Origin of the sequence: Enterobacter sp. BIDMC92, assembly GCF_001030225.1 — a bacterium.
Classification (GTDB): domain Bacteria; phylum Pseudomonadota; class Gammaproteobacteria; order Enterobacterales; family Enterobacteriaceae; genus Enterobacter; species Enterobacter sichuanensis.
Genome location: NZ_KQ087598.1, coordinates 3,142,461 through 3,189,867, shown reverse-complemented (window position 1 = coordinate 3,189,867; position 47,407 = coordinate 3,142,461). Strand labels below are relative to the sequence as shown.

The following is a 47,407-nucleotide window of genomic DNA, read 5'->3' as shown; positions in this document are numbered from 1 at the left end:
GGCTCAATGTGCTGCCCGTCGAGGTGCGTGGCTAACAATGCAGGCTGCGGCGCAACAGGGATTTTCTGCGGCGGCAGAGCCGGTTTCGGGGCCTGGCCTGGCTCAATGTGCTGGCCGTCGAGATGCGTGGCTAACAATGCAGGCTGCGGCGCAACAGGGGTTTTCTGCGGCGGCAGAGCCGATTTCGGAGCCTGGCCGGGCTCAATGTGCTGGCCGTCGAGGTGCGTGGCTAATATTGCTTTTGATGGTTCAATAATCAAAGGCTGCTTAGTTGTTGTCGTTACAATGCTTGCAGCTTTTATAGTATTAGTTGGTGTTGAAATTACTCCTGGCTCGTTTAATGTTGTTTTAGTATTAGTTACAGCAGTAATACCAGTCGTTACCAAAGGTATATTAGTAGTTAATTTTACTTGTGCAGTTGTAGAAGGAGTTAAGGTGCTCATTGATACAGGTGGAGCGATACCGCCGATCTGATTTACATAGATAACTTTATCTTGTGCCTGATCATAATAGCTATTGCTTAATAAAGTGTAGTTAGCATCTTTCAGGCTATTAGCAGTTAACACGCCGTTACGAATCCACGGAGCATATTTTACAATATCTGGATGCGATTTAAAGTAAGAGTTGGCGGCAGCAAGGTCAGCACCAGTTAAAGAAGCTTCAGCTACACCAGTAGACACAGCACTAAACACAAAAATAGCAACAGCAGATTTAGATAAACTCATTTAAAAGCTCTCATTACTTAAACAATAAATAAAAAGTAAGGGCGCTATCCTGGCGGGAAGATACAACTTCTTGTTATATCTGCATTAATTCACGATTAACGAAAAAGTTTTAGTTTGGTGACTTATTTCGTAACGTGCAGTAACTATCTTTGAATGTGTAATTTTGGTTATTGATCTAAATCATAAATCGCATTAATAGCTAATTTAGTTCATTGTAATAGAAAAGATATTACCTGTTTAATATCAATAATATAAGTTTTAAGATGGTTTGATTTTATGATATGTATGAAATGAAAACTCATAAATATTTTTTAAGTTTTTTGGCGAGGAAAGATGAAAAATAGGCGAAATAGTTAATGTAAATTAATGGATCTCTCTCTCTGTTTTATTATTGAATCCTTCTTATGTTTTGAATGAAAGCAATGCTGAGCCTAACAGTAATCCTGCAGTTTTTTGCTAAAAATATTGTTGTTGAAAACTCAAGCGAAAATGTATCTAGATATAAATTTATATGACTTAGTAACAGAATTGTTATACAAAATGGAGAGTCTGAAGGAGGGGCATGCTAGCCCCATGTTTAAAGGTTTTTTTTGCTATGCTTGTTTCTTTTCATTCCAGGCATCGGAATGCAAGATATTGCCATCCTTATAAAGGTGAGTGATTTTCTCGTAGGCTAAAGAAATATCTTCCATATGGCCTGTACCCGTAGCCGTTCGGGTATCGTGCATTAAAGGGCTAAAGCTAACTACTTTCACACGTTCTAATGTAATGGTGTAGTAAATTTCCTCTTGCCCGCTGTAGTTGATACGATAGAAATTAAACTCAGCGCTTTTAAGAGTCTGCCCCGTTGCAACAGCTTTAAACAGATAGGGTGATGAACTGTCAATCTCTTTAGTGAAATTGAATGAGCAATGTTGTCGGTTTCCTGTTACTTTACCTGTTAAATTGTCTGTAGGAATGATCACGCTATGCTGTAAGCTACGTAGTTCTATGCTTCCATCACGTCCATGAACGTCACAAGACCCCATGATCTGAGATCCACCATCATCTTTTAAAATCAAATGTACTGGTACAGCCATTTTTAACGCTCCTTGCTGTTAGTCGTATAACCATCTTCCTGCTTTAGCCGATTCTGCAAACATCCTTACAGTAAGAGGTTTTGAGATTTGCTTTACTGGTTTATCAGTAAACCATCTTCTAAAGAACCACGTTCTAAACCACGGATAATATTTCTGATAATTCATTGCTGACATGTCAACATTAAAAAAACTGTCGTATTTATTAATGCAATAAATTAAATCATCATCGTCTGCATAATCTTGAAGAATATCATCAAGCTCTAACGGTATCAGCTTTCCTGTGAATGTACCTAACACAGGTAACTCTTTACGGAATAGCTCTAAAACTTCCTGATCTGTTACCATATCCGATCTTTCTCGTGTGCGATTATGTTGTAGTCACGAACGGTTTTATAAACGATTTGACTAATATCGCTCGCTACTATAGCCCAACCAACAACAGGTAATCCACGCCCTACAAAAGCGCCCAGGTTAGTAACATATTTAGGCTTAAGTGTTGTTATGCTCGCTTCTGTAAGAGTTGGAAGTCTTATAGGTAATTCAGTGTTAAGAAGTTGGCGAAGGTATTTTGATGCTATTGACGTTCCCGCTGTGGTTCCGTAAGGTTTACCTCTTGTTTTTAATAATGGCAGACCCAGAATAATACAGCTCATTGAAATAACATCTTTAATTCCGCCAAATTGATTATTAACTCTATCCAGTAAAATCCAAAAAAATAACTCTCCTGCAGTGATATTGCATACGCCACGATAGAAATATGTTCCATTTAATTCTTCAACTGTATCCATCAGTAACCCTTTAATTTCAGGTAACATGTTGATTAATCGTACTGCGCGCAAGTACAAAGGGGAAGCTGTTTTTATGAAAAAGCACTTAAAATCAAAGTGCTGTTGGCTAAATGATAAAGGTTATGTGTGCAGGCTATACATTGACACATTCGCATACCAGTGAATTATATAAGGGAAAGAGAAGGGAATTGATTAGTTACTGCTCAATATCATCTCTTAAAATGTTAATTATTTTCTTTTCTGTGAAGGACCTTTTAGTTATTTAACTAAAAAGACAGTGAGTAATAGAATGTCGTTGTTCTTTCTGAGCACTCGAAGTCTTTCGCTCCTGCCTTGCGTGAAGAATCATTATCCGAAAGGGCGCGCTTGCTTGAGCAAGCAACTTCCCCTAATCTGGCAAAATGTAAGCTAATGCTTACCAAATGACTCGGGGTGCCCTTCTTTGTGAAGGCTGAGAAATACCCGTATTACCTGATCTGGATAATGCCAGCGTAGGGAAGTCAGATGCCTTCCCGGTCATCGCTTCTTCACGCAAGGCAGGAGCGAAACCATGCAGCCTGACCTGCTCGATTTACACGTTTTACACCACTTCCGAACCCGTTCTCCGCTTACGCATTGTATGACCAACGATGTCGTGCAGACCTTTACGGCCAACGTTTTGCTGGCGCTTGGCGCATCCCCCGCGATGGTGATCGAGGCCGAAGAGGCTGAACAGTTTGCCGGGATGTCCGATGCGCTGCTGATTAACGTTGGCACGCTCACATCGCCGCGCGCCCAGTCAATGCGTCGTGCCATTGAAAGTGCAGTGGAGGCAGGCAAACCCTGGACGCTGGACCCGGTGGCGGTGGGCGCCCTGGCGTTCCGCACCCGTTTTTGCCATCAAATTCTTGCCCTGAAACCGGCGGCCATTCGCGGCAATGCCTCCGAAATCCTGGCCCTTGCCGGCATGAGCACGGGTGGACGTGGCGTTGATACGACCGATACCGCTGCCAGCGCGGTGCCAGCTGCCGAGGCGCTGGCCCGCCAGACCAACGCCATTGTGGTCGTCACCGGTGAAGTGGATTACATCACCGACGGACAGCGAACCCGCACGGTCACGGGTGGTGACCCGCTGATGACGCGCGTGGTGGGCACCGGGTGTGCGCTCTCTGCCGTTGTGGCGGCAAGCTGCTCGCTGCCGGGCGACAGGCTGGATAACGTCGCTGCCGCCTGCGGCTGGATGAAACGGGCCGGATCGGTTGCCGTTGCGCACTCTCGTGGCCCGGGCAGTTTTGCCAGCGCGTTCCTGGATGCGCTTTACACGCTGGAGGTACCGGCATGAAACGGATTAACGCCCTGACCATTGCCGGCACCGATCCCAGCGGCGGCGCCGGTATCCAGGCTGACCTGAAAACGTTCTCGGCTCTTGGCGCGTACGGTTGCTCGGTGATAACCGCGCTGGTGGCGCAAAATACGCGCGGGGTGCAGTCGGTCTACCGTATCGAGCCCGATTTTGTCGCCGCACAGCTGGATTCGGTGTTCAGCGACGTGCGCATCGATACCACCAAAATCGGCATGCTGGCCGAGACGGACATTGTTGAAGCGGTGGCGGAACGGCTTAAGCGTTATCAGGTGCAAAACGTGGTGCTGGATACCGTCATGCTGGCAAAAAGTGGTGACCCGCTGCTCTCCGCTTCCGCCGTGGAGACGCTGCGCAAAAAGCTGCTGCCGCAGGTGGCGCTCATTACCCCTAATCTGCCTGAAGCTGCCGCGCTGTTAGGTGCGCCGCACGCGCAAACTGAGCGTGAAATGAAAGAGCAGGGGAATGCCCTGCTGGCGATGGGCTGCGGGGCGGTGCTGATGAAGGGCGGCCATCTGGATGACGAGGAAAGTCCGGACTGGCTCTTCACACGCGAAGGCGAAGTGCGTTTCACCGCCCCGCGCGTGCAAACCAAAAATACCCATGGCACGGGCTGTACGCTCTCGGCCGCGCTGGCGGCGCTGCGTCCACGGCATGAAAACTGGGCCGATACGGTGCAGGAAGCGAAAGCCTGGCTCTCCGCGGCGCTGGCAAAAGCCGATACTCTGGAAGTGGGTCACGGTATTGGGCCGGTTCACCATTTTCATGCATGGTGGTAGGCCTTATACTGGCAGAACACATCACGCCTGAGAAAAACAGAGATGGAACAAGCGCATACCCGGTTAATCGCTCAATTGAATGAACGGATCGCCGCGCCCGATAACACGCCGCTGTACCTGAAGTTTGCCGAAACGGTAAAAAACGCGGTGCGCAGCGGGGTGCTGGAGCATGGCAATATTTTGCCCGGCGAGCGCGATCTGAGTCAGTTAACCGGCGTGTCGCGTATTACCGTGCGTAAAGCGATGCAGGCGCTGGAGGAAGAGGGCGTGGTGACGCGCGCCCGCGGCTATGGCACGCAAATCAACAATATCTTCGAATATTCCCTGAAAGAGGCGCGCGGTTTTTCCCAGCAGGTGGTGTTGCGCGGTCAAAAGCCGAATACGCTGTGGGTCAACAAGCGGGTGGTGAAGTGTCCGGAAGAGGTGGCGAATCACCTTTCCATCCCCCCCGAGAGCGAGGTATTCCTGCTCAAACGTATTCGCTACGTTGATGAGGACGCCGTCTCGATTGAGGAGTCCTGGGTGCCGGTTGGGTTAATTCCCGACCCGGATGCGATCGGTATTTCGCTCTACGATTACTTCCGCAGCCAGAATATTTTCCCGCAGCGTACCCGCTCGCGCGTTAGCGCCCGCATGCCGGACAGCGAGTTTCAGGCGCACATCAAGATGGATGAAAAAATACCGGTGCTGGTGATCAAGCAGGTTGCGCTCGATCAGCAGCACCGGCCGATTGAGTACAGCATCAGCTACTGTCGCAGCGATCTATACGTCTTTGTGTGCGAGGAGTAGCGCCTCGCGCGTCGGGGCGCAATCACCGCCACGGTGGCTTACCACCCAGGCGGCGACCGCGTTGCCGAGTTGCACCGCGTCTGCCAGCGACCATCCCGCCGCCAGCCCGGCAAGCGTACCGCCCGCATGGCTGTCGCCAGCGCCAATGGTGTCCACCACCGTGGCGGGAAACGCCGGAACAACGCCTGAGGCGTTACCGTCATACCACGTAGCACCGTCTTTATCATGGCGCACAATCAGCGCGGCGCCGAAGCGCTCCTGCCATGCCTCACCCAGGTTTTCAGCCTCCATACCCAGTCTTTCAGCAGCGATCTCCGCTTCCTGACGATTAAGCGAGACGATCGGCCTGCAGGCCATAATCCGTGCCATCAGCGCGTCAGGGATATCCGCAATGCGTGGGCCGAAATCGATAAACGCCGTCACGTCCCGCAACCCTTCCAGCCAGCCCGTCAGCAGCTCGCCGCACGGCGAGGCCAACTGGTAGCCGGACAAATAGACCAGGCTGTTTTGCGGAACGTGAAGCGCATCCAGCCAGCGCTGTTGCCACTGGTTCTCCACGCCGCTAAAGGACATAAAGGTGCGCTCGCCGTCAGGCTCCACCAGCGCCAGACACCAGCCGTTGTCGCCGGTTTCGGCCTCCACGGCGCTGTGCAGATCCTGCTTCGCCATCGCGTTACGAATAATATCCGCCCACACGCCGTGGCCGACAGGCAGGGCGTTTTGCGCCGAAATGCCGAGCCGCTTCAGGGCGATGGCCGTGTTCAGCGCGCAGCCGCCAATATTTACCCCCTGCTGTTTTAACTCGATATCGCACCCGCGCCAGGGCAGGGCCCAGGCGTCGGCGATGACGTCAATCACCGCCGCGCCCAGCACTGTCACCGGGCGCGTGGCGTGCAGGGTTTCCAGGCGTTGGGCAAATGAACTCATACCCCCTCCCTTTGCTCCCGGTAGTGCAGCAGTTTTTCGCAGTAATGGCCGAAATCAAGCTGATTGACGGCGTCAAGCTCGGCTTTAAGCGCCGGGTCAATGGCCTGCACGCCGTGGAGCGCACCGCAGATGGCCGTCGCCATTGCGCCAATGGTGTCGGTGTCCCCGCCCAGGTTGGCGCATAGCACCGCGCAGCGGTTTGGATCGGTTCCTGCCAGTTCGACCATCGCGATGGCCGCCGGAACGGACTCAATGGTGCTGGTTCCCGCACCAGTCAACTGGTAAATCCGCTCGCTGGCGGAGTCGATACCGTTGGCTTCCCGTACGGTCTTCAGCGCCAGCTCAATACGTGCCGCCAGCGAGGCGCTGAAGGTAGTGGTTTTCGCCTCCTGGGCATAGCGGGAGATACCCGGCAGGGCATCGACGATGTTCTGCCAGCGTTCCCCGTCGATGGCGCGTGAAACCGCCCAGGCAATCACCACCGCGCCGGCAATCGCGAGGTCAGATTTATGGGTCGGGCTGGAGGCCAGCGCCACCTGCGCGACAAAGTGTTCCAGCCGCGTCGCCGGAAGCAGGCAGCCCAGCGGGGAGGCACGCATCGCCGCTCCGTTGGTGACACCGTTGTTTTCCAGCTCGCTGACCGGTTTCCCGTCACGAATAGCGTTAAGCGCGATTTTCGATGTCGGGCCAAGCACGTTCTTGTTAAAGGCGTCGAAATCGAGCGCCCAGCGCAGAATATGTTTGCCGATAACATCCGCGTTAATTTCCCCTTCGCACTCAATGATCGCATCCGCCAGGCACAGCGCCATTGAGGTATCGTCGGTGAACTCCGCGCGCTTAAAATAACAGGCCGCGTTATTCTCCGCCGGGCCGGGTAAGAAGCGGTCTATCCAGCCGAAGTGCGCTTTGACGCGCTTTCGCGGCCACAGCTCCGACGGCATGCCCATCGCATCCCCTAACGCCTGCCCATAGAGGGCACCGAGAACACGTTCTTGTTTCATTTAACTTCCCCTTGTGTCAGCGCAGAATCGCCATCCACCACCTCAATTGCGGTGATCTCAGTATCCGATTCGCGGAAAAACAGCATAAACAGCACGGCAATCACAGCAATCATGATCCCGCCGAATGTCCACATTCCGGCCCAGTTGAAGGTCAGCCCATTCACCGGCTCTTTGTATGCGAACATTTTTTCCATCATTACGCCGCCGAGGCGGTAGCCCAGCAGGCTACCAAACCCCTGACAGCAGAGCGTAATCAGGCCTTGCGCGGCAGTGCGCATATGCACCGGCGATTTTTTATCCACGTAGATATACGCGGTGACGTAGTAGAAGTCGTAGCTCACCCCATGCAGCAGAATGCCGAGGAACAGCAGGGCATAGGTGAAGTACTGCTCTGCGCCGCCGTAAACAAAGAAACCGTAGCGGATAGCGGCGGTGATCAAGCCCAGCAGCAAGACCTTCTTAATACCAAAGCGTTTGGTGAAGAACGGCAGCGCCAGCATGAAGAAGATTTCAGAGAACTGACCGAGCGTCATCCAGCCGGTGGCGTTTTTCATTCCCACTTCCGTGAGATAGCCGTTGGCGAAGATGTAGTAGAAGGCCAGCGGCATGGCGAACAGAAACGAGCAGAAGAAGAACACCAGGAAGTTTTTGTCGCGCAGCAGGATCAATGCATCCAGCCCCAGCATCACTTTGAAATCCAGCTTGCCGGTACTTTTCGGCGGCGTGTTCGGCAGGAACAGGGCAAACACGCCGAGCAGGGCGGAGCTGGCCGCGGTCATCAGCAATGGAATATTGGTATCGGAAATATCGTTGTAGCCCAGCATCTGCGGCAGGAAGCCGCACGCCAGCCCGGAGGCGATCCAGCCGATAGTTCCCATCACGCGGATGCGCGGGAAATCGGCCTCGACGTCGTCCACGTTGGCGAAGGCAATACTGTTGGTCAGCGCGATGGTGGGCATGTAGGTCAGGGAGTAAACCAGCAGCAGCGGGAAGAAGGTGCTGAACTGGGTTTGCTGTGCGGCGAAGTACATCAGAATCGCGCCGGTAAACATCAGTACCGCCAATACTTTCTGCGCGGCAAAGAAGCGGTCGGTCAGCGAGCCGACAAGAATAGGTGAGAGGATAGCGGCAATAGCGGTACAGGCGTAAGACCAGCCGATCTCCCCGGCGGTAAACCCGCTTTTGCTCAGCCACAGCCACAGCGGTACGAACCAGGCTCCCCAGATAAACCATTCAACAAACATCATGAATGACAGTTGGACTTTCGTTTTCATTGTTTAATCCTGCATGTCAGAGGGTACGCCTTTAACATACCATTCAATAATACCTTTTAAATACCTTTGTGGTGATTGTTTGATCAATGTAACAGTTTTGTTGTACACGAATCGAGCCAGCAGATTGTGCTGAAAAAAAATGCAAAAGGTGGAAAATCTGTTAAGTCGGTACCAGGCTTAGTCTGCCCAGAAATAATGGGACTGGATAAACACACACCGACACGACGTCGGACTTACGGGAGTATCACATGACTGATATTGCGCAGTTGCTTGGCAAAGACGCCGACAGCCTTTTACAGCATCGTTGTATGACCATTCCAGCCGACCAGCTTTATCTGCCTGGTCATGACTACGTCGACCGCGTGATGGTCGATAACAACCGTCCGCCTGCCGTGCTGCGAAACATGCAGACGCTCTACAACACCGGGCGGCTCGGTGGCACCGGGTATCTCTCTATTCTGCCGGTAGACCAGGGCGTTGAGCACTCGGCGGGTGCCTCTTTCGCGGCGAATCCGCTCTATTTTGATCCGAAGAATATTGTTGAGCTGGCGATTGAAGCGGGCTGTAACTGCGTGGCGTCCACCTATGGTGTGCTGGCCTCGGTCGCGCGTCGCTATGCGCACCGCATTCCGTTCCTCGTGAAGCTCAACCACAATGAAACCCTCAGCTACCCCACCGAATATGATCAAACCCTCTACGCCAGCGTCGAGCAGGCGTTCAATATGGGGGCGGTCGCCGTAGGGGCGACGATCTATTTCGGCTCTGAACAGTCCCGTCGTCAGATTGAAGAGATCTCTGCGGCGTTTGAGCGCGCGCACGAGCTGGGCATGGTGACCGTGCTGTGGGCTTACCTGCGTAACCCGGCGTTCAAAAAAGACGACGTGGATTACCATGTGTCCGCGGACCTGACCGGGCAGGCGAACCACCTGGCGGCCACCATCGGCGCGGATATTGTGAAGCAGAAAATGGCCGAGAATAACGGCGGGTACAAAGCGGTGAACTTCGGTTACACCGATGACCGCGTGTACAGCAAGCTGACCAGCGATAACCCGATAGACCTTGTGCGCTACCAGCTGGCGAACTGCTACATGGGCCGTGCGGGGCTGATTAACTCCGGCGGCGCGGCGGGCGGGGATACTGACCTGTCAGACGCGGTGCGTACGGCGGTTATCAACAAGCGCGCGGGCGGCATGGGGCTGATCCTGGGCCGTAAGGCGTTTAAGAAATCGATGGCCGACGGCGTGAAGCTGATCAATGCGGTGCAGGACGTCTATCTGGACAGTAAAGTGACGATTGCCTGACGTCTCCCTTTCCCTGTGGGGAGAGGGTTCCCCAGTAGTTTTTTTACCGAAAGCGACGAATGTTTCTACAGGAAAATTTAATGATTTACAGCGACGTCCTGGTCCGGCTGTAAATCGCTGAGGCGTTTCCTGCAGGCCGGGGCGAGGCGCAGGGATGCGCCGAGAGGGCGGGCTTTACAGGGATGTTACCTCCGCCCGTCCCCGAAAAGCCGGAAGGAATAAGCCGAGGGCACCGCGAAGCGGCGATTTACCGCCGGGAGCCCGGGTCGCCAGGGTGGTGGCGATTGAGCCACCCTGGCACGTTCACCGGTCATGTCGTTACAGAGTAGCAAGGAACATAAAGTGAACGGAATTACCTCCACAGTCGTATGTTCCCCCCTCACCCCAGCCCTCTCCCTCAAGGGAGAGGGAGTTGTCTGTGCAGGCATTATTATGAGAGGGCATCATCGCGTACTATGCTAAACGTCAGCGCAGAAGCACACAGTCCGGCGGCAACCGGCACTGCAGCGCGCCGGGCAACACCTCAATGCGGAACTGCGTCCCGCTCAGCGGTTCCCCGTCAAGGTTAAACGTCATCCCGTGCGGGGCATTGACCTCAAACCATGCGGATTTCCCGTCAATGATATTCGGACTCTCTTCCGGCTGCGTCAGCGTGGTAAACAGCGCGGGCAGCAGGCCGTCGCCCGTGAAAATCCGCAACTGTAGCTGACCGTCATTAATCAGCGCCTCCGGGCACAACTGCTGCCCACCGCCCGCCTGGCGGCCATTGCCAATGCCAATCACCAGCGCGTCACCCTGCCACTGAAAATCCTCGCCGCGAATTTCGCAGCGGTCAGGCTTGAGGGTATCCATGCGCATCAGACCGTGGATCAGGTAAGAGACGCCGCCCAGCGCCGCCTTCAGTTTTTCCGGTGTTTCGCTGGTGATACGCGTACCGAACCCGCCCGTCGCCATATTGATAAAGCAGGTTTTGTCATTCACCTGAGCAATGTCCACGGCGGTGGCTTTACCGAGGATGGCCAGCTGGAGCGCCTTCGCTAACTCCTCAGGGATCCCGGCGCTGGTGGCAAAATCATTGGCGGTGCCGAGCGGTAAAATGCCCATCACCGGGCGGTTTGCTGTCGGCAGGTCGATAAGTGCAGAGGCGATCTCATTGATGGTGCCATCGCCGCCGCCGGAAATGATGGTCTTAACGCCCAGTCGAATGCCTTCATCGATGTACCGTGCTGCGTCACCTTTTTCGAATGTCACCCGGACGTGAATTCGCGCACCGTCTTCACGTAGTTCGGTTATTGCCTGGCGCAACAGATCGTTGCCTGCACTTTTGCCATTGAGAATCAATAAACTGTCTGGATAGGTTGCCATCCTCGCTGCTCCCTTTTTTAGCGTTAGTAAGAGTGTATAGCAGAGAGAAAAAAAGCAGGTAAGAACAGGATGAAAGGCAAAAATAAGGCTGCGAAAAGGGGATTTATCCCCCTTCATGGCGTTTATCTTTTATATGCCGGTTCCTCAAAGGACTCATACCCTTAACGTTTGAACCCTGCCGTTTGTTTATGCTCTATTTTCAACTGCTTACGCCAGACCCGATTATGTAGCGTTAGCGCAATTGATCGGTAAAAGACCGATGTATTCATCCACACGATATTCAGGCAGAAAAATCCCAATCCTAATAATGAGGTTATTTGCGGTGTGTAATTCTCTACAGAGCTGAATACAAGCGAAACCCACGTCCAGATAAAGTAAACGATGCTCATCAAGCCAGTCAGTGTAATGACAGAAATATGCAGTTTATATCCCGTTAAGGATCCTCTGGCAGTTAGAAACATCGTGCTCATCACAACCATGCAATACACCACTGCTGCAAGGAATACTCCCATCATTACCTTAAACTCAGGTAAGCCGAGCAGGCGAAATAGCAACATCCAGACAGAAACTTGTAGCATAGCGTAGCAAAAAATAGTGAGTAAGGTACTTATTGCTAATGGAATGCCTGTCATATGTACACCCACAGGAACACCGAACTGACCTTTTAAGCGATCTTTCAATGATTCAAGCCGCTGGAGATCGTCAGTCGCCATTTGACGTGTAATCAGAGTACTTAATGCAAGGCTCTTCTTGATGTATTTTATCATGTCCGGGTCAATTACTTCCTGTATATGAAAAAGACTGAATCAAACCAAAAACGTATTTTCCAGATTGTGTAATATTCTGAGGATTCCGGATTGTACCCGAGATAGCACTGCCCAACACCCTTCATATGGTGGGTCTTTGCAATTTGATTCTTAATAAGTGGACTGAAAGGTGCAAAAAAATAAGCCCGCGTAAGGGAGATTACGCAGGCTAAGGAGGTGGTTCCTGGTACAGCTAGCATTTATGGGTTATGTTTTTCAGCGGGGGGATAATACCCGTATTGAACGAAGCGGTATGTGATCCGATTCTAAGAATTATCCCAGCGCGAAAAAATTTCCCCGATTAACTATTTGCCGTGTGGGTTTCGGGTGCTTTCACCGTTGAAATTACGCATCAGCAGCGCAAACTTCAGCTCCACCTCTTCCGGCACCGGCAGCCAGACGGTATGACCGTCACCTGGCGCCACGTCAATCGCTTCGCCTTTGCCGTTTTCCAGATGCTCCAGCGTGAAGTTCATGTTGCCCTGCGGGGTCATCAGCTCCAGGCTGTCGCCTTTGGTGAACTTGTTTTTCACCGCTACGGCCGCCAGCGCGCCTTTGCGCTCGCCGGTGAAGTCACCGACAAACTGCTGGCGCTCGGATACGGAGTAGCCGTGCTCGTAGTTCTGGTAGTCGTCATGGGTATGACGGCGCAGGAAGCCTTCGGTATAGCCGCGATGCGCCAGGCCTTCCAGGGTCTCCAGCAGGCTGGTATCGAACGGTTTACCGGCGGCGGCATCGTCGATGGCTTTGCGGTACACCTGCGCGGTGCGCGCGCAGTAGTAATAGGATTTGGTGCGGCCTTCGATTTTCAGGGAGTGCACGCCCATCTGGGTCAACCGCTCGACGTGAGCAACAGCGCGCAGATCTTTTGAGTTCATGATGTAAGTGCCGTGCTCATCTTCAAAGGCGGTCATGTACTCGCCCGGACGTTTGGCTTCTTCAATCATAAATACGCTGTCGGTGGGCGCGCCGATGCCCAGCGTAGGCTCAACGTTAGTCACCGGGATAGGTTCATGCTTGTGGACGATATTGCCGATGTCGTCCTCTTTGCCTTCCTGGACGTTATATTCCCAGCGGCAGGCGTTGGTGCAGGTCCCCTGGTTCGGGTCGCGCTTGTTGATGTAACCAGAGAGCAGGCAGCGGCCGGAGTAGGCCATGCACAGCGCGCCGTGAACGAAGATTTCGATTTCCATATCCGGCACCTGGGTGCGGATCTCTTCGATCTCTTCCAGGGAGAGCTCGCGGGAGAGAATGACGCGGGTCAGCCCCATCTGCTTCCAGAATTTCACCGTCGCCCAGTTTACGGCGTTAGCCTGTACGGAGAGGTGAATATCCATCTCCGGGAAGTTCTCCCGAACCAGCATGATTAAACCCGGATCCGACATGATCAGCGCGTCCGGCCCCATCTCCACCACCGGCTTCAGGTCGCGGATGAAGGTCTTGAGCTTGGCGTTGTGCGGCGCGATGTTGACCACCACGTAGAATTTTTTGCCCAGGGCATGCGCTTCATTGATGCCGAGCTGCAGGTTCTCGTGGTTGAATTCATTGTTACGCACGCGCAGCGAGTAGCGCGGCTGGCCCGCGTAGACAGCGTCGGCACCATAGGCGAAAGCGTAACGCATATTTTGCAGCGTTCCCGCCGGGGAAAGGAGTTCCGGTTTAAACATGTTTGTTCTCGTTCTGATGACAGGTCAGATCCGCGTGCACACGGTGCAGCGGTAAGGGGAGATCCCCCACTTTAAGGGCGGGCATTGTAGCGCTGCGGGGCAGGGAGGTAAAGCGCCGGGTCGCGTCACCGTTTTCCCGGCGCGCGTCCTGCTGTCAGGTATTGTCTTTTACCGTCTGAGATGACCCGTTCGTTTTGACGGAGGCGATACCCTTATCACGGGATTGTTCCGTCGCATAAAGCTGGCTGCTGCCAATCACCTGATGATTACCCGCCCTGAGATTGAAATGGAACTTACCGTTCGAGGCTGTTTTCTTTTCGTAACGCTCGTCCTGCGGGCTGTTCGTGCGTACGGAAGCAATGCCGTTTTCGGCGGCACTTTTACTGGTGTAAAGCTCGCTGGTCAGGATGATCTCCCCGTTTCCAGCTTTCAGCACAAACCTGAACTGACCATCACTGCTTTTACTTAATTCGAACCAACCAGACATAGGAACTCCTTGAGCGAAAGTAAAAATTATCAGCACCAGTTATAAGTAAGCGAACCGGTAAAAAGAGTATGGTTGATTCCTGGATGGATTCCAGAAAAGAAAAAACCCGCCAGACGGCGGGTTTCAGAGGTGAAACGTCACACTATCCGGCACGCATCCGCTTCCCAGCGATACCCCACGCCATACACTGCACGAATAAATGACTGTTCAGCGTCCAGCGCCTCCAGCTTGCGGCGCAGGTTTTTGATGTGGCTGTCGATGGTGCGGTCGGTCACGACGCGGTAATCGTCATACAGGCGGTTCAGCAGCTGTTCGCGGGAGAAGACTTTCCCCGGCTCGTGGGAGAGGGTTTTCAGCAGGCGGAACTCGGCGGGCGTGAGGTCCAGCAGTTTGCTGCGCCAGCTCGCCTGGAAACGGCTTTCATCCACAATCAGCGGGCTTTGCGCGTCCAGCACCTGAAGCTCGCGCTGCGGTTTACAGCGGCGCAGAATGGTTTTCACGCGGGCGACCACTTCACGCGGGCTGTAAGGTTTGCAGATGTAATCGTCCGCGCCAATTTCGAGCCCCAGCAGGCGGTCGATCTCTTCAATTTTGGCGGTGACCATCACGATCGGCACGTCGGAGAAGCGACGAATTTCCCGGCACAGGGTCAGGCCATCGGTACCGGGCAGCATCAGATCCAGCAGGATCAGGTCCGGCGGCGTCTGGCGCACGTACGGCAGCACCTGGTCGCCGTGGCTAATCAGCGACGGGGCATAGCTGGCCGCACGTAAATAGTCGATCAGCAACTGCCCGAGCTTGGGCTCGTCTTCGACGATCAAAATGCGCGGCGTGTTTTCGTCAATGGGTAACTCGGTCATACTTCTCTCGATAACTCCCGTTCCAGCGGTAACTCTACTGTAATGCTAACCCCGCCAAAAGGCGAATGGGCGGCGCGTATCGTCCCATTATGCGCCTCAACGATGTTAACGCAAATTGCCAGCCCCAGCCCGGAGCCGCCGCTGGCGCGGTTACGGGACCCTTCGGTGCGATAAAAACGCTCAAACAGTTTTTCCAGCTGCGCATCCTGCACGCCGGGGGCGGAATCCGCAAAGGTGAGGGAGAAGCGTCCGTTTTCCTGTTTGCCGGAGATATGCAGCCCGCCGCCGCTGTCGGTATAGCGCAGGCTGTTTTCCAGCAGGTTGTTGAACAGCTGCATCAGGCGATCTTTATCGCCAAATACCACCGCGCTGTCCGGCAGGGAGAGATCAATCTTCAGGTTGCGGCTGGCAAACCGTTCCCGGAACGCGCCGCTGGCGACTTCAAGCACGTTGATCACGTCGACGGGTGCCTTCTGGTAAGCCAGCGCCCCTTCATCGGACATGGAGAGCTGGTGGAGGTCATCCACCAGTTTGGTGAGCGTGCCCACTTCCGCCTGCAGGGAGGCCACCGATTCAGGCGTAAACTGGCGCACGCCGTCCTGAATGGCCTCCAGCTCGCCGCGCAGCACCGCCAGCGGCGTGCGCAGCTCGTGGGAGATATCGGCCATAAAATCGCGGCGCATCTGCTGGTTTTTTTCCAGGGTGCTGGCGAGCTGGTTAAAGTCCTGCGCCAGCTTGCCCAGTTCGTCCTGGCTGCGGGTGTCGACGCGGGTCGTGAAATCCCCGGCCGCCAGTTTGTGCGTACCTTCCACCAGCCGTTTTACCGGCGCGAGCAGACCACGCGCCAGCGGGAAGGTGGCGAGCGCGGCGAGCAGGGTGGAGAGGGCGACAATCAGCCAGCTTGTCCGGCGCTGCTGGCGGTCAAAGTTGATGTCGGTATTGCGCGTCAGGCGCTCCACCGGCGAGGCGATCACCCAGCCGACGGTGGCGTTATTCACTTTAATCGCCCGGCGGGTGCCGTCCGGCGGTATCGGCGCGCGCGGGCCAACCAGAGGGCGCATCTCCTGGTCGATCACCCAGAACTGGGTACGCCAGCCGTGCGGCGGCATGCCCGGCCCCGGGCGGTCGTCACCGGTGTCGTGCTCCAGCGAACGCAAGATCTGAAAAATAAAGCGGTCGTTATTGCGCAGAAAACGCCAGTTGCCGTGCTGGGCGTACTGTTCACTCAGTGCATCGCTTAAGCCCTGTAAACGCTGTTCATTGCCATGCTTGATGTAATCAATAAACCCGCGCTCAAAGCTGATCCGCACCGCCCAGTGCATGGTGATCAGCAGAACGATACAGGTGGCAAAAATCGCCAGAAAGAGCTTACCGGTAATCCCCGGACGCCAGAATTTCATGAGCCACTCCTTTTGCCGCGACCAATCACGACGTTCTTGCGGGTATCATCCGGCACTCGGGCGAAGATGAATGCGGGCAGGGCGATAATGACCGCCATGCTGAGATACGTATATAAAAAGACCTGATGCGCCACCGGCGTGTCGACGCTGAGGTGGTGCTGACCGTACATGCCGAGCAGCAGACCGGCGATAGTCACGCCGACGCTCATGGAGAGCTGCATGATCATCGACAGCAGGCTGTTGCCGCTGCTCGCCAGCTCATCCGGCAGGTCTTTCAGCGTCAGGGTATTCATCGACGAAAAGCGCATGGAGTTGATCACCCCCTGGCAGAACAGCACCAGCGGCAGGACGTAGTACCAGCCCATCAGCGCCACGGCCATAAACAGCAGGCTGACCAGCGCCAGGCCAAGCGTGGCGGCCACCAGCACGTGACGATAGCCAAAGCGGTTGACGACCTGCACCACGATGCGCTTCATCCCCATGCTGCCGAGCACCATCGGGATCATCATCAGGCCCGCGTGAAACGGTGAAAAGCCCATGCCGATTTGCAGAAAAACGGGCGTCATAAACGGCAGCATGCCGCTGCCGACGCGTCCGGCAAAGCTGCCGAACAGGCCAAGACGGTAGGTGGAGTTTTTAAACAGCGTCAGGCTGAACAGCGCCTTGTCGTTTCCTCTGGCGTGCCAGAGGTACCCCAACACAGCGGTGAGGCCGAGGGCGACCAGGATACCCAGCGTCAGGGACGAAATCCCCAGCCCTTTTTGCCCGTCGAGGGCGAGGGTGAGCGTTGCCATGCCTGCGGCAAGCAGGATAAAGCCAAAGAAATCAAAGCGCCGCGTCTGCATTTTATAGTTTGGCATCAGCGCCAGGGTGGCAATCGCGCCAACGATGCCCACCGGCAGGTTGATTAAGAAAATCCAGTGCCAGGAGGCATACTCCACCAGCACGCCGCCCAGCGCCGGACCCAGCAGCGGTCCCACCTGGCCGGGCAGGGTGACAAAAGTCATCGCCGCCATGTACTGCTCGCGCGGAACAATCTTCATCACCGTTAACCGCCCGACGGGGACCATCATCGCCCCACCGATACCCTGCAGCACGCGCGCCATCACCAGCTGGTTGAGGGTATTGGCCTGGGCGCAAAACAGCGAGCCGGTGGTAAACAGCACGATGGCGGTGAAAAAGATGTTCCGCACGCCGACTTTATCGGCCAGCCAGCCGCTTGCAGGCAGCATCACGGCCACCGTCAGCACGTAGGAGACAATCACCATATGCATATGCAGCGGGCTCTCCCCCAGGCTTTTCGCCATCGAGGGGAGGGCGGTGTTAACGATAGTCGTATCCAGCGACTGCATAAAAAAGCCGAAGGCGACAATCCATAATTGCCAGCGAACGCTGCTGGGAAGCTCAGTCATTTACCCGGTCACCGTGGTTCTGTTTTTACGTGCAACGCGCAGCCGCAGGCGGTCAAAGAAAAGATAGACCACCGGCGTGGTGTAGAGCGTCAGCAGCTGGCTCATCACCAGCCCGCCGACAATGGTGATCCCCAGCGGCTGGCGCAGCTCCGAGCCGTCGCCCCCGGAAATCACCAGCGGCAGCGCGCCAAACAGCGCCGCCAGGGTGGTCATCATGATCGGACGAAAACGCAGCAGGCAGGCCTGGAAGATGGCCTCTTCCGGCGACAGGTTGCCGTTGCGCTGGGCGTCCAGGGCGAAGTCGACCATCATGATGGCGTTTTTCTTCACAATACCGATTAACAGCATGATCCCGATAAGCGCGATGAGGCTGAACGGCGCATCGAACAGCTCCAGCGCCAGCAGTGCCCCCACGCCCGCCGACGGCAGCGTCGAGAGGATGGTCAGCGGGTGCACGTAGCTCTCATACAGAACGCCCAGCACAATGTAGACCGTGGCGATGGCGGCCAGAATCAAAATCACCTGCGAGTTCATCGTCTCCTGGAACACCTGCGCGGTGCCGGCAAAGCTGCCGCGCACGGTGGACGGTACGCCAAGCTGCGTCATCGCCCGGTTGATCGCGTCGCTGGCCTCCGAAAGCGACGAACCGGCGGGCAGGTTAAAGGAGATGGTCGACGCTGCCGACAGCCCCTGATGGTTCACCGATAGCGGCGCGTTGGCGGGCTGCCAGCTGGCAAAGTACGAGAGCGGAATCGCCTTGCCGTCGTTGTTGATGACAAACATTTTGTCCAGGGCGCTGATGTCCTGGGTGTAACGCGGGTCAACCTCCATCACCACCTTATACTGGTTCATTGGCTGGTAGATGGTGGAAATCTCGCGCTGGCCGAAGGCGTTGTTCAGCAGACTGTTGGCGGCTTCAACGTTAATGCCCAGCCGCGACATGGTTTCGCGGTCATAGGTCAGGGCCATCTCGGCGCCGTTGTCCTGCTGATCGGAGTTTACGTCCGCCAGTTGGGGCAGGGCGGCCAGCGCCTTGCGGATCTTCGGCTCCCACTCGCGCAGGGCGGCTAAATCGTCAGAAAGCAGGGTGTACTGGTAGCTGGCGTTCGCCTGTCGTCCGCCGACGCGGATGTCCTGAACGGCCATCAAAAACAGGTTGGCGCCAGGCTCTTTGGCGAGCTTCACCCGCAGGCGGTCAATCACCTGCTGGGCGGTTTCGTTGCGCTCGCCGCGCGGCTTAAGGGTAATAAACATCATCCCACTGTTCACGCGTGACCCGCCGGTAAAGCCGGTGACGTTATCCACGGCTTTGTCTTCCCGAATGATCTTCATAAAGTCCTGCAGCTTGCCGCGCATCGCCTGGAACGAAATGCTCTGATCCGCCTGAATACCGCCCATCAGCACGCCGGTATCCTGCTCCGGGAAAAAGGTTTTCGGGATGGAGATATACAGCCAGACGTTGAGCACGATGGTGCCGATCAGCACCAGACCGACAAGCCGGGTATGGTTCAGCACCCACTTCAGCGATTTTCCGTAGCCCTCCTGCATCGCCAGCAGAACGCGGCCAAAGCCTTTGCGGCGCGGCTGTGAGTGCGGCCTGCTGCGCTTAAGCATCCAGCCGCACATCATCGGCGTGAGCGTTAAGGAGATAATCAGTGAAATACCGATGGCGACGGAGAGGGTGACGGCAAACTCGCGCAGCAGCCTGCCCGGCAGTCCGCCCATCAGCAGCAGCGGCAGGAACACCGCCACCAGCGACAGGCTCATGGAGAGCACCGTAAAGCCCACCTCGCGCGTCCCCTGCAGCGCGGCCTGCAGCGGCTTCACGCCAGCCTCCAGGTGGCGGAAAATATTCTCCAGCACCACGATGGCGTCATCCACCACAAAGCCCGTGGCAATCGTCAGGGCCATCAGCGACAGGTTGTTGAGGCTAAAGCCGCACAGATACATGGCGGCAAAGGTGCCGATCAGCGATACCGGCACGGCCACCGCCGGAATCAGCGTCGCCCGGCCGGAGCGCAGGAACAGGAACACCACCAGGATCACCAGCGCAACCGAGATCACCAGCGTTTGCTCCACCTCTTCCAGCGAGGCGCGAATGGTCGGGGAACGATCCTGGGCAATTTGCAGATCGATAGCCGCCGGGATGGTCTGCTGTAGCTCCGGGAGGCGGGCGCGAATGCTGTTCACCGTCTCAATGATGTTGGCTTCCGGCAGCTTGCGGATCATCAGCAAAATCGCCGGTTTGGCGTTGGTCATCCCGGCGTTGCGCACGTCCTGCACCGAGTCGGTGACGCTGGCGACGTCGCTTAAGCGCACCGCCGCGCCGTTGTTGTAGTGAATAATCAGCGGCTGATATTCCGCCGCGGTTTTCAGCTCGTCGTTGGTGTGGATCTGCCAGCGGTGGCTTCCGTCCTCAATCGCCCCCTGCGGTTTGCGCACGTTGGCGTTGCTGATGGCGGAGCGCACATCGTCCAGCGACACGCCCTGGTTAAACAGCGCCTGCGGGTTTAACCCCACGCGCACCGCGGGCAGGGAGCTGCCGCCGACGCTCACGTCACCGACACCGTTAATTTGTGAAATTGTCTGCGCCAGCTGGGTAGACGCAAAGTCGTAGAGCTGGCCCTGCGAGTAGGTGTCCGAGGTCAGCGTCAGGATCATGATCGGCGCGTCGGACGGGTTGGCTTTCCGGTAGGTCGGACGGCTCGGCATCCCGCTTGGCAGCAGGCTTTGCGCGGCGTTAATGGCGGCCTGCACGTCGCGCGCCGCGCCGTTGATATCCCGGTCGAAGCTGAACTCCAGAATGATGCGCGTACTGCCGAGCGAGCTGCTGGAGGTCATCTCGTTGACCCCCGCGATCCGCCCGAGCGAGCGCTCCAGCGGCGTGGCAACGGACGAGGCCATGGTTTCCGGTGACGCACCCGGCAGCGAGGCGCTGACCATGATCACCGGGAAATCCACCTGTGGCAGAGGCGCTACCGGCAGCAGCCGGAAGCCCAATACGCCGCACAGCGTAATGGCGAGCGAGATTAATATCGTCGCCACCGGGCGATAAATGAAGAGGGCGAAAAACTTCACTTATGCCTCCTCTTCACGTTTCGGGAAGCGGCTTTTGGTCCACAGCGCCAGGCGGTCAAACAGCAGATAAATCACCGGCGTGGTGAACAGCGTCAGCACCTGGCTCACCAGCAGACCGCCGACCATGCCAATGCCCAGCGGACGACGCAGCTCCGCGCCGACGCCGGTGCTGAGCATCAGCGGCAGCGCCCCCAGCAGGGCCGCCAGCGTGGTCATCAGGATCGGGCGAAAACGCAGCAGGCAGGCCTGGAAGATGGCATCACGCGGCGACATGCCCTGCTCGCGCTCGGCGGCCAGGGCGAAGTCGATCATCATGATGGCGTTTTTCTTTACGATCCCGATAAGCAGGATGATGCCGATGATGGCAATCACGTCCAGCTCGCTCCCCGCCAGCATTAAGGCCAGCAGCGCCCCCACGCCCGCCGTCGGCAGGGTGGAGAGGATGGTGATTGGGTGAATAAAGCTTTCGTACAGCACGCCGAGCACGATATACATCGCCACCACGGCGGCGACGATCAGCCAGATGGTGTTGCCCAGCGCGGCCTGGAACGCCAGCGTGCTGCCCTGGAACTGGGTCTGAATATCAGCCGGGAAACTTACCGCTTTTTCCGCCGCCTGAATGGCCTCCACCGCTTCGCCGAGTGAATAATTGTCCGGCACGTTGAAGGAGATGGTGGTGGACGGGAACTGATCCAGATGGTTAACCGACAGCGGGGTGTAGCGCTCTTCTACCGTCGCAATCGCGCTCAGCGGCACAATCCCGCCGTCTTTGCTGGTCAGGCGCACCGAGTCCAGCCCTGCCAGGCCCGGCGTGTTTTCCGTGTTGTGCTCCAGCACCACGCGATACTGGTTCGCCTGGGTGTAGATGGTGGAGATCAGACGCTGCCCGAACGCGTTATACAGGGCGTTATCCACATCCGCCATGGTGATGCCCAGACGGCTGGCGGCGTCGCGGTTGACGTTAACATATGCCGCCAGCCCTTTGTCCTGCCAGTCGCTACTGACGTCGGAGAGCTGCGGCAGGGTGTTAAGCTTATCCACCAGTTGCGGCACCCAGGTGCTGAGCGCGTCCAGTGAGGTGGCCTGCAGCGTGAACTGGTACTGCGTGCGGCTGACCTGGGTATCGATGGTCAAATCCTGAATCGGCTGCAGGTAAAGCTCCACGCCCGGCACGCGGGCGACGGCGTTTTGCAGCCGTTCAATGACGGCGTTGACGCGATCGTCACGCTCATCCAGCGGCTTGAGGTTGATCTGCAGACGCGCGCTGTTCAGCGACGGATTGGTGCCATCCACCCCCACGTAGGCGGTCAGGCTTTCCACGGCCGGATCCTTCATGATGATGTCAGACACCTGCTGCTGGCGCTGGGCCATGTTGGCGAAGGAGACCGACTGCGGGGCCTGCAGCGTGCCCTGAATAATGCCGTTGTCCTGGATCGGGAAGAAGCCTTTCGGAATGAAAATCCACAGCATCACGCTGAGCGCCAGGGTTCCCAGCGCCACGCCGAGGGTGGCCCATGGATGGTTGAGGACTTTCGCCAGCACGCGACCGTAGGCGGCAATAATCCGCTCGAACATGCGCTCGGAGGCGCGGGAGAAACGGTTTTGCTTGCGCAGTGACGCGTGGCTCAGCATGCGGGCGCACATCATCGGCGTCAGGGTCAGTGACACCACGGCGGAGATCAAAATGGCGACCGCCAGCGTCACGGCAAACTCGCGGAACAGACGCCCGACGATATCGCCCATAAACAGCAGCGGGATCAGCACCGCAATCAGCGAGAAGGTGAGCGAGATAATGGTAAAGCCGATCTCACCTGCGCCTTTCAGCGCGGCGGCCAGCGGTTTTTCACCTTTCTCGATATAGCGCGAGATGTTCTCGATAACGACGATGGCATCGTCCACCACGAACCCGGTGGCGATGGTTAGCGCCATCAGCGTCAGGTTGTTGATCGAGAAATCAAGGAACACCATCACCGCAAATGTGCCCACCAGCGAGAGCGGAACGGCGACGGCGGGAATAATGGTTGCCGGAACGTTACGCAGGAACAGATAGATAATCATCACCACCAGCGCAATCGCCAGCATCAGCTCAAACTGGGTGTCGGTAACCGAGGCGCGAATGTTCGTGGTGCGGTCGGAAAGCACCTTCACACTGACCGATTTCGGCAGGCTTTCAATCAGCTGCGGCAGCATCGCGCGGATGCTGTCGGCAGTTTCGATGATGTTCGCCCCAGGCTGGCGCTGCACGTTCATCACAATCGCCTGCTGTTTGTTGGCCCACGCCCCCAGCCAGCTGTTCTCCGCGCCTTGTTCCACGGTCGCCACATCGCCCAGACGCACCGGGGCGCCGTTCTGGTACGCGATGATCAGCTGACGGTATTCATCGGCGGACTGCATCTGGTCGTTGGCAGAGAGCGTCACGGCGCGGGTCGGGCCGTCCAGCGAGCCTTTTGCCGAGTTGACGTTGGCGTTGCTGATGGCGCTGCGGATGGTTTCGCTGGTCAACCCCAGCGCGGCAATCGCCTGCGCGTTCAGCTTAACGCGCACCGCCGGGCGCTGTCCGCCCGCCAGCGTGACGAGCCCGACGCCGGAGACCTGAGAAATCTTCTGCGCCACGCGGGTTTCGACCATGTCTTCGACCTGGGTCATCGGCAGGGCGGAGGAGGTGACGGCAAGGGTCATGATCGGCGGATCCGCCGGGTTCACTTTGCTGTAGACCGGCGGGTTAGGCAGGTCCGACGGCAGCAGGTTGGTGGCGGCGTTAATCGCGGCCTGAACCTCCTGCTCGGCGACATCCAGCGACAGCGTAAGCTGGAACTGCAGCGTCACGACGGATGCGCCCCCGGAACTCTGGGAGGACATCTGCTTTAATCCCGACATCTGGCCGAACTGGCGCTCCAGCGGGGCGGTGATGGCGGAGGTCACCACGTCCGGGCTGGCGCCGGGATAAAGCGTCACCACCTGAATGGTGGGATAGTCCACCTCGGGCAGTGCCGAGACGGGCAGAAAGCGATAGCCGATAATCCCGGCGAGCAGGATCGCCACCATCAGCAGGGTGGTGGCGACAGGGCGGAGGATAAACAGGCGTGACGGCCCACCTGTGGAGCCTGGCGGCATCACCTGCATCAGGAGCTAGCTCCCTGTTTCGCCGGTTCCACCACTTCCACTTTGGCCCCTTCGGTCAGACGGTCAATGCCGTCGGTGACCACGCGGTCGCCTGCGGAAAGGCCCGCGCTAATCACCACCGTCTGGCTGTCCTGAATCCCGGTTTTCACCAGATGTTTGCTGACTTTATTGTCGCTGTTGAGCACCCAGACGAAGTTGCCTTCGTTACCCATCTGCAGCGCAGCGGTGGGGATCACCACCGCGTTCTCTTCGGTCGCCACCAGCATGCGTGCATTGACGAACTGGTTCGGGAAGAGGGCATCGTCCTGGTTATTAAAGCGCGCCTTCAGCTTGATGGTGCCGGTGGTGGTGTCGATCTGATTATCCAGACTGAGCAGGGACCCTTCGCTCAGTTTCTGCTTATTGGTGCGGTCCCAGGCTTCAACCACCAGCCCTTTGCCGGCTTTTTGCGCCTGCACTACCGTGGCAATATCGCTTTCCGGCAGGGTAAAGACTAAATCAATCGGGTGGGTTTGGGTGATCACCACGATGCCGGTGGTATCCCCGCTTGAGATCTGATTGCCGATATCCACCTGCTTCAGGCCGACGCGGCCGTCAATCGGCGCGGTGATGCGGCTCCAGTCCAGCTGCAGCTGCGCGCTGGCTACCGCGGCTTCGTCAGCCTTAATGGTGCCCTGCGTTTCGCTGACCAGCGACTGCTGCGTGTCCAGCTCCTGACGGGAGACCAGATTGGTTTTCACCAGCTGCTGGTAGCGCGCTAAATCGCGCCGGGCGTTGGCGAGGGTGGCTTTGTCTTTCGCGAGCTGCCCCTGCGCCTGGGCGAGGGCGACCTTAAACTGGCTCGGGTCGATTTCCGCCAGCAGATCGCCGGCTTTGACCTGCTGGCCTTCCTGGAAGTGAATGGCCATCAGCTGGCCGTCGACGCGGCTGCGCACCGTCACGGTGTTGGCGGCGGTAATGGTCCCGAGTCCCGTAAGATAGCGAGGAACGGCTTTATTCACCGCCGTGGCCGCCTGGACCGGTGCCAGCGCGCCGCCATGCATACCGTGACGCCCTCCGCCAGCCGGGCGCTGTGGCTGGCTGGTGGCACCGGCGGGTGCGGCGGAGTTCGCGGATTGACTGTGCCAGTACCAGGCGGCGGCAAGGACCACCACAATGATGCCAGCGGCGATTGCCCAGCGGGATTTGTTACTGCCTTTCATCGTTATACGTTCTCATCCTGAATACTTCGGGGAATGATACTAGTTTAGTCAGGCAACACAGCGGAAAAATGGAGGAAATATGGAAGACTGTCGGGAATTGTCTGAGTGTGGTGGTCTGTGTTTTCTCCCTCTCCCTGTGGGAGAGGGCCGGGGTGAGGGCACCAGACCGCACCAATATTAGCTAAACATCACCTGCGCCCAGCGCGCAAGACCCGCCGTGACGGATCCAAAGTCATCTCCACCGGCAATCGGGATCCCTGGCAACTGCTCAGCCAGCGCTTTTTTAATCAGCGGTGAACGGGCGCTTCCCCCGGTCAGGTAGATCACGTCCGGCTGCTCTTTGCCGTTATCCAGCGCCAGCTGCACCTGTTCCAGAATGCGCTGCAGCGGTTGAGCGAGCGCCGTCTCCAGCCCCTCCTGAGAGATGGCGGTTGCCAGATCGTCGCTGATAAACGGCAGGGAGACCGCATGTTCCGGGCGATCGGAGAGGGCGATTTTGCTCTCTTCCGCGGTACGTACCACGCGGTAGCTGAGGCGTTGACGCCACACTTTATACAGCAGGGCGACTTTTTCGGCGTCCTGGGCATCGCGTACCAGGTCGTTCAGGAAGCGGCCATTCGCGGTGCTGTAAAAATCGCTCTGCGCAGGCACGTCGTTGATGGCGATAGCGTTCCACCAGGGCAGGATCGGCAGGGCGATCCCTTTCTCCGTTTGCCCGCCCATGCCCAGCAGCGGCATCAGGCTCTTAAAGGCCAGCGCGATATCGAGATCGTTACCGCCCACGCGACAGCCGCTGTGCCCCAGCAGGCTGTTTTCGCGGTCACGGCGATGATGCCACTGCGGCCCCATCAGCAGCAGCGAGCAGTCCGTCGTTCCGCCGCCGATATCGACCACCAGCACGCGCTTCTCTTCCGACAGCGTGGCTTCAAAATCCAGCCCCGCTGCAACCGGCTCGTACTGGAACACCACGTCCCGGAAGCCGGCGCGGTGCGCGGCGCGCTCCAGGATCCCCTGTGCCTGCTGGTTGGCCTCATCACCGCCCAGCCCCTGGAAGTTGATCGGACGGCCAATCACCGCCTGGGTAATCGCATCAGGAACCTGCATCTGCGCCTGATTGCGGATGTGCAGCATCATCGCGCAGACCAGATCTTCAAACATCGCCACCTGCTGCGGCTTTAATCCGCTGGCGCCGAGGAAGGATTTCGGTGATTTTACGAAGTAGACCTCTTCCGGGTCTTCAGTGTAGTGCCCGAGCGAGGCAAGGCCAAACTGCACGCTGGACGGCGTGACGTCAATATCTTCCTCACGGTTGAAACTGACCGCCCGGCGCAGCAAGGCCTGGCTTTCCGCCGCCGTGGCCGGAACCTGATGGTGGCGGAACAGCCATTCGCTTACCGCTTCGCGGGTGGGTGCGCAGAGCATTGACGGCAGCAGCGTGCTCTCTTTTTCCATTTTCAGGAGCTGTGGTTGCCCGTTTTGCATAATCGCAACCGAGCAGTTTGCCGTACCGTAGTCAAATCCAATAAACACGATAAATCCCCATGCCAGTGAGAAGGGGCGAGACTTTAGCGGAATGCCCGTCCGGCGACAACAGGAATATGAAAGCAAGGCAAAACAGGGTCTTTCCGTTTATGCTGATATACCCGTCATACTTCAAGCTGCATGCGCGTTGGCTGCGCTCGTTCACCCCAATCACATAGTTATCTATGCTCTTGGGGATTCACTCTCTTGCCGCCTTCATGCAGCTTGAATTATTTAGGGTATAAGATAAAAAAAGGAGCAACGATGTATACCCTGACCTGGCTTCCCCCTTACGACTGGCAATGGATGTTTGGCTTTCTTGGCGCCCGTGCGGTGACGGGCATTGAAACCGTCACCTGCGACTACTATGAACGCAGTTTTGCCTGCGAAGGACATCAGGGAGTCTTTCGCGTTACGCCGGACCTCGCCACCTCTACGCTGACCGTGACGTTGAGTCCGGGTCTTATTCCGGTGGCGCAGACCTGTCTTGAACGTATCGCACGCTTGTTCGATCTCAGTTGTAACCCGCAGCAAATTGCAGACACGCTGGGCGATCTCGGCGCCGCGCGGCCAGGCCTGCGTTTGCCGGGGGCGATGGATGCGTACGAGCAGGGTGTCCGGGCTATCCTCGGGCAGCTGGTGAGTGTGGCGATGGCGGCGAAGCTGGCATCACGCGTGGTGGCGCTGTGTGGGGAACCCGTGGCGGATTGCCCCGGCTATCTCAGCTTCCCCACGCCGCAGGCGCTGGTGTCCACGGACCCGCTGGCACTGAAAGCGCTGGGCATGCCGGTAAAGCGCGCGGAGTCGCTGATTCATCTGGCGCAGTCGGTCATTGACGGGACGTTTCCGCTTTTCCCGCCCGCGAACATTGAGGCAGGGATGAAAGCGTTACAGCAGCGGCCGGGAATTGGCCGCTGGACGGCAAACTATCTGGCCCTGCGCGGCTGGCAGGCAAAAGATGTGTTTCTGCCGGATGATTATTTGATTAAGCAACGCTTTGCCGGGATGACGCCCGCGCAAATTCGGCGTTATGCCGAACGCTGGCAGCCGTGGCGCTCGTACGCGCTACTGCACATCTGGTATACCGACGGCTGGGCACCGTCAGTTGATGGCGAAGTAGCTGGTATTGAGAAGTAGATCCAGCGGCTGCGGCTCGGCGATGGTGTCACCATAGATAAAATCAATGCCGATGCCGGAGAGCGTATCCATCATAATGGGCTGATTGCAGGGACCCGCGATGGTCTTCATGCCCAGGCGCTGGGCATGACCCTGGATGATGGTGACCATCATTTCATCCATCAGATTGCCATATACGTTGCTCACCACTTCAGCGTCCAGCAGCAGATAGTCGGCCATATTTGCGCTCAGGTGCGTGAAGACGTTCATGTCGCGTCCCACCTGGCTGAAGATCACGCGACAGCCTGCCTCGCGAAGCTTCTGCAGACCCTGCTCCAGATTTTTATTCGGGTTACAGACCACATCGGCAGAGATGACCAGATGCAGCAGGCGACCCGGCATAGGGCTTTTATCCAGCAGGTCGAGCAGTTCATCAACCAGCGTCACGCTGGCTAAACCGGCCTCAGACAGCGGCAGTGCGACACCCATCCCTTTACTGGCGATCTGAGCGGCGGAGGTGCGGAAGAACTCGCTAAAAATCCGTCTGTCGAGGGCGTGCAACAGCTCTGGCTCTGCCAGGCCCGATCGGAAGGCGTGCTCTTCCTGGACTTCACCCTGGCTGGTCCACAGGCGTAACGAAATCAGCCAGAAGTTGCTGCTTTCCGGGATGCGCGGGGAGGCGACGCTGCGGGCAATCATCATCAGATGGTTGTCTTTAATCATGTGCCACTGCTCATCAAGCGACATCATGCTGCGCGTGCTGTGGTCCCGCTCCTGCTGGGGTTCGTAAACCGTCACCCTGCCACGCCCGCCGTTTTTCGAGGCATAGCAGGCAATATCCGCCTGCGACATGACCTCCGACGCCTGATGGTTATTTTCATCAATCAGCGTGATACCCGCGCTGGCGCCGATCCGGTGCAGGCGTCCTTCCCACATAAAGTGATAGTCATTGATCGTCTGAATCAGGCGAGCGGCAATATAGCGTGCGCTTTCAATGTTGCAGTCGGGTAACAGTAACCCGAACTCATCCCCGCCCAGACGGGCCAGTACGTCACTGGAGCGGAGCATGGTCAGCATTAAGGAAGAGAGTTCCCGCAGCAGGGCATCGCCAGCGGCATGGCCAGCCGTATCGTTGACCGCTTTAAAGCGATCGAGATCGATAAACACCAGCGCATGCCGCTGGCGCGTCTCGCGCACGGTCTGCAGGAGGCGTTTGAGATGGTTTTCGAAGCTGACCCGGTTTGCCAGGTGGGTCAGGGCATCGTGGGAAGCGCTGTAGCTCAGCTGACGCAGCATTTTGCGCGACTCGGTCACGTCCTGAATGACGATCACGGAGCCAATACTCTGTCCGTCCAGCGTGCTGAGCGGCGTAATACTGTAATGAATATCGAAGCTTCCGCCGGTACGGCAGTTCAGCACCACATCCTGATCGATATCGGAACGGGACATATCGCCGCTGTGAATATTCTCCATCGGCGGCCCTTGTTCCCCAAAGGTGATGTGCAACACCTTCAGGATCGGCTGGCCTATCGCCTCGGTTTGCAGCCAGCCGCTCATTTTCTCGGCGACTGGGTTCATAAAGGTGACGTTCATGTTGATATCGGTACACAGCACCGCTTCACCGATGGAGTCGAGGGTAATATGCAGCCGCTCTTTTTCCTGGAAGAGGGCCTCGTTAAGCTGCTTCACCTCGGTCATGTCCATGTTGATGCCGAGCAGCCGTTCGACTTCACCCTGTTTATTCAGCACCCGGTTCGCCAGAGAGCGAATATGGCGCACGCCTTCCTTCACGCGAATGCGAAATTCCAGCTTAAACGGCAGACGGGAGATAAGGGAGTCTCGCAGGACCTGCTCTGCATGGGCGCGATCTTCCGGCAGCATCGTGTCGTGCCAGAGCTGCCAGGTGGGTTTGATGTGCGGCGGAATTTCATACAGCTCAAACATCCGCTTATCCCAGCTAATAATATCTGGCTCCAGATCCCACTCCCAGATGCCAATTCCGCCCGCTTCGTTAGCCAGCGTAATGCGCTCCATCAGACGTTTATTGACCCACTCGGTCTGCTTCAGGTCGTTAATATCTTCAATCTGAGCGATAAAATAGAGCGGTGAACCGTCGGTATGACGCACGACGGAGACGGCAAGGAGCGCCCAGACCACCTCTCCGTTACGGGTGTAGTAACGCTTCTCAAGGGTGTAGGTATTGATCTCGCCGTTGACCAGCTGTTCCAGCTGCTCCAGGTCGGTATCGAGATCTTCCGGCCAGGTCAGCTGCTGAAAGGTCAGCGACTGCAGCTCCGTCTGGCTGTAACCGAGGAAGTTGCACAGCGCCTTGTTGGCCTGCAGCCATTTGCCCTCAATGCTGACCAGCGCCATACCGATGGCGGAATACTCCATCGCATTACGAAAACGCGCTTCGCTTTCGGTGATGTGCTTGCGTTCGGCGCGGAAGGCATACATCACCATGGTCATCACGTTGGCAGGCAGGAGAAGCATCAGGAACGGCAGCCACGGCGCGTTCAGCATCGGCCCGGCATGCTGGGTGGTGAGCGCCAGAGGGTTACGGGCAATCATCAGCGACACGACCATCACGGTGACCAGAAACACCATGAACGCCTCCATCCGCGGCAGGCGCACGGCGCTCCACATCAGCAGAACGATCACACAGGTAAAGGGCCACGGAAGCCAGGTGATGGCCGCCCAACTGAGGGCTAATGTTATGGCCAGCGTGGTCAGCGTCTCCAGCAGCAGTCGCGGGTCACGGTGGCGCAGCAGATAATGGGGTTTAAATAACAGGCCCAGCGGCACCAGCGCCAGCGCGCCGATGGCTTCGGACAACACCCACACGAAGAAATTGCGCACGGGCTCAGTGCCGGGTGCCAGCAGAGTCACCAGAACGCCGCCCACCAGCGGCGGCACCAGCGCGCTGCCAATGGCTACGCGGATCCAGTCATTCAGATTCTGCAGCGGGTTGTACCATGGGAGCCATTTTCGCAGGAACAACGCCCCGATAACGGCCTCAATCACGTTGACGGTGGGGTAGATCAGGCTTACCGATCCCCAGGAAAACAGCATCCATGAGGCCAGAATATTGCCAAACGAACAGGCCAGCGCAATTCCCGGCCACATTTTTCCGGCATGACGGTAAAACGCTACCATCATGATGGCAGTGGGAAACCAGAGCGGGGCCAGCAGGGTACCGAAGCGGGTGAGCTCCAGCGAAAACAAGGTAAAGATAAAGGTGACCAGGCCCAGACAGACAAGTCGTAATAAAGGATGTGGGGTGGTAACCAAAACCCGCTGGTATTGTTTATTCATTACCGCTTTATCCAGAGACGCCATGCCGTCAGGGAAGATGTCCGAATGCGTGAATTTGATAATTTGGTTTATGCTAGTACAAACAATTTACAATTCATATGGTGACTGTTCAGAATTTGACACCACAGACTTATTAAATAGAAGCTCTGTGAAAAAAAACGGTTAAACGCTGAAAAAACGTTCATTTAAATTTCACTCAGGGCGTAATGCATCACTTTTCGGGCAGTCTCGCAGAACCTGTGCATTCGACTGGTATCACGCCGGCGAAATCCCTATAATTGCCGCGTTTGACGCTCCGGCGTCGTCCTTCCTTAACATCCAGGTTAATCAGGTCGCTAAATTTATGACTGATAAGTCTCATCAGTGCGTCATTATAGGTATCGCCGGCGCATCGGCTTCAGGTAAAAGTCTTATTGCCAGTACGCTTTACCGCGAACTGCGTGAACAAGTAGGTGATGAGCATATCGGCGTCATTCCCGAAGACAGCTATTACAAAGATCAATCCCATCTGTCGATGGAAGAGCGCGTCAAAACCAACTATGACCACCCCAATGCCATGGACCACAGCTTGCTGTTCCAGCATTTAGAAGCGCTTAAGAGCGGCCAGGCGATCGAGCTGCCCGTTTACAGTTATGTCGAACACACCCGCACTCAGGAAACGATCCGCATTGAACCGAAAAAGGTCATTATCCTGGAAGGCATCCTGCTGCTGACCGACGCCCGCCTGCGGGAATCCATGAACTTCTCCATTTTCGTTGATACCCCCCTGGATATCTGCCTGATGCGCCGCATCAAGCGTGACGTCAATGAACGTGGCCGTTCGATGGATTCCGTGATGGCGCAATACCAGAAAACGGTCCGCCCGATGTTCCTGCAATTTATTGAACCCTCCAAACAATACGCCGATATCATCGTGCCGCGCGGGGGCAAAAACCGCATTGCGATTGATATCTTAAAAGCGAAAATCAGCCAGTTTTTTGAATAAGCCGCGCGAATTGTGTACCGTTCAGAGATAACCTGGTTTTACCCTGAGTGCTTATTGCCTCAGGGTACGATGCATGAAAGGAGAGAGTGCCATGCGTCTTTGTGATCGCGATATTGAAGCCTGGCTGGATGAAGGCCGTTTGTCTATTACCCCACGTCCACCCGTGGAGCGTATCAATGGGGTGACCGTTGATGTACGGTTGGGGAATAAATTCCGCACCTTTAGCGGCCATACCGCGCCGTTCATTGACCTTAGCGGGCCGAAGGACGAAGTGAGCGCCGCGCTCGATCGCGTGATGAGTGACGAAATCGTTATTGACGAAGGTGAGGCCTTTTATCTGCATCCGGGTGAACTGGCGCTGGCGGTGACGTATGAATCCGTCACCCTGCCTGCGGACCTCGTCGGCTGGCTTGATGGCCGTTCTTCCCTGGCGCGACTGGGGCTAATGGTACACGTGACCGCGCACCGTATCGATCCCGGCTGGTCAGGGCGTATCGTGCTGGAGTTCTTCAATGCCGGTAAACTACCTCTGGCGCTGCGTCCCGGCATGATGATCGGTGCGTTAAGCTTTGAACCGCTGACGGGCCCGGCCGATCGTCCTTATAACCGTCGTCAGGACGCAAAGTACCGCGACCAGCAGGGCGCGGTCGCCAGCCGTATTGATAAAGACTGAACGCGAGTCCATTGAGGATGCCATGAGAAGAGTTCTGACAACGCTGATGATTTTGCTGGTGGTGCTGGTTGCTGGCCTTTCGGCGTTGGTTCTGCTGGTTAACCCTAATGATTTCCGCGCATACATGGTGCGGCAGGTCGAGGCACGCAGTGGTTATCAACTGAAACTTGATGGACCGCTGCGCTGGCACGTCTGGCCGCAGCTCAGCATTCTCTCTGGCCGCATGTCGCTCACGGCGCCGGGGGCCTCACAGCCGCTGGTTTCCGCAGACAACATGCGCCTTGATGTGTCGCTGATCCCGCTTATTTCCCATCAGCTGCAGGTTAAACAGGTGATGCTGAAAGGCGCGGTGATTCAGCTCACCCCGCAAACCGAAGCCGTGCGTGATGCGAATGCGCCGGTGGCGCCGCATGAAAATACCCTGCCTGATGAGCCGTCTGATACCGGCTGGTCTTTTGATATTGGCAAACTGAAAGTGGCCGACAGCGTGCTGGTTTTCCAGCATGAGGACGAAGAGCAGGTTACCGTTCGCAACATTAATCTGCAGATGGAACAGGATGCTAATCATCTTGCCGCCGTGGAATTTAGCGGGCGCGTGAACCGCGATCAGCGCGATCTCACCCTGTCGCTGAATGCCAGCGTCAATGCGTCTGACTATCCGCATCAGCTCACGGCCGACATCCAGCAGTTGAACTGGCAGCTCACGGGGGCCGATCTTCCTGCTCAGGGAATTACCGGGCAGGGGACGTTGCAGGCCGTGTGGCGCGAAGAACAAAAGCAGATTGAGCTGGATAATCTCAGCCTGCAGGCGAATGACAGTAGCCTGAAAGGGCAGGCGAGCGTCACGCTCGAAGAGAAACCGAAGTGGGTGCTCAATCTGCAGTTCGACAAGCTCAATCTGGAAAACTTACTGCCACCGCCGCCCGCAAGCGCAACGGACAGCGATGCCGCGCAAACGGGGCAAAGCCAGATGCCGGTCTCTCGTCCGGTTATTTCGTCGAATCTTGATCAACCTGACTACAACGCCCTGCGCGGATTCACGGCGGATATTCTGCTGAAAGCCAATAGCCTGCGCTGGCGTGGCATGGATTTTACCGACGTGAGCAGCCAGATGTTCAACCATAATGGCTTGCTGGTGATCTCGGAACTGAGCGGCAAGTTGGGCGCTGGGCATCTCTCACTGCCCGGTACGCTGGATGTCCGCAAAGACGTCGGCAGCGCCGAGTTCCAGCCGCGTCTCGACAACGTTGAGATCGGCACCATCCTGAAAGCGTTTAACTATCCGATAGCCCTGACAGGGCAGTTGACGCTGGCCGGTGACTTCTCGGGCACTAAAATTGATGCCGATGCTTTCCGCCGCGACTGGCAGGGACAAGCGCACATTGATTTAAAAGACTCCCGTATGGAAGGGCTTAACTTCCAACAGTTGGTCCAGCAGGCAGTGGAGCGCAGCAGCGATGTGAAAGCGCAGGAGAACTACGACAGCGCCACGCGCCTCGACAGCTTCTCCACGGACCTGACGCTGGATAACGGACAGCTGACGCTGGCCGACATGCAGGGAACCTCTTCCATGCTGTCGCTGACGGGAGAGGGCTCGCTGGATCTGGTAAAAGAGACGGCGGATACGCACTTTAACGTCCGGGTGCTCTCCGGCTGGCAGGGCCAGGGTAAGCTCATCGACTTCCTGAAAGAGACGCCGATCCCGCTGAACGTTTATGGCAAATGGCAGGCGCTGAATTACAGCCTGCAGGTGGATCAGATCCTGCGTAAGCATCTGCAGGATGAAGCCAAACGTCGGCTGAACAGCTGGGCGGATCGGAATAAAGATTCGCAGACCGGGAAGGATGTGAAAAAGCTGCTCGATAAGCTGTGATGCCGTTGTGCCGGGTGGCGCTTCGCTTACCCGGCCTACGAAAACTGGACACCGTAGGCCGGGTAAGCGAAGAGCCACCCGGCTTTTTTACACCTCAAAATCGAGTTCTTCCTCGTCCCGCAACGGGATGAGCTGAACCTTCTGTACGCGATGGTTTTCAATCTGCAGCGTTTTCAGCAGATAGTCCCCTACCTGAACCTCTTCCCCCGGCTGCGGGATACGCTGCAAATACTCCATCAGCAGGCCGGCAATGGTGTGATATTCCCGTTTTTCATCCAGCGGCAAGGGCACATATTGCACCAGGTCTTCAAGGGGCATATGGCCGTTGGCCGTCCAGGAGCCGTCGGCGTTTTTCTGGATGTCATGGCGGGCATCAATCTCATCCACCTCGTTAGGCAAATTACCGGCGATGGTTTCCATCACGTCGCTGAGCGTGACCAGCCCTTCAACCGATCCAAACTCATCCACCACAAAGGCAAAATGCGTGCGCGCGTTGCGGAACTGCTCCAGGGCGGAGAGCAGCGGTAGCCCCTCCGGGAACACCAGCGGCTGGCGTACCAGAGCGCGGAGATTAAGCGCCTCGCCGTGCAGCTGCTGTTGCAGCAGGTCGATGACGTGCACCACCCCCAGCAGCTCCTCTTCCTCTTCACCGCCGGTCACTACCACCCGGGTGTGCTGGTTTTTATCCAGCAGGGCGCGGATTTGCGCTTCCGGGGCCGTCAGGTCGATATGCTCAATGTCATGGCGTGAGGTCATGATGCTGCTGACCGTGCGCTGGTTGAGATTGAGCACCCGCTCAATCATCAGCCGCTCCTGCGGGTTAAAGATTTGCCCTTCGCTGTGATCGGCCAGCATGGCGGAGGATTCGGCGTCCAGCTCCGCATCCTCTTTCTTACCGCTCAGCAGGCGCATAACCGTGTCGGCCGTGCGCTGGCGCAGGGTCTGATTGGCGGAAAGGAAGCGGCGGCGGTTAAATATCGCCAGCTGGTTAAGCGCCTCAATCATCACGGAGAAGCCAATGGCGGCGTAGAGATAGCCTTTCGGGATATGGAATCCAAAACCGTCGGCCACCAGGCTAAAGCCAATCATCAGCAGGAAGCTCAGACAGAGGATAACGATGGTCGGGTGACTGTTCACAAACCGGGTCAGCGCCTTGCTGGCCATCACCATCAGCGTAATGGCGATAATCACCGCCGCCATCATCACCGCAAGATGGTCCACCATCCCGACGGCGGTGATCACCGAGTCGAGGGAGAAGACCGCATCCAGCACCACAATTTGTGCCACCACCGGCCAGAATTTCGCCCCGCGTCGCTGGGTCGGGTTCTCACTGTCTTTGCCTTCGAGCCGCTCGTTGAGTTCTACGGTGGCTTTAAACAACAGGAACAACCCGCCGAAGAGCATGATCAAATCGCGGGCGCTAAAGCTCAGGCCGTGGATGGAGAACAGCGGCTGAGTCAGGGTCACCAGCCAGGAGATAGAGGCCAGCAGCAGTAAGCGCATCACCATTGCCAGCAGCAGACCCGTCACGCGCGCGCGGTCGCGCTGGGAAGGGGGCAGTTTTTCAGCGAGGATGGCAATAAAGACCAGATTATCAATCCCGAGCACAAGCTCGATGACGACCAGCGTAACCAGCCCGGCCCAGATTGAGGGATCGGCAATCCATTCCATAGTAATAGCAATACCTTCTGTTATATGACGAATGTCACACTTCGATCATGGATAAAGCCGGGGGAAATTGCAATGCCGGGCTGAGATTTCTCTTAATACGTCTCGCTAAAAAGAGCCTGTTCTGCTGACCCTGTAAATAAGGAAAATACGTCTCTTTTATTACCGGAATATCATTTTAGGATATATCGCAGGTAATGGTTTTTGCTCTCTTTTTGTCAATATAAAGAAAATCCTAAAAGGCCAAAACTTTGCTCTTAATATTAATCTTAAAAACCGATATTAGGACAGTTGTCTCCTTGCCTGCTATTAGGTTAGCTGCAACAATTCTCCCAGCATCAAATGTTAAATCTCAGTGTTGCTATTATTGTTCGGTCTTCAGGGATGGTTATTCATTATCCGTCGGGCATCGCCAGCGGCTGATATATTTCCAGAAGACCTTGCTCAAGAGGGTGTCTATCCATAACACATTGTTTAGTCAGTGGATTGGTAACTGAAAGCCAAGGGCGGTAGCGTGCCTGAAAGCGTGTGAATCAGCCTCGATTATTCTGTCAATAGCCAATGGATGAATAAGCTTTTTTTAGGACTGATGCCAGTTATATTTCTATTTGATTAACTGCATGCTGAAACCCAATACGACCCGAGCTTATTTAAATTGCACAGGATAATTACTCTGCCAAAGTGATAAATAATCAATGATGAAATCCAAAATGAAATTGATGCCATTATTGGTGTCTGTGACCTTGATGAGTGGTTGCACGGTCTTTCCCGGCAGCAATATGTCAACAATGGGTAAGGATGTGATCAAGCAACAGGATGCCGATTTTGATCTCGACAAAATGGTGAATGTTTATCCACTTACGCCTCGACTGGTCGAACAATTACGTCCACGTCCGAATGTTGCCCAGCCGAATATGTCGCTGGACCAGGAAATTGCCTCTTATCAGTACCGCGTGGGGCCAGGTGACGTGATTAACGTGACCGTCTGGGACCACCCTGAACTGACCACACCCGCGGGCCAGTACCGCAGCTCAAGCGACACCGGTAACTGGGTGCAGTCAGATGGCACCATGTTCTATCCCTATATTGGTAAGGTCCATGTTGCCGGCAAAACGCTTGCCGAGATCCGTAGTGATATTACCGGCCGCTTAGCGCAGTACATCGCCGATCCGCAGGTGGACGTTAATATCGCCGCATTCCGCTCGCAAAAAGCCTATATCTCCGGCCAGGTGAATAAATCGGGCCAGCAGGCTATTACCAACGTGCCGCTGACCGTGCTGGATGCCATTAACGCCGCGGGCGGCTTAACCGACGGTGCCGACTGGCGCAACGTGGTGCTGACCCATAACGGGAAAGAGCAGCGCATTTCGCTGCAGGCGCTGATGCAAAACGGCGATCTGACCCAGAACCGCCTGCTCTATCCGGGCGACATTCTCTACGTACCACGCAACGACGATCTGAAAGTCTTCGTGATGGGTGAAGTGAAGAAACAGAGCACCCTCAAAATGGACTTCAGCGGTATGACCCTGACCGAAGCGCTGGGCAATGCTGAAGGTATCGATCTGACGACCTCTAACGCGACCGGTATCTTCGTCATCCGTCCGCTGAAGGGTGAAGGCAGTGCGAAAGGCAAGATTGCCAACATCTACCAGCTGGATATGTCCGATGCGACCTCTCTGGTGATGGCGACGGAGTTCCGTCTCCAGCCATACGATGTGGTGTATGTCACCACCGCGCCGGTTGCCCGCTGGAACCGTCTGATCAACCAGTTGCTGCCAACCATCAGTGGCGTTCGCTACATGACGGATACGGCGCGCGACATTCATACCTGGTAATTCGCGATGTTTAACAAAATTCTGGTGGTATGCGTGGGGAACATCTGCCGTTCCCCCACGGCTGAACGGTTGTTGAAACACTACCAGCCCGAACTGACCGTTGATTCAGCAGGGCTGGGCGCGCTGGTCGGTAAAGGTGCCGATGAGCGGGCAACGAGCGTCGCACGGGATCATAACCTTTCCCTTGACGGTCACGTTGCCCGCCAGGTCACCAGCCGCATGTGCCGGGAGTACGACCTGATCCTGGCGATGGAGAAACGCCATATCCATGCGCTGTGCGATATCGCGCCGGAGATGCGCGGCAAAGTGATGCTGTTTGGTCACTGGGACAATGAACGCGAAATCCCCGATCCGTATCGCAAAAGCCTTGAGGCCTTCGAGGCGGTTTACACCTTACTTGATCAGTCTGCCCAGCAGTGGGCGCAGGCACTGAAAGCTCAGCAGGGATAACAATGACAGAAAAAACAAGACCTTCTGCCGCCCCGACTTCGGGCAGTGATGAAATTGATATTGGGCGCCTGGTCGGCACGGTTGTCGAGGCAAAGTGGTGGGTGCTGGGCATTACCGCCGTGTTTGCCGCTGCGGCCGTTGTCTACACGCTGTTCGCCACCCCTATCTACAGCGCCGACGCGCTGGTGCAGATCGAGCAGAACACCGGTAACTCGCTGGTGCAGGACATTGGCTCTGCGCTGGCGAATAAGCCACCGGCGTCCGAGGCTGAAATTCAGCTTATCCAGTCACGCCTGGTGCTGGGCAAAACGGTTCACGACCTCGGGCTCGATATCTCCGTCACCAAAAACACCTTCCCGATCTTTGGGGCCGGCTGGGATCGGCTGATGGGCAGAAACAACGACACGGTGAAAGTGACGGACTTCGTGCTGCCGAAAGGGGCCGCCGATCAGACCTTTACCCTGACGGTGCTCGGTCCGAAACAGTACCAGTTAACCAGCGATGCGGGCTTTAGCGCACGCGGAGAAGTGGGGCAGATGCTGACCAAAGACGGCGTCAGCATGATGGTCAGCGCGATCAACGCCCAGGAAGGCGGGGAGTTTACCGTCACCAAATTCTCCACGCTGGGGATGATCAACAACCTGCAAAACAACCTTACTGTGACCGAAAACGGTAAGGACACCGGCGTGCTGAGCATGACCTTTACCGGTGAAGATAAGGATCAAATCCGCGACATCCTGAACAGCATTACCCGCAACTATCTTGAGCAAAACGTTGAGCGTAAGTCGGCTGAAGCGGCGAAAAGCCTCGCGTTCCTGTCAAAACAGCTGCCGGAAGTGCGCGCCCGCCTGGATGAAGCCGAGAACAAGCTGAATGCCTATCGTCAGGATAAAGACTCTGTCGACCTGCCGCTGGAAGCGAAATCGGTCCTCGATTCGATGGTCAACATCGATGCCCAGCTCAACGAGCTGACCTTCAAAGAGGCAGAGATTTCCAAGCTGTATACCAAACGCCACCCGGCCTACCGCACGCTGCTGGAGAAACGCCGCACCCTGGAAGAGGAGAAGGCGAAGCTCAATGACCGCGTCACCGCGATGCCGAAAACCCAGCAGGAAATTGTGCGTCTGACCCGTGACGTGGAGTCTGGACAGCAGGTTTACATGCAGCTGCTGAATAAACAGCAGGAGCTGAAAATCACCGAAGCCAGTACCGTCGGTGACGTGCGCATCGTCGACCCGGCGATCACCCAGCCTGGCGTGCTGAAACCGAAGAAAGCGCTGATCATTCTCGGCAGCATTATTCTCGGCCTGATGCTCTCCATCGTGGGCGTGCTGCTGCGTTCGCTGTTCAACCGCGGTATCGAAAGCACGCAGGTGCTGGAAGAGAGCGGTATCAACGTCTATGCCAGCATTCCGCTGTCGGAGTGGCAAAAATCCCGCGACAGCGTCAAAACCATCAAAGGCGTCAAGCGTTACAAACAGAGCCAGCTGCTGGCGGTGGGTAACCCAACCGACCTCGCCATCGAAGCGATACGTAGCCTGCGTACCAGCCTGCACTTCGCCATGATGCAGGCCAAAAACAACGTTCTGATGCTGACCGGCGTCAGCCCGTCAATCGGCAAAACCTTTGTCTGCGCCAACCTGGCGGCGGTGGTCAGCCAGACCAACAAGCGTGTGCTGCTGATCGACTGCGATATGCGTAAGGGCTATACCCACGAACTGCTGGGTACCAATAACGTCAACGGTCTGTCGGAGATCCTGCTCGGCAAAGGTGACATTAGCCAGAGCGCGAAACCGACCAGCATCCCGAAATTCGATCTCATCCCGCGTGGTCAGGTGCCGCCAAACCCCTCTGAACTGCTGATGAGCGAACGGTTCACCGAGCTGGTGGAGTGGGCGAGCAAAAACTATGACCTGGTGCTGATCGATACGCCGCCAATTCTGGCCGTAACCGATGCCGCCGTGGTAGGGCGCCTGGCGGGGACCACCCTGATGGTAGCGCGCTATGCGGTGAACACCCTGAAAGAGGTGGAAACCAGCCTGAGCCGCTTCGAGCAAAACGGTATTGAGGTGAAAGGGGTGATCCTGAACTCCATCTTCCGCCGCGCGAGCGGGTATCAGGATTACGGGTATTACGAGTACGAATATAAGTCTGACAGTAAATAATAAAACACACCCCACACCCCTCACCCTAACCCTCTCCCCAAAGGGGAGAGGGGACTGTTCGGTGCTGGGTTTGGGGGACGAATGTAATGATAACCACTGGCTGCCTTTCACCCTCTCCCCTTTGGGGAGAGGGCCGGGGTGAGGGGAAAAAATGACCACACAACGCCCGTTAGTTTCAATCTATATGCCGACATGGAATCGTCAGCAGCTGGCGATCCGCGCAATTAAGTCGGTACTACGTCAGGATTATGAAAACTGGGAACTGATCATCGTGGATGACTGTTCCTCCTCGTATGAACAGCTGCAAAAATTTGTAACTGACCTCAACGATCCGCGGGTGGTCTATACGCACAACGCGATTAACTCCGGTGCCTGCGCGGTGCGTAATCAGGCGATTATGCAGGCCAAAGGGCAGTATCTGACCGGGATCGACGACGATGACGAATGGACACCAAACCGCCTGTCTGTCTTCCTCTCGCACAAAGAACAGCTGGTTACGCACGCATTCCTGTATGCCAACGACTATGTCTGCCAGGGCGAGGTGTACTCGCAGCCGGCCAGTCTGCCGCTGTACCCGAAATCACCGTATTCCCGTCGCCTGTTCTACAAGCGCAACATTATCGGTAATCAGGTCTTTACCTGGGCGTGGCGCTTTAAAGAGTGCCTGTTCGATACTGAACTGAAGGCCGCGCAGGATTACGACATCTTCCTGCGCATGGTGGTGGAGTACGGCGAGCCGTGGAAAGTGGAAGAGGCCACGCAGATCCTGCACATCAACCACGGGGAGATGCAAATCACCTCCTCGCCGAAGAAATTCTCGGGCTACTTCCATTTTTACCGCAAGCACAAGGACAAGTTCGACCGTGCCAGCCGTAAATATCAGCTCTTTACCCTCTATCAGATCCGCAATAAGCGCATGAACTGGCGCACGCTGCTGACGCTGCTTTCCGTACGTAACGGTAAGCGCCTGGCTGATGGACTTCGGGGGAAATAATGTTTCTGGAAGATTGCCGCGCAAACAGCTGGAGCCTGCGCCCGTGCTGCATGGTTCTGGCGTACCGCATCGCCCATTTCTGCTCAGTGTGGCGTAAGAAAAACGTGCTGAACAATCTCTGGGCGGCACCGGTTCTGGTGCTGTACCGCATCATCACGGAATGCTTTTTTGGCTATGAGATTCAGGCTGCTGCCACCATTGGCCGCCGCTTCACCATCCACCACGGCTATGCGGTGGTGATCAACAAGTTTGTGGTCGCCGGGGATGATTTCACCATTCGTCATGCGGTCACCATTGGCAACCGCGGGCCAGACAGCCTGGCCTGCCCGGTCATCGGCAATAACGTTGAGCTGGGCGCGAATGTGGTGATCATTGGTGATATCACGATTGGTAACAACGTCACGATTGGTGCTGGCAGCGTGGTGCTGGACAGCATTCCGGATAACGCGCTGGTGGTGGGAGAAAAAGCCCGCGTGAAGGTGATTAAATGAACATTCTGCAATTTAACGTACGCCTCGCAGAAGGCGGAGCAGCAGGCGTGGCGCTGGATCTGCATCAGCGCGCCCTGCAAAAAGGACTTCAGTCCCGGTTTATTTACGGCTATGGCAAAGGCGGCAAGAAAAGCGTCAGCCACGATAACTTCCCGCAGGTGCAGAAGCACACGCCGCGCCTGACATCGATTGCCAACATTGCGCTGTTCCGTCTGTTTAACCGCGATCTGTTTGGCAACCTGAATTCTCTTTATCGCACGGTGACGCGCACCACCGGCCCGGTTGTGCTCCATTTTCACGTGCTGCACAGCTACTGGCTGAATCTGGAAGAGGTGGTGGCGTTTTGCCAGAAGGTGAAGGCCCACAAGCCCGATACCCGCTTTGTCTGGACGCTGCACGATCACTGGAGCGTAACCGGCCGCTGCGCGTTTACCGACGGCTGCGAAGGCTGGAAAAATAACTGTCAGAAATGTCCGACCTTAAGCAACTACCCGCCGGTGAAAGTGGACCGCGCCCACCAGCTGGTGGAAGGAAAGCGTCAGCTGTTTCGCAACATGCTCTCGCTCGGCTGTACGTTTATCTCCCCGAGCCAGCACGTGGCCGATGCCTTCAACAGCCTGTACGGGGCAGGGTGCTGCCAGATTATCAACAACGGCATCGACGTGGCGACGGAAGCCATTCTTGCCGAACTGACGCCGGTGGCGGAAACCACAGGCAAACCGAAAATCGCCATCGTTGCCCATGACCTGCGCTACGACGGCAAAACCAACCAGCAGCTGGTGCGCGACATGATGGCGCTGGGTGACAAAATTGAACTGCACACCTTCGGCAAATTCTCGCCGTTCGAAGGGGCCAACGTGGTGAACCACGGGTTTGAAACCGACAAACGCAAACTGATGAGCGCGCTGAATGAAATGGATGCGCTGGTGTTCAGCTCCCGCGTGGATAACTATCCGCTGATCCTCTGTGAAGCGCTCTCCATTGGTGTACCGGTACTTGCCACCCACAGCGACGCGGCGCGAGAAGTGCTGGAGAAATCCGGCGGGAAAACCTTCGCGGAACAGGAAATTTTGCCGCTGGTGCAGTTGCCGAAGGCGCAGATTGCCCGGACTGTTTTTGGCACTGACCTGGAATCGTTCCGCAACCGCAGCCGCAAGGCGTACAGCGGACAACAGATGCTGGAGGAGTATGTCTCGTTCTATCAGAATCTGTAGTTATCTGCTGCTGCCGCTGATCTACCTGCTGGTCAACGTCAAGATTGCCCAGCTCGGCGAAAGCTTCCCGATAACCATCGTCACTTTCTTGCCCCTTCTGCTTCTGCTGTATGTCGATAAAATCAACCTGAAGAAGCTGATGATTGCCTTAGGGTTGGGCACGGGCCTGACGCTGTTTAACTACATCTTTGGCCAGTCGCTGGATGCCAGTAAATACGTCACCTCGACCATGCTGTTTGTTTATATTGTCATTATTATCGGTATGGTCTGGAGTATTCGGTTTAAAACTATTTCGCCGCACAATTATCGGAAAATCCTTAGGTTCTTTTATATTGCCGTTGCGTTAATTGTTATGCTTGCCGCCATGGAGATGGCGCAAATTATTCTCACCGGTGGCAGCAGCCTGATGGAGATAATTTCGAAATATCTCATTTACAGCAACAGCTATGTATTGAACTTCATTAAGTTTGGCGGGAAACGTACCACCGCGCTCTATTTTGAACCGGCGTTTTTTGCTCTGGCATTAATCTCAATTTGGCTCAGCATCAAACAGTTTGGTATCAAAACGCCTAAGACCGATGCTATGATTCTTGCAGGAATTGTTCTGTCTGGATCGTTCTCAGGGGTAATGACATTTATCCTGTTTTACCTGCTGGAGTGGGCGTTCCAGTACCTGAACAAAGAGGCGATTAAGAAAAAACTGCCGCTGGCGATTATCTCCCTGACGGTATTTCTGGTAGGCGTGATATTTGCATTCCCGTACATCTCAGAACGTCTGGGGGATTTGGGAACGGAAGGGTCGTCGTCCTATTATCGCATTATTGGTCCACTGGTGATGGTGGGTTATTCCTTAACCCATATTGATGGCGTAGTAAGATTCGGCTCACTTTACGAATATGTTGCATCATTCGGAATCTTTAACGGTGCGGATGTCGGTAAAACCATAGACAATGGTCTGTATCTGTTAATTATTTATTTTTCGTGGTTCGCCGTACTGTTGACGCTGTGGTATCTGTTTAAAGTTTTCAAAATGATGATTAACGCGTTTGGGGATAACCAGAACTTTCGCGTGCAGCTTTATCTGTTCACACCGGTGTCGCTGTTTTTTACCGGGTCAATATTTAGCCCGGAATATGCGTTCTTAATTGTTTGTCCGTTTATTTTGCGTAAAGCGCTTAATATTACGAATTCATGACGAGGTGGTCTTATGTTTCTTAGCGTCATTACTGTCGCTTTTCGTAATTACGAAGGGGTGGTAAAAACCTGGCGCTCGCTGCGTAATCTGGCGCGCGACCCAAGCCTTACCTTTGAGTGGATTGTGGTCGACGGTGGCTCGAACGATGGCACGGCGGAGTTTCTGGAAAAACTCAACGGTGAGTTCAACTTACGCTACGTCAGCGAGAAAGATAAAGGCATCTACGATGCAATGAACAAAGGCATCAACATGGCGCAAGGGCGCTATGCCATCTTCCTTAATTCCGGTGATGTTTTCCACGATGACGTGGCGCTGTTTGCCCGTCAGCTGGCGCGCCAGAAAGAGGACGCCATGTATATTGGTGACGCGCTGCTCGATTTTGGCGACGGACATAAAATATGCCGGAGCGCGAAGCCTGGCTGGTATATCTACCACAGCTTACCGGCCAGCCATCAGGCCATTTTCTTCCCGGTTAAGGGTCTGAAAAAACAGCCTTACGATTTGCAATATAAAGTCTCTTCGGATTATGCGCTGGCCGCCAGTCTGTATAAATCCGGCTACCCGTTCCGTCGCCTGAAAGGCCTGGTGTCGGAATTTTCAATGGGCGGCGTGTCAACGTCTAATAATCTGGAATTGTGCCAGGATGCGAAAAACGTGCAGCGTAAAATATTACGCGTGCCGGGGTTCTGGGCGGAATTATCTTATTTATTACGCCTGCGTACGACAGGTAAAACGAAAACCTTATATAACAAAGCCTGAATATAAGGAAACGCAATGCAGGATCTAAGCGGTTTCTCCGTGCCGAAAGGTTTTCGGGGCGGGAGCGGTATTAAAGTGCAACTGTGGTGGGCCGTTCAGGCAACGTTATTTGCCTGGTCACCGCAAATATTGTACCGCTGGCGAGCATTTTTATTGCGCCTGTTTGGCGCAAAAATCGGAAAAAACGTAGTCATTCGGCCTTCGGTAAAAATTACCTACCCCTGGAAATTAACGCTCGGGGATTACGCATGGGTAGGGGATGACGCGGTGTTATATACCCTGGGCGAGATTACGATTGGCGCAAATTCGGTGGTGTCACAGAAATGTTATTTGTGCACCGGCAGTCATGACTTTATGAGTCAGCATTTTGATATTACCGCTTCGCCTGTTGTGATTGGCGAAAAATGCTGGCTGGCAACGGATGTTTTTGTTGCACCGGGTGTTTCTGTTGGTGATGGCACGGTAGTCGGTGCCCGCAGCAGCGTTTTTAAATCGCTACCGGCAAATACAGTTTGCCGTGGCAACCCCGCAGTGGTGATACGCGAACGCGTTGAAACTGAAAAACTTTGATAAGTACAGAGGAATATAAACATGTCTAAAGTCGCTCTCATCACCGGCGTTACCGGGCAGGATGGTTCTTACCTGGCAGAGTTACTGCTGGAAAAAGGTTATGAAGTACACGGAATTAAACGTCGTGCGTCTTCTTTCAACACCGAACGTGTCGATCATATTTACCAGGATCCACACGCGGCGAACCCGAAATTCCACCTGCACTACGGCGACCTGACCGATACCTCCAACCTGACCCGTATCCTGCAGGAAGTGCAGCCGGATGAAGTCTACAACCTGGGCGCGATGAGCCACGTTGCGGTCTCCTTCGAATCCCCGGAATACACCGCTGACGTGGATGCCATGGGTACCCTGCGTCTGCTGGAAGCCATTCGCTTCCTGGGTCTGGAGAAGAAAACCCGTTTCTACCAGGCATCCACCTCTGAGCTGTACGGCCTGGTGCAGGAAATCCCGCAGAAAGAGACCACGCCGTTCTACCCACGTTCTCCGTACGCGGTAGCAAAACTGTACGCCTACTGGATCACCGTGAACTACCGTGAATCCTACGGCATGTACGCCTGTAACGGCATTCTGTTCAACCACGAATCACCGCGCCGCGGCGAAACCTTCGTGACCCGCAAAATCACCCGCGCTATCGCCAACATCGCGCAGGGTCTGGAATCATGCCTGCACCTCGGCAACATGGACTCCCTGCGTGACTGGGGCCATGCCAAAGACTACGTGAAAATGCAGTGGATGATGCTGCAGCAGGACAAACCGGAAGACTTCGTGATTGCCACCGGCGTGCAGTACTCCGTACGTCAGTTCGTGGAAATGGCTGCCGCGCAGCTGGGTATCAAACTGCGCTTTGAAGGCACCGGCGTGGAAGAGAAGGGCATCGTGGTGTCCGTGACCGGTCACGACGCGCCGGGCGTGAAGCCAGGCGATGTGATTGTCCAGGTTGACCCGCGCTACTTCCGTCCTGCTGAAGTGGAAACCCTGCTGGGCGACCCAACCAAAGCGCACGAGAAACTGGGCTGGAAACCAGAAACCACTCTGCAGGAGATGGTCTCTGAGATGGTGGCCAAAGATCTTGAAGCAGCGAAAAAACACTCTCTGCTCAAGTCTCATGGCTACGAGGTTGCCATCGCGCTGGAGTCCTGAGAATGACAAAACAACGTATTTTTGTCGCCGGTCATCGC

The 47,407-nt window shown here is 55.9% G+C and carries 39 protein-coding genes and 1 riboswitch (1 of these 40 running past the window's edge); of the genes, 19 read left to right on the top strand and 20 right to left on the bottom strand.

The genetic code is table 11. The annotated features are described in order from the left end of the window. The 4 genes from SP99_RS24925 to SP99_RS23885 form a co-directional block, all read right to left on the bottom strand. On the bottom strand, positions 1 to 725 hold a 725-nt coding region (locus tag SP99_RS24925), incomplete at its 3' end, for a hypothetical protein (protein WP_197086102.1). 593 nt (positions 726 to 1,318) lie between these two features. Continuing rightward, on the bottom strand, positions 1,319 to 1,804 hold the full coding sequence (locus SP99_RS14970; RefSeq protein ID WP_047959076.1) for an Hcp family type VI secretion system effector: 486 nt from the start codon (positions 1,802 to 1,804) through the stop codon (positions 1,319 to 1,321). Between the two features lie 18 nt (positions 1,805 to 1,822). Then, complete coding sequence (locus tag SP99_RS14965; RefSeq protein ID WP_047959075.1) at positions 1,823 to 2,149, bottom strand: DUF1493 family protein; 327 nt, start codon at positions 2,147 to 2,149, stop codon at positions 1,823 to 1,825. Further along, positions 2,143 to 2,592, bottom strand: a complete 450-nt coding sequence (locus SP99_RS23885; RefSeq protein WP_072060277.1) for an STM2901 family protein — start codon at positions 2,590 to 2,592, stop codon at positions 2,143 to 2,145. The genes SP99_RS14965 and SP99_RS23885 overlap by 7 nt, the downstream gene beginning before the upstream one ends. Positions 2,593 to 3,010: 418 nt before the next feature. Then, positions 3,011 to 3,107: riboswitch (TPP riboswitch) on the top strand. 35 nt (positions 3,108 to 3,142) lie between these two features. Between SP99_RS23885 and thiM the strand changes: the two genes are divergently transcribed. The 3 genes from thiM to SP99_RS14950 are packed head-to-tail and all read left to right on the top strand — an operon-like array spanning position 3,143 to position 5,499. Then, positions 3,143 to 3,913, top strand: coding sequence for a hydroxyethylthiazole kinase (thiM, locus tag SP99_RS14960; RefSeq protein WP_047959074.1), 771 nt, complete (start codon positions 3,143 to 3,145; stop codon positions 3,911 to 3,913). Next, positions 3,910 to 4,710: a bifunctional hydroxymethylpyrimidine kinase/phosphomethylpyrimidine kinase gene (gene thiD / locus SP99_RS14955; protein ID WP_047959073.1), complete on the top strand. Its 801-nt coding sequence runs from the start codon at positions 3,910 to 3,912 to the stop codon at positions 4,708 to 4,710. Before thiM ends, thiD begins: the two co-directional genes overlap by 4 nt. A 42-nt stretch (positions 4,711 to 4,752) precedes the next feature. Further along, complete coding sequence (locus tag SP99_RS14950; protein WP_025760289.1) at positions 4,753 to 5,499, top strand: GntR family transcriptional regulator; 747 nt, start codon at positions 4,753 to 4,755, stop codon at positions 5,497 to 5,499. On the opposite strand, the gene SP99_RS14945 is transcribed toward SP99_RS14950, so the two are convergent. Genes SP99_RS14945 through SP99_RS14935 form a run of 3 tightly spaced genes read right to left on the bottom strand, consistent with a single transcriptional unit; the run spans position 5,473 to position 8,701 of the window. Continuing rightward, positions 5,473 to 6,426: a PfkB family carbohydrate kinase gene (locus tag SP99_RS14945; protein ID WP_047959072.1), complete on the bottom strand. Its 954-nt coding sequence runs from the start codon at positions 6,424 to 6,426 to the stop codon at positions 5,473 to 5,475. The two genes, SP99_RS14950 and SP99_RS14945, sit on opposite strands and share 27 nt — an antisense overlap. Next, positions 6,423 to 7,427: an ADP-ribosylglycohydrolase family protein gene (locus tag SP99_RS14940; protein ID WP_047959071.1), complete on the bottom strand. Its 1,005-nt coding sequence runs from the start codon at positions 7,425 to 7,427 to the stop codon at positions 6,423 to 6,425. The genes SP99_RS14945 and SP99_RS14940 overlap by 4 nt, the downstream gene beginning before the upstream one ends. Next, positions 7,424 to 8,701: a nucleoside permease gene (locus SP99_RS14935; protein WP_047959070.1), complete on the bottom strand. Its 1,278-nt coding sequence runs from the start codon at positions 8,699 to 8,701 to the stop codon at positions 7,424 to 7,426. Before SP99_RS14935 ends, SP99_RS14940 begins: the two co-directional genes overlap by 4 nt. 248 nt (positions 8,702 to 8,949) lie before the next feature. Between SP99_RS14935 and fbaB the strand changes: the two genes are divergently transcribed. Beyond that, a complete protein-coding gene (gene fbaB, locus SP99_RS14930) occupies positions 8,950 to 10,002 on the top strand; it encodes a class I fructose-bisphosphate aldolase (protein WP_047959069.1) in 1,053 nt (350 codons plus the stop codon). A gap of 465 nt (positions 10,003 to 10,467) precedes the next feature. Here the strand turns inward: fbaB and yegS are convergent, their stop codons facing one another. The 11 genes from yegS to yegD all read right to left on the bottom strand — a co-directional run bounded on the left by yegS (position 10,468) and on the right by yegD (position 26,932). Further along, positions 10,468 to 11,367, bottom strand: a complete 900-nt coding sequence (gene yegS, locus SP99_RS14925) for a lipid kinase YegS (protein WP_047959068.1) — start codon at positions 11,365 to 11,367, stop codon at positions 10,468 to 10,470. A 161-nt stretch (positions 11,368 to 11,528) separates the two neighbouring features. Beyond that, on the bottom strand, positions 11,529 to 12,134 hold the full coding sequence (locus tag SP99_RS14920; protein WP_053060160.1) for a hypothetical protein: 606 nt from the start codon (positions 12,132 to 12,134) through the stop codon (positions 11,529 to 11,531). Positions 12,135 to 12,478: 344 nt separating this feature from the next. Then, positions 12,479 to 13,840 carry a prephenate-dependent tRNA uridine(34) hydroxylase TrhP gene (gene trhP, locus SP99_RS14915; RefSeq protein WP_025758705.1) on the bottom strand — a complete coding sequence of 454 codons (1,362 nt, stop codon included), beginning with the start codon at positions 13,838 to 13,840 and terminating at the stop codon, positions 12,479 to 12,481. 154 nt (positions 13,841 to 13,994) lie between these two features. Next, positions 13,995 to 14,327: a YegP family protein gene (locus SP99_RS14910; protein ID WP_025758706.1), complete on the bottom strand. Its 333-nt coding sequence runs from the start codon at positions 14,325 to 14,327 to the stop codon at positions 13,995 to 13,997. Between the two features lie 137 nt (positions 14,328 to 14,464). Further along, complete coding sequence (baeR, locus tag SP99_RS14905) at positions 14,465 to 15,187, bottom strand: envelope stress response regulator BaeR (RefSeq protein ID WP_025758707.1); 723 nt, start codon at positions 15,185 to 15,187, stop codon at positions 14,465 to 14,467. After that, positions 15,184 to 16,587: an envelope stress sensor histidine kinase BaeS gene (baeS, locus tag SP99_RS14900; RefSeq protein ID WP_047959067.1), complete on the bottom strand. Its 1,404-nt coding sequence runs from the start codon at positions 16,585 to 16,587 to the stop codon at positions 15,184 to 15,186. Before baeS ends, baeR begins: the two co-directional genes overlap by 4 nt. After that, positions 16,584 to 17,999, bottom strand: coding sequence for an MFS transporter (locus tag SP99_RS14895; RefSeq protein ID WP_047959066.1), 1,416 nt, complete (start codon positions 17,997 to 17,999; stop codon positions 16,584 to 16,586). The genes baeS and SP99_RS14895 overlap by 4 nt, the downstream gene beginning before the upstream one ends. Beyond that, on the bottom strand, positions 18,000 to 21,077 hold the full coding sequence (gene mdtC, locus SP99_RS14890; RefSeq protein ID WP_047959065.1) for a multidrug efflux RND transporter permease subunit MdtC: 3,078 nt from the start codon (positions 21,075 to 21,077) through the stop codon (positions 18,000 to 18,002). It lies immediately after the preceding gene. Further along, positions 21,078 to 24,200: an MdtB/MuxB family multidrug efflux RND transporter permease subunit gene (locus tag SP99_RS14885; protein WP_047959064.1), complete on the bottom strand. Its 3,123-nt coding sequence runs from the start codon at positions 24,198 to 24,200 to the stop codon at positions 21,078 to 21,080. It lies immediately after the preceding gene. Beyond that, on the bottom strand, positions 24,200 to 25,402 hold the full coding sequence (locus SP99_RS14880; protein WP_047959063.1) for an MdtA/MuxA family multidrug efflux RND transporter periplasmic adaptor subunit: 1,203 nt from the start codon (positions 25,400 to 25,402) through the stop codon (positions 24,200 to 24,202). The genes SP99_RS14885 and SP99_RS14880 overlap by 1 nt, the downstream gene beginning before the upstream one ends. 177 nt (positions 25,403 to 25,579) lie before the next feature. Beyond that, entirely contained in the window at positions 25,580 to 26,932 is a 1,353-nt protein-coding gene (gene yegD, locus SP99_RS14875; protein ID WP_047959062.1) for a molecular chaperone, read from the bottom strand. Positions 26,933 to 27,187: 255 nt separating this feature from the next. Here yegD and alkA point away from each other — a divergent pair, with 255 nt between their 5' ends. Next, a complete protein-coding gene (gene alkA / locus SP99_RS14870) occupies positions 27,188 to 28,060 on the top strand; it encodes a DNA-3-methyladenine glycosylase 2 (RefSeq protein ID WP_047959061.1) in 873 nt (290 codons plus the stop codon). Here alkA and SP99_RS14865 read toward each other — a convergent pair. Continuing rightward, complete coding sequence (locus SP99_RS14865) at positions 28,025 to 31,354, bottom strand: diguanylate cyclase (RefSeq protein WP_047959060.1); 3,330 nt, start codon at positions 31,352 to 31,354, stop codon at positions 28,025 to 28,027. The two genes, alkA and SP99_RS14865, sit on opposite strands and share 36 nt — an antisense overlap. 343 nt (positions 31,355 to 31,697) lie before the next feature. Between SP99_RS14865 and udk the strand changes: the two genes are divergently transcribed. The 3 genes from udk to asmA all read left to right on the top strand — a co-directional run bounded on the left by udk (position 31,698) and on the right by asmA (position 34,885). Then, positions 31,698 to 32,339, top strand: coding sequence for a uridine kinase (udk, locus tag SP99_RS14860; RefSeq protein WP_008500855.1), 642 nt, complete (start codon positions 31,698 to 31,700; stop codon positions 32,337 to 32,339). A gap of 91 nt (positions 32,340 to 32,430) precedes the next feature. Then, on the top strand, positions 32,431 to 33,012 hold the full coding sequence (gene dcd / locus SP99_RS14855) for a dCTP deaminase (RefSeq protein ID WP_020883257.1): 582 nt from the start codon (positions 32,431 to 32,433) through the stop codon (positions 33,010 to 33,012). Between the two features lie 22 nt (positions 33,013 to 33,034). Next, complete coding sequence (asmA, locus tag SP99_RS14850; protein WP_047959059.1) at positions 33,035 to 34,885, top strand: outer membrane assembly protein AsmA; 1,851 nt, start codon at positions 33,035 to 33,037, stop codon at positions 34,883 to 34,885. Between the two features lie 87 nt (positions 34,886 to 34,972). On the opposite strand, the gene SP99_RS14845 is transcribed toward asmA, so the two are convergent. Beyond that, positions 34,973 to 36,556: a TerC family protein gene (locus SP99_RS14845; protein WP_047959058.1), complete on the bottom strand. Its 1,584-nt coding sequence runs from the start codon at positions 36,554 to 36,556 to the stop codon at positions 34,973 to 34,975. A gap of 692 nt (positions 36,557 to 37,248) precedes the next feature. Between SP99_RS14845 and SP99_RS14840 the strand changes: the two genes are divergently transcribed. From SP99_RS14840 to fcl, 11 genes are all read left to right on the top strand, one after another. Continuing rightward, positions 37,249 to 38,388 carry a polysaccharide export protein gene (locus SP99_RS14840; protein ID WP_014170829.1) on the top strand — a complete coding sequence of 380 codons (1,140 nt, stop codon included), beginning with the start codon at positions 37,249 to 37,251 and terminating at the stop codon, positions 38,386 to 38,388. Positions 38,389 to 38,394: 6 nt separating this feature from the next. After that, entirely contained in the window at positions 38,395 to 38,838 is a 444-nt protein-coding gene (gene wzb / locus SP99_RS14835; RefSeq protein WP_025758721.1) for a low molecular weight protein-tyrosine-phosphatase Wzb, read from the top strand. A gap of 2 nt (positions 38,839 to 38,840) precedes the next feature. Beyond that, positions 38,841 to 41,003, top strand: a complete 2,163-nt coding sequence (gene wzc, locus SP99_RS14830; protein WP_047959057.1) for a tyrosine-protein kinase Wzc — start codon at positions 38,841 to 38,843, stop codon at positions 41,001 to 41,003. A 151-nt stretch (positions 41,004 to 41,154) separates the two neighbouring features. Beyond that, positions 41,155 to 41,997: a colanic acid biosynthesis glycosyltransferase WcaA gene (gene wcaA / locus SP99_RS14825; protein ID WP_047959056.1), complete on the top strand. Its 843-nt coding sequence runs from the start codon at positions 41,155 to 41,157 to the stop codon at positions 41,995 to 41,997. Continuing rightward, positions 41,997 to 42,488 (top strand): colanic acid biosynthesis acetyltransferase WcaB, encoded by a 492-nt coding sequence (gene wcaB, locus SP99_RS14820; protein ID WP_014170825.1) that lies wholly within the window; start codon positions 41,997 to 41,999, stop codon positions 42,486 to 42,488. The genes wcaA and wcaB overlap by 1 nt, the downstream gene beginning before the upstream one ends. Beyond that, positions 42,485 to 43,702: a colanic acid biosynthesis glycosyltransferase WcaC gene (wcaC, locus tag SP99_RS14815; RefSeq protein ID WP_047959055.1), complete on the top strand. Its 1,218-nt coding sequence runs from the start codon at positions 42,485 to 42,487 to the stop codon at positions 43,700 to 43,702. Before wcaB ends, wcaC begins: the two co-directional genes overlap by 4 nt. Further along, positions 43,677 to 44,897, top strand: a complete 1,221-nt coding sequence (gene wcaD / locus SP99_RS14810) for a colanic acid polymerase WcaD (RefSeq protein WP_047959054.1) — start codon at positions 43,677 to 43,679, stop codon at positions 44,895 to 44,897. The genes wcaC and wcaD overlap by 26 nt, the downstream gene beginning before the upstream one ends. A 12-nt stretch (positions 44,898 to 44,909) precedes the next feature. Then, positions 44,910 to 45,656, top strand: coding sequence for a colanic acid biosynthesis glycosyltransferase WcaE (gene wcaE, locus SP99_RS14805; RefSeq protein ID WP_025758727.1), 747 nt, complete (start codon positions 44,910 to 44,912; stop codon positions 45,654 to 45,656). Between the two features lie 15 nt (positions 45,657 to 45,671). Next, positions 45,672 to 46,226 (top strand): colanic acid biosynthesis acetyltransferase WcaF, encoded by a 555-nt coding sequence (wcaF, locus tag SP99_RS14800; RefSeq protein ID WP_025758729.1) that lies wholly within the window; start codon positions 45,672 to 45,674, stop codon positions 46,224 to 46,226. A 21-nt stretch (positions 46,227 to 46,247) separates the two neighbouring features. Then, positions 46,248 to 47,369, top strand: a complete 1,122-nt coding sequence (gene gmd / locus SP99_RS14795) for a GDP-mannose 4,6-dehydratase (protein WP_025758730.1) — start codon at positions 46,248 to 46,250, stop codon at positions 47,367 to 47,369. A gap of 2 nt (positions 47,370 to 47,371) precedes the next feature. Next, positions 47,372 to 47,407: the start of a GDP-L-fucose synthase gene (gene fcl / locus SP99_RS14790; protein ID WP_047959053.1), read on the top strand. Its footprint extends 930 nt past the window's final position; only the first 36 of its 966 coding nucleotides appear in the window; the start codon lies at positions 47,372 to 47,374; its stop codon lies beyond the right edge, outside the window.

Excerpts from the sequence above, each read along its gene's own strand:
- wzc (WP_047959057.1), top strand. The coding sequence starts at position 38,841 with ATGACAGAAAAAACAAGACCTTCTGCCGCCCCGACTTCGGGCAGTGAT.
- SP99_RS14840 (WP_014170829.1), top strand. The coding sequence starts at position 37,249 with ATGATGAAATCCAAAATGAAATTGATGCCATTATTGGTGTCTGTGACC.
- udk (WP_008500855.1), top strand. The coding sequence starts at position 31,698 with ATGACTGATAAGTCTCATCAGTGCGTCATTATAGGTATCGCCGGCGCA.
- wcaA (WP_047959056.1), top strand. The coding sequence starts at position 41,155 with ATGACCACACAACGCCCGTTAGTTTCAATCTATATGCCGACATGGAAT.
- SP99_RS14965 (WP_047959075.1), bottom strand. The coding sequence starts at position 2,149 with ATGGTAACAGATCAGGAAGTTTTAGAGCTATTCCGTAAAGAGTTACCT.
- SP99_RS14845 (WP_047959058.1), bottom strand. The coding sequence starts at position 36,556 with ATGGAATGGATTGCCGATCCCTCAATCTGGGCCGGGCTGGTTACGCTG.
- alkA (WP_047959061.1), top strand. The coding sequence starts at position 27,188 with ATGTATACCCTGACCTGGCTTCCCCCTTACGACTGGCAATGGATGTTT.
- wcaD (WP_047959054.1), top strand. The coding sequence starts at position 43,677 with ATGTCTCGTTCTATCAGAATCTGTAGTTATCTGCTGCTGCCGCTGATC.
- trhP (WP_025758705.1), bottom strand. The coding sequence starts at position 13,840 with ATGTTTAAACCGGAACTCCTTTCCCCGGCGGGAACGCTGCAAAATATG.
- wcaF (WP_025758729.1), top strand. The coding sequence starts at position 45,672 with ATGCAGGATCTAAGCGGTTTCTCCGTGCCGAAAGGTTTTCGGGGCGGG.
- SP99_RS14880 (WP_047959063.1), bottom strand. The coding sequence starts at position 25,402 with ATGAAAGGCAGTAACAAATCCCGCTGGGCAATCGCCGCTGGCATCATT.
- SP99_RS23885 (WP_072060277.1), bottom strand. The coding sequence starts at position 2,592 with ATGGATACAGTTGAAGAATTAAATGGAACATATTTCTATCGTGGCGTA.
- asmA (WP_047959059.1), top strand. The coding sequence starts at position 33,035 with ATGAGAAGAGTTCTGACAACGCTGATGATTTTGCTGGTGGTGCTGGTT.
- wcaC (WP_047959055.1), top strand. The coding sequence starts at position 42,485 with ATGAACATTCTGCAATTTAACGTACGCCTCGCAGAAGGCGGAGCAGCA.
- baeR (WP_025758707.1), bottom strand. The coding sequence starts at position 15,187 with ATGACCGAGTTACCCATTGACGAAAACACGCCGCGCATTTTGATCGTC.
- SP99_RS14940 (WP_047959071.1), bottom strand. The coding sequence starts at position 7,427 with ATGAAACAAGAACGTGTTCTCGGTGCCCTCTATGGGCAGGCGTTAGGG.
- thiM (WP_047959074.1), top strand. The coding sequence starts at position 3,143 with ATGCAGCCTGACCTGCTCGATTTACACGTTTTACACCACTTCCGAACC.
- SP99_RS14885 (WP_047959064.1), bottom strand. The coding sequence starts at position 24,200 with ATGCAGGTGATGCCGCCAGGCTCCACAGGTGGGCCGTCACGCCTGTTT.
- SP99_RS14920 (WP_053060160.1), bottom strand. The coding sequence starts at position 12,134 with ATGATAAAATACATCAAGAAGAGCCTTGCATTAAGTACTCTGATTACA.
- wcaE (WP_025758727.1), top strand. The coding sequence starts at position 44,910 with ATGTTTCTTAGCGTCATTACTGTCGCTTTTCGTAATTACGAAGGGGTG.
- SP99_RS14950 (WP_025760289.1), top strand. The coding sequence starts at position 4,753 with ATGGAACAAGCGCATACCCGGTTAATCGCTCAATTGAATGAACGGATC.
- SP99_RS14895 (WP_047959066.1), bottom strand. The coding sequence starts at position 17,999 with ATGACTGAGCTTCCCAGCAGCGTTCGCTGGCAATTATGGATTGTCGCC.
- baeS (WP_047959067.1), bottom strand. The coding sequence starts at position 16,587 with ATGAAATTCTGGCGTCCGGGGATTACCGGTAAGCTCTTTCTGGCGATT.
- dcd (WP_020883257.1), top strand. The coding sequence starts at position 32,431 with ATGCGTCTTTGTGATCGCGATATTGAAGCCTGGCTGGATGAAGGCCGT.
- SP99_RS14910 (WP_025758706.1), bottom strand. The coding sequence starts at position 14,327 with ATGTCTGGTTGGTTCGAATTAAGTAAAAGCAGTGATGGTCAGTTCAGG.
- thiD (WP_047959073.1), top strand. The coding sequence starts at position 3,910 with ATGAAACGGATTAACGCCCTGACCATTGCCGGCACCGATCCCAGCGGC.
- SP99_RS14945 (WP_047959072.1), bottom strand. The coding sequence starts at position 6,426 with ATGAGTTCATTTGCCCAACGCCTGGAAACCCTGCACGCCACGCGCCCG.
- fbaB (WP_047959069.1), top strand. The coding sequence starts at position 8,950 with ATGACTGATATTGCGCAGTTGCTTGGCAAAGACGCCGACAGCCTTTTA.
- wcaB (WP_014170825.1), top strand. The coding sequence starts at position 41,997 with ATGTTTCTGGAAGATTGCCGCGCAAACAGCTGGAGCCTGCGCCCGTGC.
- SP99_RS14935 (WP_047959070.1), bottom strand. The coding sequence starts at position 8,701 with ATGAAAACGAAAGTCCAACTGTCATTCATGATGTTTGTTGAATGGTTT.
- gmd (WP_025758730.1), top strand. The coding sequence starts at position 46,248 with ATGTCTAAAGTCGCTCTCATCACCGGCGTTACCGGGCAGGATGGTTCT.
- yegS (WP_047959068.1), bottom strand. The coding sequence starts at position 11,367 with ATGGCAACCTATCCAGACAGTTTATTGATTCTCAATGGCAAAAGTGCA.
- SP99_RS14970 (WP_047959076.1), bottom strand. The coding sequence starts at position 1,804 with ATGGCTGTACCAGTACATTTGATTTTAAAAGATGATGGTGGATCTCAG.
- SP99_RS14865 (WP_047959060.1), bottom strand. The coding sequence starts at position 31,354 with ATGAATAAACAATACCAGCGGGTTTTGGTTACCACCCCACATCCTTTA.
- wzb (WP_025758721.1), top strand. The coding sequence starts at position 38,395 with ATGTTTAACAAAATTCTGGTGGTATGCGTGGGGAACATCTGCCGTTCC.